A 54896-nucleotide genomic window follows, 5' to 3' on the forward strand; every position below is an offset into this window, starting at 1 on the left:
CGAGGAAATTGTAGAGATCCGCGCGCAGGCGATCCTCTTCGGTGATGCGGGTGGTCTCGGCGGCGTCGCTCATGCGGTGCCTCCCTGGTCGAACTGGAATGTCATCCGGCGCAGCCGGGGGTGGATATAGGCGTCTTCCACGGGCTCTTCGATCGCCGGGGAAGGGGCCGAGACGGCCATTTGCGTCGGCGGCTTGGGCAGCGGTGCAATGTCTTCGGACGCGATGGAGGCGGGAGCGTCCGGGGCTTCGGCCAGTGGTTGGTCCAGCGGCTCGGCCAGTGGTTCGTGATCCGATGCCGCATCCGCCTCGGGCAGCTTGTCTGCCACCTCCTTCACCTGCTGGGCAAAGCCGCGGCCAACCTCGTAAAGCGTGTTGACCGCGCCCTTGCAGACGGCGGCGTCAGTGAAGTCGTCCTCGTAATCGTTCAGCCCATCAAGGCAGGCCAGCACCGGGTTGCTGCGCCACAGGGTCCGCAGCGCGCGGCGTTTGAGCCGCTGCGGCAGCTGCGCCGCAAGGAAGCGCTGAAGCTCTTCGCCGCCCACCAGCGTTTCCGGCTCGGGCAGGCCCAGTTCCGCCAGCAGCTCCGCATCGCTGCGCTCTTCGAGCGCGGCTTCCTGCGCCGCGGTCTCGGCGGCGACAACGGCTTCGACCTCGGCACGCTCTTCGGCGGCGACAGCCTCGCGGCGGCGGGTCCAGAAACCGCTCATGACAGTCTCCGTTTCTGCAAGGAGGGGGAGGCATACACATCGCCAAGTCCACCGATGCGCGGATCGCCGATGCCGTCCTCGACCTTGTCGACCCGTTCGCGGTGGCGGCGGCGCTTCACGAATTCCTCGTCCTCGTGGAATCGCTCGACGAAATCGCGCACCCATGCCTCGAGGCCGGGGGTCATGGCGACCTTCTCGACGATCTCCTCGCCGGTGTCGCAGTAATCCTGAGCCTCGTAGGGTGAGGCGGTGACCAGCAGCAGCTCGAAGGGGCGAGACTTGTCGGGCACTTCGCGCATGATGACGTAGACGCAAGGCACCTGCGCGCCAAGACCGTGGACATAGGCTTCGGTCTCGGCTCCGAAGAGTTCCAGCGTTACAGTGCCGGCGTGGAATTCCACCACGTCGCCCTCACGGCGCAGCTCGCGCCAGTCGGCGTCGGCAGCGCCGGGCAGGATCGATGTCGCCTTCCAGCTGTGCTTGGCCCAGCGGGTGACGCCCGGCTGTCGCTTGACGACGACGCCGATGGGCATGTTGCGATAAGGGCGGTCCTGGTCTGACACGGGTCTGCTGGCCTTGGTTGGGATGCCCAAAATGCAGGCTTTCCGTGAATCGCGAAAGGGCAAACCTTGGGGAAGGTTTTAAAACCGTTGCGGGATGGACGTTTTGGGCAGCGGATTTGGCCGTCGCGCATGCATATGGTCATTTTGTCCATCCCGACCGTTTTTCTCTGGATACGGCGGCATACCGCCTATCGCCAAAGGGCTTGCGAATCACCCTCATCACGCGCTTTCCGGAGAAGCCCCACAGGCCCGGAAAGACCCTTGCGCGAGCGTCCCCTTCCTGCCTATCCGTTGGGCGAACCTGCGCCGAAACGGGGCCCGTGCGCCCCTCAGCCAATGGGAAAAGACATGGCCAAGACGTTGATAACATGTGATTGTCTGGGCAGCCAGAGCATCGACGCCGACGGCCTCGCCAAGGCGACCGGGCTTGATGTCGCACCCCCCTGTTCGGCGCTTTGCACCAAGCAGATCGACATTGCCGCTACGGCACTCACCGCCGAGGGGGCCGAGGACACGGTCCTGTGCTGCACGCAGGAAGCCCGCCGGTTCGAGGATCTGGCCGAGGATCTCGGGGTGCCCGCCCCCGCCCTTCTCGACCTGCGCGATCGGGCTGGCTGGTCTGCCGATCCCGCCCCGAAACTGGCCAAAATGTCCGCCCTTGCCGCCGAGGCGCTTCTGCCTGCGCCCCTTGGGCGGATGATGGACGTGACCTCGCATGGCATGTGCCTTGTGCTCGGGGCCGAAAAGGACGCGCTGGCCGCAGCTGAACTGCTAAAGGAACACCTTGCCGTCACCGTCCTGCTGGAGACCGCCCCTGAGCTGGCCGAGATCCCCGGTTATGACGTCATTGTCGGCCATCTACGGCAGGCAACAGGGGCGCTTGGCAACTTCGACATGAAGATCGACGGCCTGCGCCAGCTGGAACCCGGCGGTCGTGGCAGCCCGTCGTTCGGAGCGCCGCAGGATGGTGCGCGCAGCCAGTGCGACGTGATCCTCGACCTGCGCCGCACTCAGCCGCTGTTCCCCGCCCACGAGAAACGCGAAGGCTACCTGCGCGCCGATCCCGCCCGCCCCGCGGCGGTAAACGCTGCCGTGCTGGCCGCCTCGCACCTTGTCGGGACCTTCGAAAAGCCGCTCTACATCCGGGCCGAGCCGCTGCTCTGCGCCCATTCCCGCGCGGGTCAGACCGGCTGCACCCGCTGCCTCGATCTATGCCCAACCGGTGCGATCACCCCCAGCGGAGACCATGTCACCATCGATCCGCTGATCTGCGCGGGATGCGGCGCGTGCTCGTCCGCCTGCCCGTCTGGCGCGGTCAGCTACGATGCGCCTCCCGTGGACCTCATCCTGCGGCGGGTGCAGACGCTCGCCAAGGCCTATCTTGATGCCGGGGGGGAGGCTCCGCGCCTGCTGGTCCATGACGCCCACGGCGCCGAGATGATCCGCCTTGCCGCCCGCCACGGGCGCGGCCTGCCTGCAGACGTGATCCCCATGGAACTGCCGGTGATCGGCGCCTTTGGCCATGCCGAGGCGTTGGCCGCCCGCGCCGCCGGCTTCACCACCGTCACCCTGCTGCCCGGACCTGGCGCCGACCGGGACGCGCTGGCCGCACAGACCGCGCTTGCCTCGGCCATCGCGCAGGGCATCTCGGTGCTCGACACCTCCGATCCCGACGCGCTGAGCGATGCGCTTTACGGCGCCGATGCCCCTGCCCCGGTCGCAACCCCGGTGCGTCCCATGGGCACCCGCCGGCAGGTGGCCCGGCAGGCGGCCCGTGCGCTGCACCCCGAGGGCGGCGTGCTCGCCCTGCCCGAAGGCGCGCCCTACGGTGCGGTCGAGATCGACACCGACGCCTGCACGCTGTGCCTGTCCTGCGTGTCGCTCTGCCCCTCGGGCGCGCTTGGAGACAACCCCGACCTGCCGCAGCTGCGGTTCCAGGAAGACGCCTGCCTGCAGTGCAATCTTTGCGTCACCGTCTGCCCCGAGGACGCCCTGACCCTCGATCCGCGCCTCAACCTCGAGGCCGAGGCGTTGAACCAGCAGGTGATCAACGAGGAAGAGCCCTTCCCCTGCATTGAATGCGGCACGCTCTTCGGGGTGAAATCCACCATCGACCGCATCACCGACAAGCTGCGCGGCCACGCGATGTTCGACGGGGACCGCCTGCGAATGATCCAGATGTGCGATGACTGCCGGATCAATGCGCAGTATCACGGCACCAACAACCCCATGACCGGACCGGAGCGCCCCCGCCCGCGCACCACCGACGATTACCTGTCCAAGCGGCGCGACCACTGAACGGAGAGACCAATGAGCGACGATTTCAACATGTCCATGCGCAAGTTCCTCAAACAGGTCGGCGTGACCTCGCAGACCGCCATCGAGGAGGCCCTGCGCGAGGCTCCGGCGGGCAGCTACGAGGTGAAGGCCGTGATCACCATTCCCGAACTTGGCATGACCCACGACGTGACCGGCAAGATCAACAAGGACTCCGAATGACCCTTTCGCGCGACGCGGTTCTTGCCGCGCTGAAGACCGTCGACGACCCCGTCGCCGGCGGTGACATCGTGTCCAGCGGCGTGATGCGGGCGCTCAATGTCTCCGACGATGGCGCGGTGCGCTTCGTTCTCGAGATCGCGCCGCAGCATGCGCAGACCTATGACACGGTGAAGACCCGCGCCGAAGAGGTGCTGGGCGCCCTGCCCGGCGTGGCTTCGGTGTCCATCGTGCTTACCGGCCACACCGAAAAGGCGCCGCCGCCGGACCTCAAGCCACAGCGCGCGGCCGAGCCCAAGGGCCCGCAGGCGGTGCCGGGCATCGACCGCATCCTCGCCATCGCCAGCGGCAAGGGCGGGGTCGGCAAGTCTACCGTGTCTGCCAACCTCGCCGTGGCGTTGGCGCAGCAGGGCCGCCGCGTGGGGCTTCTGGATGCGGACGTCTACGGGCCAAGCCAGCCGCGCATGCTGGGCGTGTCGGGCCGCCCGGCAAGCCCCGACGGCAAGACCATCCTGCCCATGCGCAACCACGGCGTCACCATGATGTCCATCGGCCTCATGACCAACGACGATCAGGCGGTGGTCTGGCGTGGGCCGATGCTCATGGGTGCGCTGCAGCAGATGATGAACCAGGTGCAATGGGGCGCACTCGACGTGCTGATCGTCGATTTGCCGCCCGGCACCGGCGACGTGCAGATGACCCTCAGCCAGAAGTTCAAGGTGGATGGCGCGGTGGTGGTGTCCACGCCGCAGGACGTGGCGCTGCTCGATGCCCGCAAGGGGATCGACATGTTCAAGCAGCTCAACGTGCCCATCGTCGGCATGATCGAGAACATGAGCACGCATATCTGTTCTGCCTGCGGCCACGAAGAGCATGTCTTCGGCCATGGCGGCGTTGCTGCCGAAGCGGCCAAGCTGGGGGTTCCGCTGCTGGCCGAGGTGCCGCTTGACCTGCAGATCCGGCTTGCGGCGGACGGCGGTGCCCCCATCGCGGTCAGCCAGCCCGACAGCTCGCAGGCCGCGGCCTTCCACGCCATCGCCGAAGCACTGGTGGCAAAGGGCGCTGCATGACGGACCTCAGCTTTCCGCCGCTGATGTATGGTGAAGAGGTGGGGGCCGATGCTTTCGCCCACGCCTGCATGAAGGCGACCATGGGCTGCGACGCCGGCATGGTCGCCTTTGCGCTGGGGACGAACCGCGTGGAAGCCGCCATGGTCTTTGCCCCCGAAGTGCCGCTGCGCGCCGCCATGACCATGCTGCCGGTCTGCGGGGTCGGTTTCCAGAACGCCCTCGGCGCGCTCGCCCCGCCCGAGGTCGCAGTGCATCTTGGCTGGGACGGTACGCTTTATCTCAACGGCGCGCGCTGCGGCGTGATGCGCTGCATGGCGTCGGGGACCGACCCCGAAGCGGTGCCCGACTGGCTGGTGATCGGCTTCAGCCTTCCGCTCTGGCCGGAAACCGACAACCCCGGCGAAACCCCCGATCAGACCACGCTATACGGCGAAGGCTGCCCGGACGTCGCGCCGCCGCAGCTGGTCGAGGCGTGGGCTCGCCACACGCTCCACCATCTGAGCGCCTGGGAACAGGACGGCCCGCGCGCCTTGCACGCAGAATGGCGCGGCCTCGCGCGATCGGTTGGCGAGGACGTGACCCAAGGCGACCGGTCCGGTACCTTCGTGGGCGTCGACGAAGACTTCGGCATGCTGCTGCGGGGCGAGGATGGTGAAACCCGTCTGATCCCGCTGACCACCCTTCTGGAGGCCGCCCCATGACCCTGCATCTTGCCCGCGCCATCCATTTCGACGAAAGCGACCAGCGCGTCTTTGCCAGCCCCGCGCGGACCGGCGAATGGTGCCTTTCCGGGGGCTTCGAGTTCTCGGACTGGACCGAAAGCGATCTTGCCGGAAAGGCGCGGCAGGCCTTTGCAAACGGATGGCTGGGTCTGGAAACCTTCGGACGCGTGACCTTCGTTGCCGTCACGCAGGTGGAGCCGGCCGAGATGGAGATGCTGGAAACCCGGCTGGCTGAACACTTCGTCACCTACTACGGCGCACCCTCGGTCGAACTGGCCCGCCCCGTCGCCGCCGAGGAGCTGTCCCAGATGGCCGAGCTATGCGCGGATCATGCCCCCAACACCTTGCTGACCGTTGCCCGCGAGCTGACCGAGGCCGGCGTGCGCGAGGCCTTCCGGGTGATCGAACCGCAGGACGCGGAGCTGGATCTTCTTGCCGTGCACGGCTCGCTTGACGAGCCGCACGAGCATTGAACGGACGCTAAGCGGGCGCCTCCCCCGGAACGGCACGCGACATCCCGTCACAAAAAGGGCGCCCGATCGGGCGCCCTTTGTCACACCGTAAGACCTAGGTGTCTCAGTTTTCGCCCGCGTTGAAGACGAACAGCTGTTCGCCCGCGATCTCGTAGCTGTCGATCAGCTCTTTCGCGCGGTCGGAGACCAGCCATGCCTCGAGCTTGTCCGCCAGTTCGGTTTGCACGTGGGGGTGCTTTTCGGGGTTCACCGGCAGGTAGGCGTATTGGTTGAACAGCACCGGATCACCCGAGAACAGCAGGCCGAGGTCCGCCTTGTTGCCAAAGTTGAGCCAGCTGGCGCGGTCCGACAGGATGTAGGCGTTCATGCCCGCGGCGGTGTTGAGCGCGGCGCCCATGCCCTGGCCGACGGCATTGTACCAGTCCCCAAAGCCCTCGACGTCAAGATCGGCCGACTTCCACAGGTTCAGCTCCATCTTGTGGGTGCCGCTGTCGTCGCCGCGGCTGACGAAGGGCGCCTCGGCGGCGGCGATGTCCTGCAGCGCCTCGGTGGCGGCCTCTGCATCCTCGATGCCGGCAGGGTCGTCGTTCGGTCCGACGAAGACGAAATCATTGTACATGATCTCGGTGCGATGGGTGCCGTAGCCGCCGCTCACGAAGGCGTCCTCTGCGGCACGCGAGTGCACGAGGATGGCGTCCACGTCACCTGCCTCGCCCAGCTTGATGGCCTGGCCGGTGCCAACGACCAGCAACTGAACCTCGAGGTCGAGGTCTTCACGGATCTCGGGCAGCAGGACTTCGGCGAGGCCGGAGTTGTTGAAGGAAGTGGTCACCGCCATTTTCATGACGTCTTCGGCGTGGGCGGTGGTGGCGATGGCAAGGAATGCCGTGCCAAGCAGGATGCGTTTCATTCTACGATGTCTCCTTCAAGAAAGGCCCGTGCCTGAGGCGTTGCGGGCGAGGGGAAAAAAGTATCGGCAGGGCCGCCGTCGTGCAGCTTGCCGTGCAGCAAGAACAGCACGTCGTCGGCAAGGCGGCGGGCCTGTCCCATGTCGTGGGTCGACAGGATCAGCCGGGTGCCCTCCGTGCGGGCGATTTGCAGGATGTCCTCGATCTCGCGCATGGCCCGCCCGTCCAGGGAGGCGCACGGCTCGTCGAGAAACAGCACCTGCGGCTTCGCGATCAGCGCGCGGGCAAGGGCAAGCTTTTGCTGCTCACCGCCCGACAGGCGCGGGGCAAAGCGGCGGGTGAGCGCTCCGAGCCCGACACGCTTGGCGGCCTCGTGGGCGCGGTCCATCGCGTCGCGTTTCGGCACGCCGCGGATGAGCAGCGGATAGGCGATATTGTCGATCACGCTGCGGCGCAGCATCACGGGGCGCTGGAAGACGAAGGCCTGTTCATGGCGGGCGTCCTCGATGGGGCAGGCCCAGCGAATCTTGCCGCTGGCCAGCCGGGCGGTGCCGTGCAGCAGGCTTAGAAGGCTGGTCTTGCCCGCGCCGTTCGGGCCGATGACCACGGTGATGCCGGGGCCGTCAATGCTCAGGTCCACGGGGCCAACAAGCACGCGTGGCCCCCGGCGCGACACCACCGCCTCGGCGACAAGGGGAAGAATTCGCGTCACCAGCGGTCCCCCCGTTCGGTCCGGCCCAGCCAATGGATGGACAGGTTGACCGCCACCGCCAGCCCGATCAGCACGAAGCCGAGCGCCAGCGCGAGGCCGAACTCCCCCTTGCCCGTCTCCAGCGCGATCGCAGTGGTCAGAACGCGGGTGGCGTGGTCGATGTTGCCGCCGACGATCATGATCGCCCCGACCTCGCCGATGGCCCGGCCAAAGCCCGCCAGCGCAGCGGTCATCAGCGCCCGGCGGGCATCCCACAGCAGGGTGCGGATCTTCTGCCAGCGCGTCACGTTCATGGAAATCAGCAAGTCGTGGTATTCCGCCCAGAGATCGCGGATCGACTGGTGCGCCACCGACGCGATGAGTGGAACGATGATGACCGTTTGCGCGATGATCATGGCGGTGGGCGTGAAAAGCAGCCCCAGCACCCCAAGCGGCCCCGAGCGTGACAAGATCACGTAGACCACAAGGCCCACCACCACCGGCGGCAGCCCCATCAGCGCATTGAGCAGGGCGATGATCGCCCGGCGAAAGCGGAACCGCTGCACCGCGAGGAACGCGGCAAGGGGCAGCGCGATGCAGCAGGCCACCACGAGCGCGGTAACAGTCACGCGCAGCGACCGTGCCGCGATCTCGACCAGCTCGGGGTCGAGTGTCAGCATCAGCCAGACCGCCTGGCTTATCCCGTTCCAGATGTCGACCATGGGGCCGCGCGTCCTCCTCATGCCGTGGCGGTGGCATGCTCTCCGTTGCGCCAGCCTTGCCAAACACAACCTGCCGCCGCCAGAGGCACTGCCGCGAAATCGCGCAGGATGGACAGTTTGTCCAGTCTGACAAGGACTTCCGCAGAGCGCTGGACATTCTGTCCCGACCTTGCGCCGGAAGCGGGCTGCGCTATCCTGCCCGCGGGGCAGCGAAGGGCGAAACAGCATGGTCAGCCAGATTGGCAAACGGGCGCAGCTGCGGCGCCTGTGGCACTCGGTGCGGCTTCGGCTGCTTGTGCTTGCGCTGGTGCCTCTTATCATCCTGACGCCGCTGCTTCTGATGATCGGCATGGCACGCTTTTCCGCGGACTACGACGCGCTGCTGATTTCGAACGTGGAAAGCGACCTGCGCATCGCGCGTCAGTATCTTGACCGGATCACCAAGGACATCGGCGACGACGTGGCTGCAGAGGCGCGGTCGGCCGGGCTACTCGCGGCGGCGGGAGACAGCCGGGGTGGCTATCTCGACGCTGCGCGGGCCCGGCTAGGGCTCGATTTTCTGCGCTACGTGCCGATGAACGAGGTGCAGCTGGACTGGCCCGTGGTCGCCGCCGCCCGCGCGGGCAAGGCATCGGCGGGGATTGACGTAATGGGGCCGGACCAGCTTGCGGCGCAGGGCGCCGATCTTGCCGCGCGGGCCAGCATCGCCCCGCGCGGCGCCGGTGAGGGCCCCGAGACCCGCGGCATGGTCCTTCACGCCGCGGCCCCCGTGTTGGCCGAGGAGGGCACCATAGGCGTGTTGGTGGGGGGCATCCTGCTCAACCGCAACCTTGCCTTCATTGATGCCCTGAACGAGCTGGTGTTCCTCAACCCTGTCACCGGAAGCGACCGGGAGGGCACGGTCACGGTCTTTCTCGAGGATCTCAGGATTTCCACCAACGTCCGTCTTTTCGAGGGTGAGCGCGCCATCGGCACACGCGTGTCCGAAGCGGTCCGGGCCGAGGTGCTGGGCCGGGGACGCATCTGGCTCGACCGCGCCTATGTGGTGAACGACTGGTATATTTCGGGCTACATGCCGCTTCTGGACAGTTTCGGGGACCGGGTGGGGATGCTCTATGTCGGCTTCCTTGAAGCGCCGTTCACGGCGGCGAAACGGTCGGCCTACCTGTGGATGCTGGGGGCGTTCATCGCGGTTCTGGTGATCTCGGCCCCGGTGTTCCTGCTGCTGGCGCGGGGGGTATTCTCGCCACTGGAGGCGATGACCCAAGTGATGCAGCGGGTGCGTGGTGGCGACCTCGCCGCACGGATCGCTCCCAGCGCCAAGCGTGACGAGGTGGCGCAGGTGGGCGCGCACCTCAATGAACTGCTCGAACAGGTGCAGGATCGCGACCGCCGCCTAAGGGCCTGGGCTGGCGAGCTCAACGATCGGGTCGACCGCCGCACCACCGAGCTGCGCGAGGCCAACGACAAGCTCGAACAGGCCTTCCACCAACTGGTGATGCGCGAAAAGCTTGCCGCCATCGGCGAGATCACCGCCGGCGTCGCTCACGAAATCGGCAACCCGGTGGCGGTGATTCAGGGCAACGTGGACGTGATGCGCGAGGTGCTGGGCACGGGCGCCGACGAGGTCCGCACTGAGCTTGACCTCATCGACGCGCAGGTGCGGCGCATCGACAGCATCGTGGGGCGGCTGCTGACCTTCGCCCGGCCCGGCGATTACGGCTCGGACGCGCTTAGCCTCGCCCCGGGGCCGGTGCTGCGCGATTGCCTCGTGCTTGTGGGTCATGTGATCACGCGCGCCCGGATCGAGGTGGTGACGGAGCTTCAAGATGTTCCACCAGTGCGCATGGACCCCGGAGAACTGCAGCAGGTTCTGGTCAATCTCATCACCAACGCGGTGCAGGCAATGGGGGACAAAGGCGTGCTGACCCTTGCTCTTGTTCCCGAGGCCGGGGGCGTCGCGATCAGGGTGCGCGACACCGGGCCAGGCGTGCCCGAGGAGGCTCTTTCCGCCGTGTTCGACCCATTTTTCACCACCAAGCAGGTGGAAGGCACGGGGCTCGGCCTGTCGATCTCGCAAAGCATCGTGCAGCGGGCGGGGGGGCTTATCACCGTGCGCAACATTGCGGGCACCGCCGAGGGGGACGCCGATCACGCGCGTGTGGACAGAGGGGGGCATGATCCCCAGAACGGAACCGCGGCTCAGGGCACAGGCGGCGCGGAGTTCACGGTCTGGCTGCCGGCGGCGATGGACAGCGATGCAGAGCCGGGATAATCAGGGCGCATGGATGTGAACGACGATCTCGATGCCATCGGGCTGCTTTGCCCGCTGCCGGTGCTGAAGGCGCGAAAGCGCCTTGCGGGCATGGCCCCGGGCGAGGTGCTGCGGGTGCGCGCCGACGATCCCGCAGCCGTCATCGACATACCGCATTTCTGCAACGAATCCGGGCACGAGCTGGTCAGCGCCGAGGATGACGGCAGCGTCCAGATCTACCTGCTGCGCCGCCGTTAACGCAGCCCGAACCCCTCGTAGGGCAGGAAGCGGACCGGGGTGTCGGGGGTCACATGCACGGCCTCGTCCGGCAGTTCCACCAGCCCCGTCGCCCATGACAGCCCGCTGATCCGCCCCGAGCCTTCCGAGGCAAAGACCTCGGCCCGCCCGTCCACCAGCCGCGCCCGCAGGTATTCGCGCCGCCCCGGTTTCTTGGACTTGGTGAAGGCGGCCGGAACGGTGAACCCCTGCGGCTCGGCCCATCCCGCGCCGGACATCAGCGACAGCGCCGGGCGCGCGAAGATCAGCGCGCAGACCAGCGCCGCCACAGGGTTGCCCGGCAGGCCAAAGACCGGCATGCCCTGCCATGTGGCCAGCGCCAGAGGCCGCCCCGGTTTCAACGCGATGCGCCAGCTCGACAGGTTGCCACGCTCTTTGAGCAGGGCTGACACGTGATCTTCGTCCCCTGCCGAGGCGCCACCCGAGGTCAGCACCACGTCGCAGCGCGTCGCCGCCTCGTCCAGCCGCGCGGCGATGGCGTCCCGGTCGTCGCGCACATGGCCAAGGTCCACGGACGCGTGGTCCCATCCTTCCGCCAGCGACAGCAGCATGGGGCGGTTGGCGTCCCAGATCTGGTGCGGTTTCGCCGGGGCCCCTGCGTCCGCGATGATCTCGTCCCCTGTCGACAGCACGCCGACCCGCAGACGGCGCGTCACGGCGACCTCGCCCAATCCCAGTGCCGACAACAGAGCAAGGTCCGGCGCCCGCAGGCGGTGCCCGGCAGGCAGGGCCAGGGCCCCTTCGGAGACATCCTCGCCCGCCTTGCGGGTGTTGGCGCGGGGCTTCACCGGCCCATCGAAGGCGACAACCCCGTCGCCCACGGCGCAATCTTCCTCCAGCACCACGGTATCGACGCCTTCGGGCAGGATCGCGCCGGTGAGGATGCGCACCGCGTGGGCATTGCATACCGCGCCTTCGAAAGGCTGGCCGGCCGCCGCGCGCCCCGCTTCCAGCGGCAGGCGCATCACGCCGTCCCCGGTGGCGGCGTGAGCAAAGCCGTAGCCGTCCACGGCAGAGTTGGGGCGCGGCGGGTTCGACCGCTTCGCCACCGCATCTGCGCCAAGCACCCGCCCCCCTGCGGCGTGGGTGGGCAGCGTCTCGGTGTCCGTCACCGGGTGCAGCACCTCGCGCAACCTGGCCAGAGCCGCGTCCACGGGCACCCAGTTCACGCCCTGCGGCATGGCAAAGCAGTCGTCACGCAGGCGGGGCGGGGTGAGGGGGGCGTCGGTCATGCGGGCTCCGAGGTGACGGGGGGAAGAAGGGGCCGGTCAGGCTGGGTGAGGCCAGTGCCAATGACAAGGGAGAGAGTGGGTGATCATCCCTGCCTTGGGTGGAGGTTGCGTGCGCGGCCGATACAGATCGAGGTCTTGCAGGGCGTACGGGCGTGGCCGCCAGTGGAGGTCTGCGCGAGGCGGGCAAGGGCCACACACCAAGCGGGCCCCGTGACTGCTCTGATGCGTTTCATGCTGGACCAAGGGCCAGATCTTCAAGGATGAAATCGGCGACAGCCCTCGTGTTGTTCAGGTCAAATCGGGGCAGGGTCGTGTCGACGGCACTGTCGGCGGCGACGGCTTTGATGGTCGGATTGTCGCCCGCCAGAAGCGCCTTGCCGGTTTCCGCCCGGTGCGCCTCGATCTTGGGATGGGGGCCGGTCTTGTAGCCCTCGATCAGCACGAGGTCGACCGGGGCAAGCTGCGCGAGCAGTGCCTCGAGCGGCGGCTCGGCCTCGCCGCGCAATTCTGTCATCAGCGCCCAGCGGTTGGGCGAGGCAAGCATCACCTGCCGCGCCCCCGCCGCGCGGTGGCGGAAGCTGTCGGTGCCGGGCTGGTCCACATCGGTGCTGTGATGGGCGTGCTTCACCGTCGAGACGGTCAGCCCGCGTGCGGCGATCTCGGTCACCAACCGTTCCATCAGGCCGGTCTTGCCGCAGTTCTTCGAGCCGGTGACACCATAAACCCTCATGCCGCCCCTGATGCGATGGCCTCGGCGCGGGCGAGGTCTTCGGGTGTGTTGACGTTGAAGAAGGGATCGAACGGTTCGGCGGAGAACACCGCCTCGCCCGCGCCATGCCCGTCGGTCCAAGCGACCACCTTGCGCAGGCCGCCCTCCAGCGCCGCGCGCAGATCGTCACGCAGCGCCACCGGCCAGAGGCCGAAGGTGGGGTGGCGGTTCAGCTTACCGCCCGATTTCAGCGCTTCGCCCTCGCCCTGATCATCCCGAGGTGTTGCGGCAAGCGCCAGGGGATGCGGCAGTGCTTCGGTGGCAAGCATCAGCTGCGGCACCAGATCGCAGGGAAAGAACGGTGTGTCCCCGGCCACCGTGACGATGCTGTCCGCGCCCTGATCCGCCGCCCAGTCGAGCCCGGCGAGAACCCCTGCAAGAGGCCCGGCAAAGCCGTCGATGCTGTCGGCAAGCACCGGCAACCCGGTGGCGAACCGCGCCGCATCGCCGTTGGCGTTAAGCGCCAGCCCCGCCACCTGCGGCTCGAGCCGGTCGATGATGCGGGACAGCAAACTCTGCCCGCCGACCGTCAGCAGCGTCTTGTCGACGCCGCCCATGCGGGTGGCAAGACCCCCTGCCAGAATGACACCCAGAGGCTGTTTCATGCGCCCGCCTTTCTTCCGGACCGTCGCCCTTCTTCAGGAATGCTCGCCGGGTCCACGTCGCGCACGAGGCGCTCTTCGCCCGACAGGCAGACAAAGCGCTGGCCGCGCATGCGTCCGATCACGGTTAGGCCCACCTGCCGCGCGATCTCGACCCCCCATGCGGTGAAGCCCGAGCGCGAGGCCAGCACGGGAATGCCCATGAGCGCGGTCTTGATCACCATCTCCGAGGTCAGCCGCCCGGTGGTATAGAGGATCTTGTCGTCAGCGCTGACGCCATGACGGAACATCACCCCTGCGATCTTGTCCACGGCATTGTGGCGCCCGACATCTTCCATGTAGGCCAATGGCCTATCCTGCTGGCACAGCACCGTGCCATGGATCGCTCCCGCCTCGAGATAGAGCGAGGGCGTCGTGTTTATCTGCTTCGCCAGCGCGTAGAGCCAGCTGGTGCGCACTTCGGTCTGCGGCAGGGTCAGCCCCTCGAGCCCCTCCATCATGTCGCCGAAGACGGTGCCGACGGCGCAACCCGAGGTCCGGGTCTTCTTGGCCATCTTCTCTTCGTAGGAGGTCTGGCGCTGCGTGCGGACCACCACCGCCTCGATTTCCTCGTCGTAATCCACGCCCGTCAGCACGTCGTCATCGCGCAGCATGCCCTGGTTGCGCAGGAAGCCAAGCGCCAGGTAATCGGGGTAGTCCCCGATGGTCATGGCGGTCACCACCTCCTGCCTGTTGAGGTAGATGGTGAGGGGGCGCTCCTCGACCACGGAAATCTCGGTTTCTGCGCCGGTCTGGTCATGGCCCGTGACGCGGCGGGTGAGGCCGGGGCGGGACAGGTCGGGCATCAGGGGGAAAGGGGCCAAGGCATGTCTCCGGCTGGGCTTTTCGGCGTGGCAACTACCTAGTATGCATGCACCGACCGACGCAATAGGAGCCGCCGATGCTGGGCTATGTCACCGCCACCGGACAAGGGGAAGCCGATCGGCTTCTGGCAGGCGTGGCCGAAAGGTTGCAGGCGCAGGGGCTGCGGCTGGCCGGGGCGGTTCAGGTCAACCTCGACGCCGGAGAGGGGCGCAAGTGCTTCATGGACCTGCACATCCTGTCGGGCGAAGACGTGGTGCGCATCAGCCAGGACCTTGGCGCGCTGGCGCAGGGCTGCCGGCTGGACCCCGAGGGGCTGGAGCGGGCGGTGGGCCTTGCGGAGGCGGCGCTGACCCCGCAGACGGACCTGGTGATCATCAACAAGTTCGGCAAGCAGGAGCTTTTCGGCCGCGGGTTCCGCCCCCTCATCGGCGAGGCGCTGTCGCGTGGCGTGCCAGTGCTTCTGGCGGTAGATGCGGGCAACCTTGAAGGCTTCATCGCGTTCTCGGAAGGGCTCGGCGCGTCGGTCGCCCCCAATGCAGAGGCCGTGCTGGGCTGGGTGGCGCAGACGCTGGGCGAAACCGCCTGAGCGATCAGGGGCCTGCCCGGGCCGCGTATCGGAGGGCGGCACCGGACCACGGGACACTTGAGCGCCCGCGCCGAAGGCAATAGCTGGGGGCGCAGCGGGGACGATCCGCCCAGATCTGCGCATCCGAGGCCGAGCATGACCAACAGCACTGACACCGCGCCGCTTCTGGCGCTGTCCGGCGTGACCTACGAGACGGACGGCCTGCGGCGGCTGGGCCCCGTGGACCTGACGGTGACCGAGCGGCGCGTCGGGGTGATCGGGCGCAACGGGTCAGGAAAATCGACCCTCTCTCGGCTGGTCTGCGGCCTTGTCGCCCCGACGCATGGCACGTTGCGGGTGGCTGGCAAGGATGTCGCCCGCGACCGGCGCGCCGCCCTGCGCCGGGTGGGGATGCTGTTCCAGAACCCCGACCACCAGATCATCTTTCCCACCGTGGGCGAAGAGATCACCTTCGGCCTGCGCAACCTCGGCCGATCCCGCGCCGAGGCGGAGGCCGAGGCAAGGGCGGCGCTGGCGGATTACGGCTGCGCCGAATGGTACGACCGCACCACCGGCGCCCTGAGCCAAGGGCAGCGGCACCTCGTCTGCCTGATCGCTGTGATGGCGATGCGCCCCAGGCTGGTGATCCTCGATGAGCCCTTCGCCGGGCTCGACCTCGTGGCAACGCGGTTCCTCGACCGGCAGCTGGCGCTCGCGGGCCCGAGCCTTCTGCACGTCAGCCACGATCTTCAGGCACTGACGCGCTACGACCGGGTGATCTGGATCGACGAAGGCCGGGTGCGTCTGGACGGACCGGCGGCGGACGTGATCGACGCCTACCGGACGGCCATGGAGGCGGTCGATGCTGACGCTGCTCTATCCCTCTGAGAGCTGGCTGCACCGGGTGCCGGCGGGGCCGAAGCTGACGGCGTTGCCGCTGCTGTCGGTGGCGCTTCTGGCCTTCGACAGCGTGGCGGTCAGCGCGGGAGCGGGCCTGGCGGTCGGCGTGCTGGCGCTGAGCTGCGGCCGGGGCTTTGCCCTGCGGGCTCTCGCCAGCCTCAAGCCCGTGGCGATCTTTGTCGTGTTGGTGCTGGCCTGGGGCTGGATCGACGGCACTCTGGAAAACGGCCTGCGCATCGCGCTGCGGCTGCTGACGCTGGTCGGCGCGGCGCTGCTGGTGACCATGAGCACGCGCTTCGATGCGATGATGGAGGCCGTGGCCCGCCCCCTGCGCCGCCTGAAGATCGTGGACGCGGCGCGGCTGGCCTTCGTGGCGATGCTGGTGCTGCGGTTCGTGCCCGCGATGATCGCCCGGCTTGGCGCGCTGCAGGACAGCTGGCGCGCGCGGTCGTCCCGCCGTGCCGGCTGGCGTCTGGTGATGCCCTTCATGATCGGGGCGCTGGATGATGCGGACCATGTGACCGATGCCATCCGGGCTCGTGGCGGCATGCCGACCGACAGGGCCAGAGAGGACGACACCCAAAGGTAGCACAGCCTCAGAGGCCGGGCCGCCTCCCCGTGACAGGAGGCCCAAGAAAACGAGGCAGGGAATACGCCGGATTTGACGGAATCCCTGCCGCCACGTAAGGCTCGGGCAGCGGTCCGGGCTTTGCACCGGGCTTATCGGCACCACTCGAATGACAGGAAATTAGTCTTGGAACACAGAATCGTCATGGCGGGGCTGTTCGCAGCCCTGATCGCAGCCCTAGGCCTCGTGCCGTCGTTTCAGCTGATCAGCGGCGTGCCGATCTCGGCGCAGTCACTGGGGGTGATGCTGTGCGGCACCGTGCTTGGCGCTCGCCGCGGAGCGCTGGCAGTGATCATCGTGGTGGTGCTTGTCACGCTGGGGCTGCCGCTGCTGGCCGGAGGCCGGGGTGGACCGGCGGTGCTCGCGGGTCCGACTGTCGGGTTCTTCCTTGGCTGGATCCCCGCCGCCTACGTCACCGGGCTGGTGATGGAGCGCTGGCGTCCCAGCTCGGTGGCGCTGCCCGCCGCCATCGCATCGCTGCTGGGTGGCGTCGTGGTGCTCTATGCCTGCGGCATCGTCGGAATGGCTGCGGTTCTGGACCGCAGCCTGCCAGAGGCGGCGATGCTGAGCCTGCCTTTCATTCCGGGGGACCTGGTGAAATGCGTGCTTGCCGGGCTTATCACCCGTGGCATCGCCACCGCGCGTCCGCAGAGCCTGCTGTCGCGGGCCTGACCTGTGGCATCGCCGGGGGTATGACCATCCCCCGGCACCCATGGTTTGCCGCGGTCGGGAGGCTGGCCAGAGTGTCGCGGCAGGGAAACTGCGGTCCATGAGTGTCATGCAGAGACCGATCCCCCCTTCCGGGGCCCAGTGCCCCTTTGCGAAGGCAGCCGGAGGCCATGCCGCTCAGGCGCTTTCGCGGACCTCCAGGGCAAAGGGGGTGGAGAGCGGGGCTTTGGCCCCCTCCCCGCTGACGAGAACCTCGATGGCGCCCTTGCCGATCTCGTCCGAGAATGCCCGCACGGTGGTCAGCGTCGGAGACACTTGTCGGCCGATATCGTAATCACCCCAGCCCGCCACGGCAATGTCGCCCGGCACCGAAAGCCCGCGCCTCTGGCATTCGAACAGAGCCCCTGCCGCCACCACGTCCGTCGGACACAAAATCGCATCAAGGTTGGGGTCCGTGGCCAGGAATTCATCGAGAATGCGCGCCCCTGAGCCAAATCCATCGGCCGCGCGAACCGTCAGCACCAGCGAATCCGAAAGCCCCGCGGCAAACATCTCCTGCCGGAAAGCCGGTAGGCGCATGGCGTAACGCTGGCCACCGCCGCCCGTCACTTCGACAAACCCGATGCGACGCCGCCCCTGCGCAATGAGATGGCGGGTCAGCGCCCGGCTTGCGGCGCCCACGTCATAGGACACCCCCCGCCCGATGGCGCCGTCACCGCCCCAGCTTTCCACCACCGGAACCCCCGCGAGGACGAGGAGCTGGCGGAGTTCCGGCGCGTGCGGTCCGGCGACCAGCGCGATTCCCGCGACGCGCAAACCCAGCAGGGTCTGCACCGCCGACAGCTCTTCCTCGGGGGTTTCGGCGATCATGGTGATCAGCTCGAAGCCGCGTTCCGCGGCAGCGCGGCGCAACCCGGCGGTGTAATTATAAAAGGACGAGTTGCGCATCGACGGCAGCACCGCCCCGATCACCCGGCTGCTGCCCGCTGCCAGTGTTCCGGCGGAGAGATTCGGCACGTACCCCAGCTCCGCCGCGATTTTCATCACGGTGCTTCGCGTCTTTTCGCGCACCCGATCCGGGTAGCGGAAGCAGTTCGATACGGTCATCGGCGACACCCCGGCGGCATCGGCAACGTCCTGCATCGTCAGCTTTTTGTGGAGAATATGCGGGGTCTCGGACATGGGAACTCATTGCTGCTGACGGAATCTGACCCGCTCTTCACGGAATGGCAAGAGACCCCTGATGGTGGATGATTTCTCTTTACAAATTTTTTGTAGCGCTACAATTCTGCCGTCAGACCTGATGGAGCCCGCATGACCGATACCTCCTCCACCTTGACGCTGACTGCGATCCGCAAGACCTTCGGCCCGCTCACGGCAGTCGACAGCCTCGATCTGTCGGTCGAGCCCGGCGCGCTCGTGTCGTTGCTGGGGCCGTCGGGCTGCGGCAAGACCACGACGCTGCGCATGGTCGCGGGCTTTGACAGTCCCGACAGCGGCCAGATCACCATCGGCGGTGACGATATGACCCGCCTGCCCCCGAACAAACGCGGCCTAGGCATGGTGTTCCAAAGCTATTCGCTGTTCCCGCACCGCACCGTGGGCGAGAACATCGCCTTCGGCCTGCGCATGTCCGGTGCCTCGAAACAGGTTCAGGCGGACGAAGTGAAGCGCATGCTCGACATGGTGCACCTGTCGGGCCGCGAAGACATGTATCCCGCGCAGCTATCCGGCGGGCAGCAGCAGCGGGTGGCGCTAGCGCGGGCGCTGGTGGTCAACCCCCGCGTGCTTTTGCTCGACGAGCCGCTCGGCGCGCTCGACAAGGGGCTGCGCGAATCCATGCAGTTCGAGATCCGCGAGATGCAACAAAGGCTCGGCATCACCGCCCTTCTTGTCACCCATGACCAGGAAGAGGCGATGTCCATGTCCGACCAGATCGCCGTCATGCATGGCGGGCGCATCCTGCAGCTGGGTGCGCCGAACGACATCTACGACCGGCCCGAGACCGCCTTCGTCGCCACCTTCCTCGGCAACGCCAACCTTTTCGACGGGCGGGTGCAGGACGGCTTGCTGATGACCGATGCGGGCGCGCTGTCGCTGCCCGCCCGGCCTGCGGGCGATACGGCGACCCTGTCGGTGCGCCCCGAGCGGGTGGTGCTGGGTGAGGACGCCGCCGCCCTGCCGCAGGGCCTGCGCGGACGCATCACCGCCGCGAGTTTCCGGGGCGCCTATGCCGCCTATCACGTCACGCTGGACGGCTCCGGCACCGAGATCATCGCCTACCGGCAGGCCGACACCGCGCTGGGTCAAACCAGCCTTGGGGTCGGGGCTGAGGTGGCCGTGGGCTGGCCGGTGGAACATGGCGTTCTCGTCACCGGCCCCGCGCCGAAGGAGTAAGAGATGAAAGACCTCGCACAAGGGTCCACCGGACGGCTGCGCATCGGCATCGACGTCGGCGGCACCTTCACCGATTTCGTGATGGCCGACGCCGTGACCGGGCGCGTGGCGCTGTACAAGGAACCCTCGACCCCCGACGATCCGTCGCGGGCCTTGATCGAGGGTCTTGCCGCATTCCTTGCCCGCGAGGGCATGTCTGCTTCCGACGTGGGCGGGCTCATGCACGGCACCACCATCGGGCTCAACGCGATCATCCAGCGCCGGGGGGCGGCCATCGGCCTCGTGGTCACCAAGGGCTACCGCGACATCCTCGAGATCGCGCGTTGCCGCATGCCGTCCTCGTTCGACCTGCACGCGACCAAGGAGGTGCCGTTGGTCCCCCGCGCCCGCGTGGTCGAGATCGACGCCCGTTTCGACCGCGACGGCAAGCTCACCCGCGCGCCGTCGGAGGCCGAGCTGGACCGCGTCGCCGCCGAGCTGAGTGCGCTCAACCTCGACGCCACGGCACTGATGCTGATCAACGGCTATGCCGACCCCGAGGCCGAAGCCCGCATCGCGGACGCGCTGGCACAGCGCATGTCACTGCCGATTTCGTCCGCCGCCGCGATCTGGCCGGAAATCCGCGAATACGAGCGCACCCTCGTGGCGTGTCTCAACGCCTATATCCAGCCGCTGATGGATGCCTACTTCGCCCGTCTCACCGAGGGGCTGGAGCGGATCGGCGTCACCGCGCCGCTACTGGTGACCGCCTCGAACGGTGGTTCGCTGTCGGTGGGCTCCGCCGTGGCGCGGCCCGTGGAGACGATCCTGTCCGGTCCTGCCTCGGGGGTGATGGCTGCCGTGCGGCAGGCGGCACAGTCGGGGATGGAGAACATCATCACCTTCGACATGGGCGGCACCTCGTCGGACATGGCGGTTGCCACGGACGGCACCGCGGGGATCGCAACGCGCACCGATATCGGCGGGCTGCCCCTCGTGCTGCCGGTGGTCGACGTCAATGCCATCGGTGCCGGTGGCGGGTCTGTCGTCTGGGCGGATGCGCAGGGTGTGCTGAAGGTCGGCCCGCACAGCGCCGGGGCGCATCCCGGCCCCGTGTCCTACGGGCGTGGCGGCACCGAGCCTGCGGTCACCGACTGTTTCATCGCCATGGGCTACATCGACCCGGCCAATTTCGGCGGCGGTGCCATGCCGCTTGACGGTGCCGCGGCGCTCGAGGCACTTAAAGCGGTGGCAACCCGTGTCGGCCTCGATGGCGACGACACCGCTGCCCGTCTTGCCGAAGGCGCGCTGGCCGTGGCCTCTGCCGGGATGGCCGGCTCGCTCTTCCGCACGATGGCAGAACGCGGCCTCGATCCGCGTGATTTCGTGCTGTTGCCCTTCGGCGGTGCCGGCCCGACCCACGCCAACCTTCTGGCTGAGGAAATCGGCATCGCCCGCATCCTCGTGCCTCAGGCCGCCGGGGCCTATTGCGCCATGGGCGCGGCAGGCGCCGACCTGCGCCGGGACTTCGTCCGCTCGCTCCGGTCGGTGCTGAGCGATGAGACCGCGCAGATGGCCGAAACCACCTTTGCCGCGCTCGAAGCGGAAGGCGTCGCATGGCTCGAGGGCGAGCTGCCGGACCTGGCCGACCGCCGGGTCGAGCGCTCTGCCGACATGCGCTATGCCGGACAGGCCTACGAGCTGCGGGTGTCGCTCGATGGCGTCGTCGACTGGGCCGAGGCCTTCCACCGCGAACACGAACGGATCTACGGCTTCCGCGACACCGTTGCCCCGGTCGAGATCGGCACCATCCGCCTTGCCATGATCGGCGCGGGCCAGCCCCTTGCCGCCTCAGAGGCCACCGGAGACGGCGCGCCCGTCAAGGCCCGCCGCCCGCTCTTCCACAAGGGCGCGTGGGTCGAGGCCACGGTGCATGATCGCGCCACCCTCGGCGCGGGCGCACAGATCCCTGGCCCCGCCGTGGTCGAGCAGCCCGAGACCACCACCGTCATCCTGCCCGGATGGGCTGCATCGGTGGACGCCCAAGGCAACCTCCTCATTGAAAGGGCGTCCGCATGAGCCTCGATCCCGTCCTTCTGGAAATCCTCGGCAACAAGGTCGCCTCGGTGACCGAGGAAATGTGCCTTACGCTGCAACGCACGGGCCGCACGCTCTATGTCAAGGAAACCGCCGATTTCGCCTGTGCCCTCGCCGGGCTCGACGGCCGGTTCTATGCCTACCCGCGCTCCATCGGGGTGTCGGGCTTTGTCGGGCTGGAATGCCTGCCCGCCATTCAATCTGTGATCGACACCCAAGGCGCGCTCGAGCCGGGTGACGTGATCCTCACCAACGATCCCTACCGGTCCACGGGTCTTGCCACCCACCTGCCCGACCTGCACATGATCGAGCCCTATTTCCATGATGGCGAGATCGTCGCCTATGGCTGGTGCTTCGTGCATTGCTCGGACGTGGGCGGGCGCGTGGCGTCGTCGATCTCGCCGCTCAACACCGAGATCTTCCAGGAAGGCCTGCGCATCCCGCCGGTCAAGCTCATCCGCAAGGGTGAGATGGCGCCCGAGGTCAAACTGTTCCTCGATGCCAACTCCCGCACGCCAGAGGCCAACATGGGAGACATCCGCGCCATGCTGGCCGCGCTGGCGACGGGGCGGCGGCGCGTCGAACAGATGGTCGGGCAGCACGGTACGCAGACGCTTAGAGACGCTCCCGAAGCGCTCATGTCCTACGCCGCCGGCAAGGCCGAGGCGGTGCTGCGCACGGTGCCCGAAGGCAAGTACAGCTTCTCCGACTATCTCGACGACGACGCGGCCAGCCGCCTGCCCGTGCGCCTCGCGGTGACGGTGGAGATCGCGGATGGCAAGGTACATCTCGATTTCACCGGCTCCGATCCGCAGGTGGCGACGGCGATGAACATCCCGTCCTGCGGGCGGCCCCATGCGTGGCTGACGCTGCGGATGCTGGCGCTCGTGCAGACGCTGGACCGCTCCGCGCCGCTGAATGCGGGCCTGCTGCGGCCCTTGTCGATCCACACGCCGCTGGGCAGCCTCGTGAATCCTGAGGAACCGGCGGCCACCGGCGTGCGCCATGCCGCCGCGATCCGGGTGAACGACATTCTCAACGGCGCCTTCGGGCTGGCCCTGCCGGACGTGATGCCCGCCGCGGCCTCCGGCACCGTCATCCCCATCGTGATGAGCGAGCCGAAGGCCACGGGTGGCCGCATGGTGCAGGTGATCGAACCGCTGATCGGCGGCACCGGCGCGCGGCGCGGACATGACGGTGTGGACGGCCGCGACAGCGGCATCTCCAACCTTGCCAACAACCCCGTCGAGACCGTCGAGGCCGAGCTGGGCGTCGAGGTGCTCCATTACGGTCTGCGCCCCGACAGCGGCGGCGCGGGAGAATGGCGCGGCGGCTGCGGCATGGAGCTGAGATTCAAGGTACTGACCGACGGCAGCCACGTGCTGGGCCGCGGCATGGAACGCTTGATGTTCCGGCCCTGGGGCCAGTCGGGCGGCCAGCCCGGCCAGCCCGGATCGCTGGTCATCAACGAGGGCGCCCCGCGCGAGCGTCGCCTTGGCAAGATCGACCTTCTCGAGGTTCAGGCGGGCGATATCGTCACCTTCCGCACCCCCGGCGCGGGCGGCTTTGGCGACCCGATGCGCCGCGACGCGCAAGCCGTGATTGCGGATGTGGAGGCCGGGTTCGTCACAGAGCAGACCGCCAAGCGGGATTACGGCGTGGTGCTGATCGATGGCCGCCTCGACACGGAGGCAACCGCCGACCTGCGCCGCACCGCGGGCAGCAACGAAGGCACCGTCTTTGGCCCCGAGCGTGACGCATGGGACGGCGTCTTTGCCCCCGCCGCCATGGACCGGCTCAACGCCGCGCTGCTGACCCTGCCGCTGTCGCAGCGCCAGACCCGGCGGCGAGAGATCTTCGAGACCGTGCTGGCGGAGCTGCCCAGCAGCTTCCCGCGCAGTGCAGTGAGCGAGGCGCAGGCGGAAACCGCCCGCAAGAGGCTGACCGCCGCGCTTCAGAAGCTTTGAACGACCAACGATTCAACGGAGGAAAGACCATGACAATGAACCGCCGCCGCTTCCTTGGCACCACCGGTGCCACCACGGCCCTGCTCGGCCTGTCGGGCCTGCCCCTGCGTGCGCAGGGCGGCACGCTCAACGTGACCGCCTATGGCGGCGTCTGGGAACAGGCGATCCGCGAATGCTTCGTCGCGCCCTTCGAGGAAAAGACCGGGGCCTCGGCCACCGTGTCGCTCGGCGGTCCGGCCCAGTGGCTCGCGCAGGTCGAGGCCTCCCCCGAGCAGCCGCCGCTCGACGTGCTCATCATGTCGCCGGACCTCGCGGTTCTGGCCGCCGAGGGCGACCTTATGGATGATTTCACCACCGAGAAGTTGCCGAACCTGCAGTACATCCCGCAGGAGTTCACCGACGCCTGCCTCGGCAAGGGCACCTATTTCGACTACGGCGTCGGCGGCATCACCTACAACAAGCAGATCGTGTCCGAGCCGCCCCGCAGCTTCGCCGATTTCGTAGAACGTGTGTCGTCCGGCGAGTTCATCGCCTCTGTGCCGTCGATCTCTTACGGGCCGACCACGGTGTTCTTCCTCTGGGCGCTGAACAACGCGCTTGGCGGTGACGTGGACAACGTCGACCCGTTCTTCGAGGCGATGGCCAAGATGAAGGACAACCTCGTCTTCTGGGCCGGCCCGAACGACTTCTTCAACCACCTTGCCTCGGGCGAGGCGGATCTTGGCATCTACTTCGACGGCCGCACCTGGAACCACGTGGACGAGGGCGTCGACTGGATCGACTTCATCAACCCCGAAGAGGGCGGCGCGATGACCGCCGTTGCGATCCAGAAGCCCAAGAACGCCTCGGACCTCGCGTGGGATTACCTCAACGAGGTGCTCGACGCGGGCAATCAGGCCAAGTTCGCCGAGATCCTGAACTACGGCGTGACCAACACCCAAGTCGAATACTCCGAAAAGCTCGCATCGCGCGTGACCCCGCTGGCGGAGGCGAACCTGCCCCCCTACGCGGACATCGCCCGCGTGCGCAACGAGTGGATCGACCGCTGGAACCGCGAGATCGGCATGTGATCTCGCTGCCCTCGCCCGCCCACCGGGCGGGGGCACCCTTCTGACCCGGAGGCCTCATGACGCCCACCGTTAACCTCTCCCCCGGCGCCCGGCGCGCCCTGCTGCTGGCGCCGGCGCTGATCTTCCTCGCGGTGTTCTTCGTGATGCCGCTGGTGGACAATTCCGCGCGCTCGTTCATTGGCGAGGGTGGCTTTACCCTGTCACGCTATACCGATTTCCTGACCGACAGCTTCTACCTTGGCGTGATCGCCGAGACCGTGATCCTGTCGGCGGCGGTGACGCTGATCTCGGTGCTGATCGCCTACCCGGTGGCCTATGTGCTGGTGCGCAAGGCGGGGCGGTTCTCGGGCCTCATGATCTTTTTCCTGATCGCGCCGCTGCTGACGTCGATCATCATGCGGACGTTTGGCTGGCAGGTGCTGTTCGCGCGGCGCGGCCTCGTGAACCAGTGGCTGGTCACGGACCTTGGGCTGCTGGACGCGCCGCTGCGCTGGCTCAACACGCCGGGGCTGGCCATCGCGGCGCTGGTGCATGTGCTGGTGCCCTTCGCGGTGCTGTCCATCGCGTCGGTGCTGCAAGGGGTCGACCGCAGGCTTGAAGAAGGCGCGCTGATGCTGGGTGCGTCGCGCATCCGCACCTTTTTCGAGGTGACGCTGCCGCTGACCGTGGACGGCATCGGCACCGGGGCGATCCTTGTCTTCATGATCGCCAACGGCTCGTTCGTGACGCTGGTGCTGCTGGGCGGCGGGTTCCAGACGCTGCCGCTGCTGATCTACCAGCAGTTCAACACCACCCGGGATTTCGCGCTGGCATCGACCATGAGCACCATCCTTCTGGTGATCGCGCTGGCCTGCCTGTGGCTGCAACTGCGGCTGCTGCGCCGTCAGGGGGTGTGAGATGAGGCTTTCGGACATCGCCCTGTGGGTCTTCACCATCGCCTTCTTCGTCTTCATGATCCTGCCCATCGCGGTGGTCGTGGTGATCTCGTTCACCGAAGCCGGTTATGCCGCCTTCCCGATCCCGGGCTGGTCGCTGAAATGGTTCGCGCGCATCTTCGAGTACGAGCCGTTCATCGACAGCCTCATCACCAGCCTGTGGCTGGGTGTGGTGGCGACGGTGGCCTCCTGCCTGCTGGGCATCCCCGCGGCGCTCTACCTCAGCCGCGCGCGGTCGGGCTGGGCCACGGCGATCACCACCTTCCTGCTGTCGCCGCTGTCCATGCCGATGATCGTGATCGGCTTCGCCTCGCTGTTCTTCCTGTCGGCGCTTGGCTTTGGCGTATCGTTCCTGAGCCTTGCCATCGTCCACACGGTGATCTGCCTTCCCTACGTCATCCGCACCGTGTCGGCGGTCTACCGCGCGGTCCCGCCCGCCTATGAAGAGGCCGCGATGATCCTTGGGGCAAGCCGGCTGACCACCTTCCGCGAGGTGACGCTGCCGCTGATCCGCCCCGGCATCGCGGCGGGCAGCCTGTTCTCGTTCCTCACCTCCTTCGACAACCTGCCGGTCAGCTACTTCTTCGGCTCAGCCCAGACCAACACCCTGCCGGTGGTCATGCTGGCCTACATGGAACACCAGTTCGATCCGTCCATCGCCGCTCTGTCCACGCTGCAGCTTCTGCTGGCCGTCGTGGCGCTGGTGGTGGCCGATCGCCTTTACGGCATCGAGAAGATGACCGTCGCAACCTGAGGACCTCCCCAAGATGACCCCCCTCGCCCGTTTCCGCGCGTCGCTTGATCGCGCTGACATCCTCGACCAGCTGCAGGCCGGTCTCATCGGCCGCGACATGCCGTTCGAGACGCCCTATGGCACCAAGGCGATGCTGTATGCCGATTACGTCGCCTCGGGGCGGGCGCTGCGGCAGGTCGAAGCCTTCGTCGCCGAAGAGGTGCTGCCCTGGTACGCCAACAGCCACACCGAGGCGTCTGCCACCGGCGAGGCGATGACCCGCATGCGCGAAGAGGCCCGGTCCACCATCGCGCGGCTTACCGGCGCGGGTGCCGATGGGCACGTGATCTTTGCCGGGGCGGGCGCGACGGCGGGGCTCAACCGCATCGCGCGGCTTTTGCGGATCGAAGACCGGGTGCGCGCCGGGGAACGGGTGGTGGTGATCCACGGCCCCTACGAGCATCACTCCAACATCCTGCCGTGGCGCGAAAGCGGCGCCGAGGTGCTGGTCGCGCGGCCCGGCAAGGGCGGTGTCGACCTCGCGCATCTGCGCGACCTGCTCAAGGCCAACGACAAGGCCGACCTTCTGGTGGGCAGCTTCTCGGCGGCGTCGAACGTGACCGGCATCGTGACGGACCCTGACCCGGTGACGCGGCTGCTCAAGTCGCACGGCGCGCTGGCCATCTGGGATTACGCGGGCGGCGGGCCCTACCTGCCCATGGACATGTCCCCCGCGCCGGACGCCAAGAAGGACGCCATCGTCTTTTCCACCCACAAGTTCCCCGGCGGGCCGGGTGCCTCCGGCGTGGCGGTGGTGCGTGACAGCATCGTGCAGCGCGCCACCCCCACCGCGCCGGGGGGCGGCACCGTGACCTTCGTATCGCCGTGGAAGCACAACTATTCCGCCCGGGTCGAGGCCCGCGAGGAAGGCGGCACGCCCAACGTCGTCGGCGACATCCGTGCCGCGCTGGTGATGCTGGTCAAGGATGCGGTGGGCGCCGCCCGCATCGGGCGCATCGACCACGCCCTGCGGGCCCGCGCGCTCGAGGCATGGAAGCACGTGCCGCAGATCGAACTTCTCGATCGCTCGGGGGCCGAGGCGCTGCCGATCCTGTCCTTCCGGGTGCGCGGTGCCGAAGGCTACGTCCACCACCAGCTGTTCACCCGCATGCTCAGCGATCTGCACGGCATCCAGGTGCGCGGTGGCTGCGCCTGCGCCGGCCCCTACGCCCACGCCCTGCTGGGCATCGACGAGGACGGCTCGGACGCGCTGTTCTCGCGCCTGTCCGAAGGGCACGAGATGGACAAGCCCGGTTGGGTCCGTCTCAACCTGTCGTGGCTGCATTCCGAGGACGAGGTGACGCGCATCCTGTTCGGCGTCGCCAGCCTTGCGCAGGAGGCCGAAACCCGCGCCGCCGACTACCGCTGCGATCCGGCCACCGCCCGCTTCCGTCATGCCGCGGATGAAAGGATCAGCGCATGAGCCTTGCCGATCTTGAAACCCGCCTCGCCGAGGACCTCGAAGCGCTCTGCCTGCCCGCCGCCCCCTGGGTGCCGGCGCGGGAGGGCGTGACCGACGTTCTGGTCATCGGCGCGGGCATGTGCGGGCTTGCCGCGCTGGCCGAGCTGCGGATGCTCGGGATCGACAACAGCTTCGCCATCGACGCCGCCCCCGAGGGGCTCGAGGGGCCGTGGGACACCTTTGCCCGGATGCGCACCCTGCGCTCGCCCAAGACCCTGACCGGCCCGGCGCTGGGGCTGCCCGCTCTGACCTTCCGCGCGTGGTTCACCGCGCAATGGGGCCGGGACGCATGGGAGGCCCTTGGCAAGATCCCCAAAGGGCAATGGATGGACTACCTGCGCTGGTACCGGCGCGTCCTGACACTGCCCGTGCGCAACGACACCCACCTTTCGGACCTGCGCGGGGACGGCGACATGCTGCGCGTCACGCTGGACGGCCCCTCGGGCACCGAAGTGGTGACCGCGCGGCGCGTGGTGCTGGCCACGGGGCGCTCCGGCCTCGGGGGCGGGGCCGTGCCGGAGGCGCTCAAAGGCGTGCCGGGGCACCTTTGGGCGCATAGCGCCGACGATATCGATTTCAGACAACTCGAGGGCCGCGACATCGTCGTGGTCGGGGCTGGCGCCTCCGCAATGGACAACGCCGCCGCCGCACTCGAGTCCGGGGCTGCCCGTGTCGACCTGCTCATTCGCCGCTCTCGTCTCCCCGCGGTGAACAAGCTCACTGGCATCGGCAGTCCCGGCACGGAACTGGGGCTCGGGTCCCTGCCCGACCACTGGAAGCTGAAGATCCACGGCTACGCGGCGCAACAACAGGTGCCCCCGCCAAGCCATTCCGTGCGCCGGGTTTCCGAACACGAGAACGCCCATTTCCACCTTGGTTGCGCCCTCACCGGGGCATCGGAAGACGGGGGAAGACTGCGCATCGACACGTCGCGCGGCAGTTTCACCACCGATTTCCTCATTGCCGGGACGGGCTTTCGCAACGACTTCGCGGACCGTGCCGAACTGTCTCAGATCGCGCCGCACGTGTTATCGTGGTCAGATCGGCCCGATTTCCCGAAGGATGTCTCCCCCGATGGCCCCTTGGGCAGCGCGCCCTATCTCGCACCGGACTTCACTTTCCTCGAGAAGACTCCGGGCACCTGCCCGGAGCTTGGGCGCATCCACTGCTTCAATGATGCGGCGATGCTGAGCCACGGCAAGGTGTCGGGGGACATTCCGGCTGTCAGCGTTGGCGCCAAGCGGCTGGGCCGCGCCATCGCCGCCGCCTTCTTCGCCGAGGATGTGCAGCAGCAGTTCAAGAAGCTGCAAGCCTATGAGACCGCTGAACTTTCAGGGGATGAATACGAGGCAGCCACGGCACTGCCGGGTCAGTAGAGCGCTAGTCGTAACCGCGCCGGGACTTCTGCATCTGCAGCTTGAAGCGGGCATCCTTGGCCTCGGCTTCGGTATCGAACCAGTCTTCCTTGCTCTGGCCCGATGTGCCGATGCGGCCCCATTCGCGGATCAGCGACCAGTCCCCGAACAGGCCGGGCTGGATGCGGATGCGGTAGAAGCGGCGCATGTTGTGTTCGGGGTCGATGCGACTGAGCTGGATGGTCATCCTTCATGCCTCTCTCGCGACAGGGGCGGCGTGACCCGTGCACTCTGTGCCACCGGGGGACATTTGGCAACCTTCCGTTGTCCGCGCCCGGTCCTGGGCTGCGCCGTACCGACGAGAGACCCGCTCCAGAGCGTTCGCGATGTCTTCGGCCACCTCCTGAGCGGTCGTTGATCCGCATTCTACCCGAAGGCTGGCCCACGGCATCGTGCTTGCCATCTGCTTGCAGGCGCTACCCTAAGCAATGAGATATACAGCCCCGCCGCCGGTCAGGGCGGCGGGGCGGGAATACGGAAAGGCAGAAACATGAAACAAGTGACGATCAAGGCGCCCGGCGGGCTGGACAACCTCGTGACGGCCGACGTGGCGGACGCTGCGGCCCCCGGCGCGGGCGAGATCACCGTGCGGCTGCACGCAAGTTCGCTCAACTACCACGACTACCGCGTCTGCGCGGTCGAGGGCGCGCTGCCCGACGGGCGCATTCCCATGGCCGACGGTGCCGGCGTGATCGAGGCGGTTGGCGACGGCGTCGAAGGCTTCACCGTGGGCGACAACGTGGTGTCCTGCTTCTTCCCCGAATGGCAGACCGGCGATGACAAGCCCAGCAGCTTTGCCACCACCCCGGGCGACGGCCGCGACGGCTATGCCCGCGAGCGGGTGACCCTCCCCGCGTCGTGGTTCACCTTCTCGCCCGAGGGCTGGTCCCACGAAGAGGCGGCGACCATCACCACCGCGGGCCTTACCGCGTGGCGGGCGCTCGTCGTCGATGGTGGGCTCAAGGCCGGTGACACCGTGGCCGTGCTTGGCACCGGGGGCGTGTCGATCTACGCGCTGCAGCTGGCCAAGGCCATGGGCGCGACGGTGATCGCCACCTCGTCCTCGGACGACAAGCTGGAGCGCCTGCGCGAACTGGGCGCCGATCACGTCATCAATTACCGAACCACGCCTGAGTGGGGCGAGGAGATGCAGCGCCTCACCGGCGGGCGCGGTGTCGACATCGTGGTCGAGGTCGGCGGCCCCGCCACCCTGTCGCAATCCATCGTTGCGGGCCGGCCGGGTGCGCATCTTGCGCTGATCGGCGTGCTCACCGGCTTCTCGGGCGAGATCCCGACCGCGCTCATGATGAGCCGTCAGCAGCGGCTGCAGGGGCTCATCGTCGGCTCGCGCCAGCACCAGCTGGATTTCGTGCGCGCGCTGAACGTGTTGGGCGTGCGCCCGGTGATCGACAGGCGCTTCCCGCTCGATCAGCTGGCCGACGCCTTCCGCCATCAGGAAAGCGGCAAGCATTTCGGCAAGATCTGCGTGACCATGTAAGGCTCTGAGTCCTTGCAGAACGCAAAAGGCCGGGCAGTGCCCGGCCTTTTGCTGTGCGGTATGGGTAGAACTGGCCCGATCAGGTCGCGCTGTGTCAGGCATGTTCTGACCAGTTCAGTCCGGGAAGGTGCGTGTCACGGGGCGGCCGGTCAGCTCTTCCCAGAACCGGTCGGCGCGCTGCTCGAAGGTGGCGCCGCCGCGCGCATCGCTCTGGTAGAGGCTCCCCGGAGCCAGCCCCGGCACATATTCCTGTTCCACCCATCCGCGCGGATCCTTGTGCGGGAGCCGGTAGCCCTCGTGCCCCAGTTTCTTGGCACCGCTGTAATGGGCGTCGCGCAAATGCAGCGGCACCATGGCGGGCGCGCCTTGGGTGACCATGGACAGCGCCGCGCCGATGCCCCGGCAGGCCGAGGCGGATTTCGGTGCGCGCGCAATGTGCAGCGCCGCATGGGCCAGCACGATCTGCGCTTCGGGGTAGCCGATCTTTTCCACCGCCGTGGCCGCCGCCACCGCCGTCTGAAGCGCGGTATTGTCCGCCAGCCCCACATCCTCGGACGCATGGATCATGATGCGCCGCGCGATGAAACGGGGGTCTTCGCCCGCGTGCACCAGCCGCGCCAGCCAGTAGAGCGTCGCATCCGGGTCGGATCCGCGCATGGACTTGATGAAGGCGGAAATCACGTCGTAATGCTGGTCGCCCGACCGATCGTGGTTGATGGCGGCGGAGGCATAGGCCTCTTCCAGCATCTCCTCGGTGATGGTGATTGCGCCGCCCTCGTGACCCACGCACAGGCTTTCCAGGGTGGTGAGAGCCCGGCGCGCATCGCCGCCGGAGCGGCCCGCGATCAGGGTGATCTGGTCCGGCGTCAGGTCGGCCTCGATGCCCCGCCGGGCAAGGAAGGCAATGCCGCGTCGCACCACCTCTTCCATGTCCTCGATGGACATGGGTTCGAGTTTGAGGATGGTCGAACGGGACACCAGCGCGGGCGGCAGCGCATGGTAGGGGTTGCCGGTGGTGGCACCGACGAAATCCGCCGTGCCCTCTTCGCAGATCGACAGCAGGTCGTCGGCCTGCGTGGCGCTGAAGCGATGCACCTCGTCCACGAAGATCAGCAGCGGGCGGATGCGGGCCTCGTCGGCGATCTCGCGCAGCTTCTTCACGCCGTCGCGGGTGGCGTGTAACGGGCGGAACTCCTTGCCCAGCATCTGGCCCACGGCACGGGCGATGGTGGTCTTGCCGATGCCCGGCGGGCCATAGAGGATGAGGCTCCCCAGCGCGCCGGCCTTGATGCGCCGCCGCAGGATCGAGTTCGGCGCGGTGATCCCCGGCTGGCCGATCACGTCGTCGAGGGTTTGCGGCCGCAGGGCGGCGGCAAGCGGGACGTGCCCCTGCGAGGGCGCGGAATCGAAAAGGTCCATGGCGGTCAATCGGCGTTTGGGAACATCGGGTGGCCTACAGCTGTAGCAGCCGGGTGCCGCCACGCAAGGCGCGGCGGCGGGAAATCAGTAGATCCCGTCAAGCTGGCAATTGACCGTGATCTCGGCCTGGCTGAGCGTGCCCGGCAACTCGAGCGTGTTCACCGCAAGCGCGGCGAGGTCGGCCACCTGCGTCATGTCGGCAGCATCGCGGCTGCCATTTGCGGCGGACAGTCCCATATCGGTGGCAACGATGCCGGGGCAGATCGCCGTGGCGCGGATGCCGTGATCCCAGCCCTCATGGCGCAGCGCGTGGGCCAGCCCCACCGCGGCGAACTTGGAAAAACCGTAAAGCCCGGACCGCGCCGATTTCACCCGCTTGCCCGACAGCGAGGCCAGCACGATGATCCGCCCTTCCCCGCTGTCGATGAGCGGCTGCCACGCGGCGGCGGCAAGGCGGCGGGGGGCGTGGGCGTTGATCTCGAAGAGGCGCAGCACCGCATCGTCGTCCTGCGTGACGATGCTATCGTGATCGAGCACGCCCGCACAGGCCACCACCGCGTCGATGCGGCCATGGCGTTTCATCACGCCCTCGACCCAAGGAGCCTCCTCGCCGGTGCTGGCGTCATAGGGCACCGCTTCGGCGTCATCGGCGCTCAGCCCATCCGGCAGGGCGCTGGCGTCGCGCAGGCCCAGCGACACGAACCAGCCGCGCCGCGCAGCCTCCTGCGCGATGCCAAGCCCGATCCCGCGGGAGCCTCCGGTCAGAAGCAGAACCTTCCTGTCCATGATCTTGTCCTTTCGTCCTGACGTGAGTGTCACGCCGGCTATGCCCGAAGGATCAGGCGCGAACCAGTGACGGCTGCCGTTCCCGGAAGACCGCGAGGGCAAGGACCATGCCCACCAGCCCCGCAGCGGCAAAGACGAGAAACGCCAGGTGGAAGCCCCCGGTGCGGATCAGCGGCTGGGTCAGCAGCGGAGAGATGAACTGCCCCATGAACAGGCTGAAGGTCAGCGCCCCCGAAGCCATGCCGTGCCGCCGCATGGGCACCGCGTCCAGCGTGGCGGTCATCAGCGTCGGCACGATGAGGCCCGGCCCCATGCCCACCAGCAGGGAGGCAAACGCGATCACCGGCACCAGCTCGGCATAGCTGATCACCACGAGGCCCGCGGTCAGCATGGCAAAGCCCGCCGCCAGCACGCCTCCCCGGCCCAGCAGTGCGCGCAGCTTGGGGTAGGCCATGGCGATGGCCCCGGCGGCGAAGGTCACGCAGACCATCATCATCGCGGCGGTACTCGGGTCGGTGTAGCCAAGCTCGGCCAGATAGTAGGCGATCTGGGTCGGCAGGATATAGAAGGTGGCGAAAGCCAGCATCATCAGCACAAGGGCCAGCGCAAGCAGCATCCGCCAGCCCTCTGGTTCCGGCTCGAGGCAGTGGGCCGCCTGCCCGGCCTCGGTGCCCTTTGGCTCGTCGAGGAAGATGTAGAGGATTGGCAGGTAGATCAGGCCCATCAGGTAAATGGCAAAGGGATAGAAGGCCGACAGGCCGGCAAGCTGCCCTGCCGCGGCGATGAAGATCAGGCCGCCGAAATTGACGAAGGTCATCTGCATCCCCATGAACCGCCCCCGGTCAGGTCCATGGAAATACTGCCCCACGAGGGCGGTCATTGCCGTCATCAGCATGGCCACGGCAACCCCGAGCAGCAACCGCGTGGCAAGCAGGATGGGCAGCGTCGGTGTCCAAAGACCCGCGCTGCCGGCGACGGCGAACAGCCCCACGCCGGTCAGCAGCATGGCCTTGCGCCCCATGCGATCGACGAAGATCCCGGCGAAGGGCGCGATCAGCGCCACCGTAAGCGACGGTGCGGTGATCAGCAGGCGGGTCATCAGATCGGAGTTCGGCGTATCCGAGAAATAGGCACCAATGCCCGGCAGGCCGGGACTGATGATGGCGTTGGACATGACGGTCAGCGTGGCGGCAAGAAGCAACGCGATAGCGCGCCGGTCCTTCAGAAGAGAACCCATGGAGGGACACCTGTGTATTGGGAGGTCTTTACAACTTACGAAAATTGTAACTTGTAATGGCAGGACAGGCAAGCGCCCGGCAGATCGCTGTCGCATCGTTGAACAGCAGGGTGGCGACAGGCTCTTTGCGGGCCTAGCACAGGCCAACTGCCGGCAGGAGGAGTAGAGCGATGCCGCGTACCGGGCTTGCGCCGGAAGAACTGAAGCAGCGGGCCGTGGAAGTGGCCAGCGCCCGCATCAAGGCGGCGGGCTATGCCAAGCTGCGCGTCACCGACGTGGCGGCCGAGCTTGGGGTCAGCCATGCGGCGCTCTATGGGCATTTCTCAGGCAAGGCGGATCTGCTGGACGCAGTGGTGGGGCACTGGCTCGACATCGCCCGCGACACGCTTCTTGTCACGGTATCCGGCCCCGGTAGGCCCGAGGAACGGCTCGAGACACTGATGATCGAGCGGGTGCGGCTGAAGCGCGCAGCAGCGGTGCGCGATCCCGAGCTCTACGAGGCCTATTGCCAGGCCACGGACCGGCTGCGCGACGTGGTGCAGTGCCACAAGCTTGTGTGGCGCGACCAGATTGCCCGGCTTCTGGCCGAGGCAGTCCCCGACCTGAATGATCCGGCAAAGGCCGCGCTGCTCGTCCAGTCGTCCATGTACGGCTTCACTCATCCCCGACTGGTGCTGGAAAACCTCGACACCCCCGGTGATGAAATCGAAAGCCGTCTGCGCGCGGTGCTTCACACTATGATCGTGGGGCTTCGCGGCACGCGCTGACGGCGTGTGCTGCGCCATGCCATGCGACCATCCCGGACCATGTGCATCGGTTCGCGGTGCCTCTTCCGGTTCGGATTTGACCTTGGGTCCCAACCGTCCCTTTCGGTTCCGGTATCCGCCCCGGTGCCTGTGGTCAGGCAAGCGGGCAGCCCGGCACCTGGGCCATGTACTGGGCCTGAACCCGCTTGTAAGGCGCTCACGGGATGTTACCTCTGGTCTGACTCTACACAAGATGCGGACCCCCCATGACCGATACCCCCATTGATCCGACCCTTCTTGCGAAACTTGCCGAAGTGTCCGTGCGCACCGGGCTTGGCCTGAAGCAGGGGCAGGAGCTGGTCCTCACCGCCCCCGTCGAGGCACTGCCGCTGGTGCGCGAGATCGCCAAGGCCGCCTACAAGGCCGGCGCCTCGCTGGTGACGCCGATCCTCAGCGATGGAGAGATCACCCTCGCCCGCCACGCCCACGCCGACGACGCCAGCTTCGACGTTGCCCCGGCCTGGATGTTCGAGGGCATGGCCGCTGCCTTCGAGCGCGGCGCCGCGCGCATGGCCATTGTCGGTGAAGATCCCATGCTGCTGGCCGAAGCCGACCCCGCCAAGGTCGCCCGCGTCGGCAAGGCGACCTCCACCGCCTACAAGCCTGCACTGGAGAAGATCTCGAACTTCGAGATCAACTGGACGATCTGCGCCTGGCCGGGGTCGAAATGGGCGCAGCGCATGTTCCCCGATCTTCCCGCCGCCGAGGCACAGGGCAAGCTCGCCGAGGCGATCTTTGCCGCATCGCGCGTCAATCAGGACGACCCGGTGCAGGCTTGGGCCGACCACAACGCCGCCCTGCGGACGCGGACGCAGTGGCTCAACGAACAGCGCTTCTCGGCGCTGCATTTCACCAGCCCGGGCACCGACCTGACCGTGGGTCTCGCAGACGATCACGAATGGCATGGCGGTGCGTCAGAGGCGCAGAACGGCGTGGTTTGCAACCCGAACATTCCCACCGAAGAGGTGTTCACCACCCCCCACGCCCATCGCGTTGACGGCACCGTGCGGTCCACCAAGCCGCTGTCGCACCAGGGCAGCCTGATCGACGGCATCGAGATCACGTTCAAGGATGGCCGCATTACCGAGGCCAAGGCGGACAAGGGCGGCGACATCCTGCGCGAGCTGGTCGCCACCGACGAGGGCGCCTCGCGCCTTGGCGAAGTGGCGCTGGTGCCGCATGGCTCGCCGATCTCGCAATCGGGGCTGCTCTTCTACAACACGCTTTTCGACGAAAACGCCGCCTGTCACATCGCGCTTGGGCAGTGCTATTCCAAGTGCTTCCTCGACGGGGCGTCGCTGTCCGGTGACGAGATCGCCGAGAAGGGTGGCAATTCGAGCCTGATCCACGTCGACTGGATGATCGGCGGACCGGATACCGACATCGACGGCATCACCGCGAACGGCACCCGCGTGCCGGTGTTCCGCAAGGGCGAATGGGCCTGAGCCAGTTCTGCCCCGGCTGACAATGGCCCAGGCTTTGCAAAATCGATCAGCGCGCCGCCCGGCGCGCTGACGACAGGCGAGGCCGGCGCGCCCGACACCTGCCGTTGTCTGTCCGACCATCAAGGGCGGACGTGGTCGGCCTCTCAGGCGTTGCCCGAGGGGGCGTCCAGAGGTTCTGTCCCCTGTTCCAGCGCATGATGCGGCGTGTCTCCGCTGCCATCCTCGCGCACCCTGAACACCGCGAGGTACAGCGCCGGGGCGAACACCAGCGTGATCACCGTGCCCGCGATGATGCCCCCCATCATGGCAAAGGCCATCGGCCCCCAGAAGATCTGCCGCGAGATCGGGATCAGTGCAAAGCTCGCCGCCGCCGCCGTCAGCAGGATCGGCCGCGCACGGCTGTCCGACGCCTGGAACACTGCGTCCCATGCGCTCAGCCCCTTGGCACGAAGGGCCTGGATCTCGTCGACGAGGATGATGGAGTTGCGGATCAGGATGCCGATCAGCGCCAGCACCCCGAGGATCGCCACGAACCCCAGCGGCGCCCCCGACGGCAGCAGCGCCGCCACCACCCCGATGAGCCCCAGCGGCGCCACGCAGAGCACGACAAAGGCCAGCCGGAAGCTCTGGGTCTGGATCATGATGAGCGTCAGCATGATGAGCAGCATCAGCGGCACAACGGCGGCAATCGGCGCCTGGCTGTCGCCCGAGGTCTCCACCGTGCCGCCCACGGTGACGCTGAGGCCCGCGGGCAGGGCGTTGGTGAACTCCTCGATGGCGGGGGCAAGGTCCGCCACCACCGTGGCGGGTTGCGCGTCGCCGGTGATCGCGGCGGAAACGGTGATCGTGGGGCGGCGGTCGCGCTGGTGGATGACCGGCTGTTCCGTATCCCAGCCGAACCGTGCCACCGCGCGCAGCGGAATCGCACGGCCATCGCCCGCCGACAGTTGCAGACCCGGCAGCCCCTCGACGGTGCTGCGCGAGGCTTCGTCGCCGCGGGCGAGGATGTCGACAAGGTACTCGCCATCGCGCAGCCCGGTGACGGTCGCCCCGTCGTAGATCGCGCTTAGGGCATTGGCGATATCGCTTTGCGAGATGCCAAGCTGGCGGGCCTGATCCTGCAGGATCTCGACACGGATCACCCGAGCCGGTTCGTTCCAGTTCATCACGATGGCATCGAGCCGTGGATCCGAGGCCATCACACCCGCAAGCCCGCGCGCGGTGTCGCGCACCGTGTCGATGTCCGGCCCGCTGAGACGGTATTGCACCGGGCGGCCCACGGGCGGGCCGATCTCGAGCAGCTTGACGAAGATATCCGCGCCGGGGAATTCCCGCCGCGCGATGTCGTTGAGCCGTGCACGCAGCGCATCGCGCGCCTCGACCGAAGGGGTCTGGATGACGATCTGCCCGGTGTTCGGCCCCGGTGTCGGCACATCATAGCTCAACAGGAACCGCGGCGCGCCGCGTCCCACGTAGCTGGCCCGGAACAGCGCGTTGTCATCGTCGTCAAGGTAGGATGCGAAGCGGTCCATCTGTTCGGAGGTTTCCGCGATGGAGGCGTTTTGCGGCAGGGTGAAATCCACCACCAGCTCGGTCCGGTCGGAGCTGGGGAAGAACTGCTGTTCCACGAACCGCATGCCGAAGATCGACACGCCGAACACCACCACGGTCAGCGCGATGGTGATCCAGCGATGCCGCATGGACGCCAGAAGCACGCGGTGAAAGCCGCGCCGCAGGCGGCCTGCCTTTTGCTCGTGGTGTTTCATGGTCTTGGACAGGAAGGTGACCCCCAGAAGCGGCGCGAACAGCACAGCGACCACCCAGGACACCACCAGCGACACCGCGATCACCACGAAGAGCGAGAAGGTGAATTCCCCCGCCGCCGAGTTGTTGAGCCCGATAGGAATGAACCCTGCCACGGTCACCAGCGTGCCCGACAGCATGGGAAAGGCAATTGAAGTCCAGGCGTAGCTGGCGGCGCGGCTCAGGCTCTCGCCCTTTTCCAGCCGTGAGATCATCGTCTCGATGGCGATCATCGCGTCGTCCACCAGCAGCCCCAGCGCGATGATGAGCGCCCCCAGCGAAATCCGCTGCAACGTGATGCCCGCGTATTCCATAACCACGAAGGTGATGGCGAGCACCAGCGGAATGGTCACCGTCACCACCAGCCCCGCCCGCAGGCCGAGCGACACGAAGCTGACCGCGAGCACGATCAACACCGCCTCGAGCAGCGCCTGAAGGAAATGGCCCACAGCGTCATCGACCACGTGGGGCTGGTCGGCGACCTGATGGATTTCGACCCCGATGGGCAGCAGGGTGCGGGCGCGGTTGATTACTGCCGACAGTTCTTCGCCGAACTGCAGGATGTTGGCGCCCTCGCGCATGCCCACCGACAGGCCGATGGCCTCCTGTCCCTCGTAGCGGAAAAGCTCGGAGGGCGGGTCCTCGTAGCCGCGCCGGATGGTGGCCACGTCCGTCAGCCGGAAGAAACTGTCCCCGACCCGCAGCGATATGTCCGACAGGCTTTCGATGCCCTCGAACGATCCGGTGACGCGCACCACGACCCGCTCGGGTCCGGCCTCGATTACCCCGGAGGGGACGATGGCGTTCTGCGACGCCAGCGTCTGCTGCACGGTCTGCTGGTTGAGGCCAAGCGCCGCCAGCTTCTCGGTCGAAAACTCGAGGAAGATCACCTCGTCGCGGATACCAAAAATCTCGACCTTGCCCGCATCGTCGAGCGCCTGCACCTCGCGCCGCACCTCTTCCACGAGATCGCGCATCTCGCGCGGGGAAAAGCCGTCGGAGGTGAAGGCAAAGACGTTGCCGAACACGTCGCCGAAGCTGTCGTTGAACTGGAACCCCTGGAATTCGTCCGGGAAATCCCCCCGGATGTCAGCCATCATGTTGCGCACCCGCTGCCAGATGCGCGGCAGCTCGTCCGCCTTGGTGGTGGGCAGAAGCTCGAGGTAGACGATCGAGGTGCCGGGCCGAGTGACCGAGCGGGTGAAATCCAGCTCGTCCAGATCTTCGAGCTTTTTCTCGATGCGGTCGGTGACCTGTGTGCGGGTGTCCTCGATGTCGGCACCGGGCAGGATGCCGGTGATCACCATGGTCTTGATGGCGAAGTTGGGGTCTTCCTCGCGGCCGATATTGGCATAGGCCAGCGCGCCCGCCAGCAGCGACACCGCCATCAGGAACCACACGAAGGACCGGTGGCGCAGGGCCCAGTCGGACAGGTTAAAACGGCTCATGGTGCAATCCGCCTTCCGACCGGCTGGCCGTCTGTCAAGGAATGGATACCGCGCGCCACGATCTCGGCGCCCGGGGAAATGCCGTCCGAGATCACTGCATGATCGGCGATGGTCCCCGCCACGGTGACCGGAGTGCGCCGCACGGTGGCGGCCTCGTCGCCTCGGTCGACCACCCAGACGGCGGCGTCGCCCTCGGGATCGAGCAGCAGGGTCAGCGGCAGGGCGATGGCCTCGGCATCGCTGACCACCGGGCGCACCCGCGCCAGCGCGCCGATCCGGAAGGCCTGCGGCGGGTCCGCTAGCTCAAGATGTACGCGCCGGGTGCGGGTGGTCTGCGAGGCAACGGGTTCGATCCGCCCCAGCGTGGCCTCTGCGGTGATGTCTGGTGCGGCGATCAGCTCCGCCCGGAACGGATCACCGCGGGTGAGGCCAACGGCATCCTCTTCGGACAGGTCGATGACGATCTCGCGGCCCGTCAGCGCCGAGAGTTGCAGCACCGGATCGCCGGCGGCAAGTGTCACACCCTGATCCTCGTAAACCTCGGTGACAATCCCGTCGCGCGGCGCGGTGAGTGTGGCCAGCGACAGCTGGTCCTCGGCCTGCACCAGCGTGGCGCGGGCCTGTTCCAGCGCCGCGTTTGCCGCAGACGCCCCGCGTTCGGCACTGTCGAGCGCCACTTGCGTACCCGCCCCCTGCCCGGCCAGCTGCCGCGCCCGGTCTCGGGCGTCGACGGCGGAGGATGCGTTGGCCTCAGCCACGCTCACCCCTGCCTCGGCAGAGCGCACCTGCGCCATCAGGTCCTCAGGGTCGAGCCTTGCGAGCACGTCGCCCCGCGCCACCTGCTCGCCCAGCGAGACCATGCGTTCGGCCATCGTGCCCACCATGGGAAAGCCAAGGTCTACGGAAATGCCCGCCTCGATCTGTCCGACAAACCCCGGCGCGGGAATGGAACGGGGTTCGGCGATAACGGACACCACGGGCCGCGCGTCTTGCGCCATGGCGGGGGCGGCGAGCGTGAGCAGCATCAGCAGGGCTCGGATCATTGCAGGCTCTCCACATCTACGACCCGGCGTCCGGGAAACAGCAGCTGCGCGCCATGGCCCACGACGCGGGTGCCCGGCGCGATCCCGTCCGACAAAAGCAGCACCTCGGTTTCGTAGCGTGCGACGGTCACGGGAGTCAGCGTCACGGTGTCATCGCTGCCCACGGTCCAGACGGCGCTGCCGCCCGCTGTGGTGGTGAGCGCGGTCCATGGCAGTTCGATCAGAGCGTCGGTTTCCGGATGTTCAACCCGGCCGCGCACCGCCTCGCCGTAGCCGAGCCCCTCGGGCGGATCGGGCAGGCGCAGGGTCACCGCGACGGTGCCGGTATCGGGGTCGACCAGGGGCGACACCTCGTCCACCACGCCCTCGAACAGGACATCAGGCTCGGACAATTGCCAGAGTGTCACGTCCGGGGGCGGCTTGCCGGTGGTCAGCAGCACCTCGGGCACGTCGAACACCGCCTCCATCCCGGTATCGAGCGCCAGTTCGAACACTGGCTGCGCGGCGCTGACCACCTGCCCGTCCTCGGCCAGCCGGTCGGTCACCGTGGCGTCCTGCGGCGCGCGCAGGGTGGTGTCGCGCAGGGCCTTGTCCGCGCGCTCAAGCTCCGCCCTGGCCTGCGCCAGCGACGCTTCGGCGGCGCGCAGGGCATCCTCTGCCTCGTCGCGGCGGGCGCGGGTGACGGCACTGCGGGAAAACAGCTGCTCGTACCGAGTGAAATCCGCCTGCGCCTGCGCGACGTCCGCCTCTGCGGTGGCAACGCCGGCCTGCGCGGCGCGCTGCGCCTGCACCTGCTGCACGTCGTCGAGCCGGGCCAGCACCATGCCGGCCCCGACCTCGTCGCCTTCCTGCGCCAACACGTCGGTCACGCGGCCCGCCACGGGGAAGGCAGCGGAGATGCTGTCGCGGGCGCGAAGCTCGCCGGTGAGGGAATAGCTCTGGCTGCGGGTGGCGGGGGCGGCGGTGACGATCTGCACCGCAAGAGCCTCGGCCGCATGGGCCGCGGGCGCCGCGGTGCAAAGCACGAGGGCCAGGGCGAAGCGCATGACGGGTCTCCAAAGCGGTTGAGGCTGCCCCCATGGGTAGACCGTCCCGGCCGAAGGTCAAAGACCGGACGCTACTTTATCACGGCGGTATGGCGCTTTGGCTGCAGTGCGCTAGGTAGGGTCCATCGGCAACCTTGCGGGCGGGGCGTCCCTTGCGGCTCTTGTGGATCTTCTTCGGCTCGCTGAGCCTTGGCCTCGGCGTTCTTGGTGCGGTGTTGCCGGTGCTGCCGACCACGCCTTTCGTGCTGCTGGCCGCCTTCTGCTATGCGCGCGGATCGGAACGCCTGCACCGGATGCTTCTGGACAGCCGCATGTTTGGCCCGATGATCGCAGACTGGCAGGCCGAGGGCGCCATTTCGCGCCGCGCCCGATACACGGCGGCGGTCACCATGCTGGCGGTGCTGGTGTTCAGTGTTTTCATGGGCGTGCCCGGCTGGGTTCTGGCAATCCAGGCGGTCTGCATGGGCGGTGCCGCCACCTACGTTCTGACGCGCCCCCTGCCCGCCCGAGACTGTCAGCGCAGCAGCCGGTCCTGAAGCACGTCGAACGACAGCGGGGTGTCAAACAAGAACCCCTGCCCGCAGTTCAGCCCCATCTCGGTCAGGGTCTCAAGCTGATTGCAGGTTTCGATCCCTTCGGCGATCACCGTGGCGTCAAGCGACTGGGACAGCGCAAGGATGTGCTCCACGATGCTGCGGTCCTTGGGGTTGGTGCAAAGGTCACGCACGAAGCTGCGGTCGATCTTGATCCAGGACACCGGAAGGCTTTTCAGCAGGGCGAGAGAGGAATAGCCGGTGCCGAAATCATCAAGGACCACGTGCAGGCCCAACTCGTTCAGGCGAAACACGCTTTCGCGGCCGGGATCGAGTTCGTTGAATGTCATGCTCTCCGATATCTCGGCGCAGAACCTGCCACGGTCGAGCCCGAGACCGCGAATGTTGTCGGTCAGAAAATCCTCGATGCCGTTACTTCGCAGGGTCAGGACCGACAGGTTGAAGAAGATCAGCAGCGGCGGGGCACCCGCGGCGGCGAGTTCGGCCATGTCGGCACAGACCTGCGAGAACATGCATTTGTCTATCGCGGTGACAAGATCGTGGCGCATGGCGATGGGGATGAAGTCATCGGGCATGACGATGCCGCGATCCGGATGATGCCACCGGCACAGCGCCTCGATGCCGATGATCTCGCCGGTCGCGATGTCCACGATGGGCTGGTAGCTGGGGCGGAACAGCCCCTTGCGCAGATCGCGCGCCATATCCTGCAAAAGCTGCGGCCGTGATACCGGCCCCGGGGCGGGTTCGTCACCCTCGGTGCGCTTGTTGCGGTACATGTCCGCGTCGGCAATGGCCAAAAGCTCTTCAAGATTCTGACCCTGCTCAGGCATGAGCCCGATGCCTGAACTGGCCGAGATCGCGACCTCGCGTCCACCTGCCAGCATGGGCCTGGCAATGGCATCGGTGATCCGGCGGGCCAGTGCCTCGACCTCGGCGCGATCGCCCGGACCTTCGATCACCACGAGAAACTCATCCCCGCCAAGCCGGACGATGGGATCACCAAGAGAAACGGTGTCCATCAGGATGCGCGAGACATGGCGCAGAACCTCGTCACCGGTGGCATGGCCGTAGGTGTCGTTGATCGTCTTGAACCCGTCGAGGTCGAGCAGAAGCAGGGCGAGGCTGGCACTGGCCTGCACGAGATCCTCGACCATCAGGTCGAGGAAGCGCCGGTTCTGCAGCTGGGTGAGCGGATCGCGCAACGCCTCGAGCTCGAGCGGACTGCGCGACGTGCTAAGGTGGCCCGCCTCAAAGAGGTAGAGGACGTAAGTCTGCGGTTCGTCCCTGCCCTGGTGAATTGCGAGAAAGCCCCTCCCCGTGGAACCGTCCGCCCGGAACATCTGAACGACGCGATACAGCTCTCCGGCCTCATCTAGGATAACGACAGCCTCCTGCCATGGCGGCAGATCGATGCCCTGTCGCAGATCGGCATAGGCCACTGGATCGCCCCGCAGACCGAAGGTGGCCTTCATCCCGTCGGAAACCGAGATAAGAGCGCCGTTCCGGTCCAACACGACCACGAGGGCATTGCTGCCCTCCAGCGCCGGTCCGATCCTGTCAGGCCCCTCGGGAATTTCTTGGCTCAAAGCGGAACTCCCGTCATGATGACTGGTCTGTCCCTGACAGTTTCAGAAAAACGAACTGCTTGCACGTGCAACCTTGGGGCGTTTCAAAGTTGTTGCGTCAGGGGTCTCCGGCCTCGCCATCCGTCGCGTTGGGCGGCAGGCTGTCCGTGCCGGAGGTATCAGGGCGCGCGCTGTCGGGGTCGGTAGATCGGTCCTGCAACTCCGCCGGGGCGCCGGACGCCAAAGCAAGCATGTCCATTCGCTGCGTCACGAGGAAAAGGTCGAGCAGGTCACCCCTGGCTTCCGCGATGCGGATCACCACAGACTGGATGCCGGCAAAGGCCCGCTGCGCGATTATTCGGATCCGCATGAGTACCAGCGCGCTGTCCGCCAACGCATGTCGTTCGAATCCGGTTACGGAAAGACCGATGTCCTTGGGCAGCCGCATCAGGAGGAACGAGGCAAAGTCCGCCACAAACGCATTGCGCAGCGGAACCGGCACGAAGAACGAATTGAGCGAACGCATGTTGCCACGCACAGCTTCCAGCTTGTCCACGAACCATTCATTCGTGTCCACGTCGCGGTGAAGCGAAATCGTGACCTTTGTCGTCATATCAGCCATTTGCCTACCGGCTGTTGTCATCCCGGTGCGATCCTTCTGCTTCCGGAAACATCGCGGCATAAGATTAACAACCCGTTAATGGGTGTGATCGTCAATTCGCTTTTTCTGGGTAGTCTACCGCTTCGATGAATCCGTAGCATTCGGTGACACGCCCGTTTTGCTCCCGCGTCGCCCTCAGGTTGCAGTGCAGGCGTTTCGGATGCTTCAGCGCATCGAACGTCACGGTGATCTCGGCAGCGAGCTGCCCTGGCGGGATCTTGTCCTGCAGGGCACTCAGCCAAGCGACGGCGGCGTTGTCCCTATCGTCAACGGTCGGCAACGGCACCGAGTTCCGGGCGCCGCTGGTCTCCAGCAGCGCTGCCAAGGTGCCGTTCCAGTGCAGGCTACCGTTGTGCAGGTCATGGATGAAATAGCCGATGCCGCGCCGTTCGGCGATCTCTTCGAAAAGGGCCACCATCAACTCCTTTTTGCGAAACGCTGATACATCGCGCAGCACCCCAGCCAGCCCCCTGGAGCTATCTTCCAGAGTGACTTGGAAGATTCCGCATTCACCGGGGAATATCGACCCATCGGCGCGCCGGATCCGGGCATGAAAGTGCCCGTTGCCTCCCCGTTCAAACACGTCCTCGTGCAGCTTTCGAACCCGCTGGTAATCCTCGGGGTGGATCCTTGCACGCATTTCGATGTCGTAATCGCATGGCCCCGTCGGCGCTCCGATCAGGGCGCTCATCGAAGGCTCGTAGCTGGCTTCACCGGTGTCGAAGTTGCAGTGCCACGTGGCCAGCCCGCCGAAATCCCGCAACGTGTCCAGCAGCAGGACCCGGCCACTGTCTTCGCGCACCCAGCGCACCTGGATCACGAGACCCACGAGACGATCATCGTAATCCGATATCGGCTCGACCTGCAGTTCGTAGCGGCTCGTGCCCTTCTGGAATGTTTCGCGCACGCCTTTGTGGTCATTCATCACGCGCATGCAGATCCCCACCAGCTCAGGGTACCCTTCGGGCTGCTGGCATTGCGACAGGTGGCCGAAGCCGGTGCCGTGTTCACGCAGGGCGAAATTCGCCATCGCCTCCTTTGAAGCGTAGCGGATCACCAACCCCTGATCCACCATCATGGTGATCGAGGGCAGGTTGTCGATCAGCCCGTTCATCTCGATCGACAGCCGCTCGAGCTGCGAGGAATTGACCAGCAGTTCCTCATTCAAGGTGATGAGCTCCGCGTTGGTGGTCTGCAGTTCCTCGTTCGCCGATTGCAGCTCTTCGTTGACCGACTGCAGCTCTTCGTTCGAGGTTTGTACCTGCTCAATCGTCACCTGCAGGGCGTCACGGGTGCGCGCCAGCTCCTCCTCGAGATAAGTGACGTATTCGCTGGGCTCATTGCTCGACTGCACCGCGGTGGTGGTTTGCTCGGTGCGAATTCCAATGAGGACAAGATCCTCGGATTCCTCCTCGTGGCTGCCCACCGGATAGGCCGATACCTGGGTCACGAGGCCGTTGCGGCCTTCGAGCGCGTGCCACTGCCCCGAGCGCATCTGCTTATGCTCGAGGGCTAGCAGGGAGAGGCTGGCTGCATCCCGGGCCAGGGGTTTCTTCAGGATGGACAGCCCCACGGAACTGAATGTCAGGTCGGTCAGGCCGGCATACGGGGCAAGATCGCCGTAGACCCGCATGATCGTGTTCTCGCGGTTGACCAGTACCCCGTCAGACACCACCGACCGCGCCAGCCGGTCGAACAGAGCCCATTCGTCCTGCCCCCGGTCATCGTTCGGCAGCGTCCTGTGCCCCCCCGATGACCGATGCCCGTCGACCGGTGGCATCTGCTGCGGTCCGGGCGTCGCCGGCTTGCCGGCGGTTCCGTGCTCGCGCCGCCGGAACAGCCGAATCGTGGGTGCCACGGGGATGAAACCGCCATCCATGGCGCCCAGTGTTTCCGATGTCCCAAGGAACAGCAGACCGTTGGTGCGCAGCGCAAACAAAACCCGCGTCAGGACACGCTCCTGGAGGACGTTGTTGAAGTAGATCAGGACGTTGCGCATGCTCACAAGGTCAATGTTGATGAACGGCGCGTCCTGGAAGATGTTGTGCCGCGAGAATTTGATGAAGCTGCGAAGCCTCTGCCGGACGACGATGTGGTCCGATTGCATCTCGAAATAGGACTTCAACAGACCGGGCGGGATGTCCGCGCCCGCCGCCACCGGATAGTGTCCCTTGCGCGCGACGTTGAGCGCATTCTCATCGATGTCGGTGGCAAAGATCTGCAGATCGTCTGGCTCTACTTTGGTCAGCCCGCCCATGGCCTCGCAGGCCAGCATGGCGATGGAATAAGCCTCTTCGCCGGTGGCGCAGCCCGAAATCCAGATGCGCAGTGGCCCGGGTGTGGTCCGGTTCGCGACCAAGTCGGAAAGCGTATCCGCCAGGACCTGGAACTGGTCGAAATCGCGAAAGAACCGGGTCACCGATATGAGCAGGTCCCGGTAGAGCGCCTCCACCTCGTCCTCGGAGCTGCGGCAGAGCTGGATGTACTCTTCGAAATCCTCGATTCCCTTTGCTGACATGCGCCGCAGGATACGTCGGTTGAGGGTGCTTGCCTTGTATTGCCGGAAATCCACCATCGTCTGACCGAGCAGAATGTCGAACAGATCCCGGTTGCGGCTGTTGTCGCCGCTGATCTTGTGCAGCTTATTCAGGTCCCGGGTGTTTTCGAGGATATGCTGGATGTGCTCGCCGATCTGCTGCGGCGCAAGCATCAGATCGACGCAGCCGGTGCGGATCGCCGCCTCGGGCATGGCGGAATAAGTGCAGGTTTCCGGTTTCTGCGCGATGGTGATGCCACCCTTTTCGCGGATGGCGCGGATTCCATAGCTGCCGTCGCCCCCGGTGCCGGACAGCACGACGCCTACGGCCCCCTCGCCCAGTTCGTCCGCGAGCGAAATGAACAGCCGGTCCGCAGAAGGTCTCTGTGACGCGGGATGGCCTGTGGGTTTGACCAGCCGGAACGAGCCATCACGGTAGACCACGTCGAATCCCGGCGGCGCGACGTAAATGACACCCGGGCTGACCTTGCTGCGGCGCTCCAGCTCCTGGACCGGCAGCCGGGTTTCTCGTGCCAGCAGCTCCGCCAGCATGCTCTTGTGGGTGGGTGAGGCATTCTGGGCAATCACGAAAGCACAATCGAAATTGCCCTTCAGCCCCTGTAGCAACCGCGAAATCGCATTGAGCCCCCCGGCCGAGGCAGCGATGCCGATGACCGGGACCGGGACCGGGACCGGGACCGGGACCGGGACCGGGACCGAAGGCTCGCCAGGCGGCTCCACGGAAGCTGCACCGGTGATGTCCTCCGCAGGGGAGTTGTCGTCGGTCTCTTCGGCCATGCACCCCCCAATGGCAAAAACCTCATCAAGTTTACCCGCCAGGGTCGATATTTCAACGATTTACATGATCTTTATCAATAATAATGCCGCTTTGGTTGAATTGTGTACGAAACGGAAGACCAGTATCACCGGGAGAGGCTCGCAAGTGCATGAGATCGAAAGGTTTTTACGAGGGGTTACCGTCAGGATCTTATTATCCGACAATATCTATCAACTATTTGAAAACATTGGATTATCTGTTGACGCGGCTTCGCGTTACACGTATTCGTATCTCAACAGCAACGCATCTATCCACCCAGCCAGGCAGCAAGACGCCACCCAGCAAGGCAGACAGACAGCGCAGCTACGGACGGGCGGATCCTTGGATCCGCCTTTTTCCGTTCCGGCCCTCTCAACAAACTTGACAATCTTTGCCAAGATGGCGATCTTTTACCGATGGCAACGATGAATGTCTCTCTTCCGGACCCGATGAAATCATGGGTCGAGGACCGCACCCGCGGCGGGCGCTACAGCAATGTCAGCGATTACGTGCGGGATCTGATCCGGCAGGATCAGCAGCGCCAGCAGACCCTTGCCGAGATTCAGGGTTTGATCGACGAAGGGCTGGTCAGCGGACAACCGCAGGCTTTCGACATAGGCGATTTCATCGCCTCGAAGCGTACTGACTGATCTGAAGCCATGCCCCGCACCATCCTGATGCGCCCCCGCGCCCGCGCGGATCTCAATGCCATATGGGATCACACGGTGGCGACATGGTCACAGGCACAGGCTGAACGGTACGTCTCCGGGCTTGGTGCGACGCTCGATTTGCTGGCGGAGTTTCCCGAAACCGCGCGCCTGCGCGAGGAGTTTTCACCCCCGGTTCGACTGCATCTCTACCGCGCGCATTTCGTGGTCTTCACCGATGATGACACGCGGATCGAGGTGATCCGCGTGCTGCATGCCCGGTCCGACTGGCGGCGCGCACTGGGGGACTGAGCATGTGGACAAAGGGGAGCGGACCAAAGGCCCCTCCCCCGCTAGGTCAGTTTTTCACCAGCATCTTGCGCGGCAGGTCGCAGAAGACCTCGGGAGCACCGTCGGTGATGGCGATGGATTCCGTGGTCTCATACCCCCAGCTTTCCATCCAGAGGCCGGTCATGAAATGGAAGGTCATGCCGGGGCGCAGCTCTGTCCGGTCGCCGCGGCGCAGCGACATCGTGCGCTCGCCCCAGTCGGGCGGGTAGCTCAGGCCGATGGAATAGCCGCAGCGGTTGTCCTTGACGATCCCGCGCTTCTCGAGGGAGTTGAAGAAGGCATCGGCGATATCATGGCAGGTGTTCCCCGCTCGCGCGGCATCAAGTCCCGCTTCCATCCCCTCGATCACCGCCTTTTCCGCATCGAGAATGTCCTGCGGCGGCTTGCCGAGGAAAATCGTTCGCGACAGCGGCACGTGGTAGCGCTGGTAGCAGCCGGCGATCTCGAAGAAGGTGCCCTCGTTCGCCTTCATGGGCAGATCGTCCCATGTCAGGTGTGGCGCGGCAGCATCGGGACCTGACGGCAGCAGCGGCACGATGGCGGGGTAGTCGCCGCCATGGCCGTACCATTCGTCATAGCGCAGGCCCGCATCGTAGATCTCGGCCACGAGATCGCATTTGCGCACCCCTACGTCGACCTTGTCGGCGATGCGGTGATGCATCCGCTCGACGATGCGCGCCGCCTGGCGCATGTATTCGAGCTCCTTCTCGGACTTCACCGACCGTTCCCAGTTGATGAAGCCGGTGGCATCCTTGAACTTCGCATCGGGCAGGCCGTTCTGCAGCCGTTCGTAGGCGCGAGCCGAGAACCAGTAATTGTCCATCTCGACCCCGATGGTGCCCTTGGCCCAGCCCATGTCGGTGAGCTTCTGGCACAGGTATTCCATCGGGTGGCATTCGGTGGACTGCACATAGTGGTCGGGATAGCCGATGACGTTGTCGCGGCTGATCCAGACGGTCCGGTAGGCACCGTTGGCATCCTGCAAGCGGCCGAACCACACCGGGTCGCCCGTAGGGCCGATGACCACGCATTGGTGCACGTAGAAGGACCAGCCGCCGTAGCCGGACACCCAGGACATGTTCGACGGATCGCTGAGGATCAGCATGTCGAACCCCTGTTTTTCCATCTTGGCACGTATGCGGACGAGGCGTTCGCGGTATTCTTCGGTCGTGTAGCGCTCAGGCGTTCTCTGCAGCTTGTTCATGGTGGCCTTTCGGTGATTCCGGGCCGCGGCGCAAATGGTGCGGAGGCCCACATCCAAAGATCTGGCTGGTCTTGCGCCCCGGGTAAAGCCTTGTGACGTGCCAGCCTTGCACAAGGCACCTTAAAATCCGTCAAACGCCATCCCCGAGGCACAGCAGAGCAGATTGACAAACCTGCACGGTGCCACAACAAGCAAGGGATGCAGACCCGCCTCGACGATCGCGATATCGCCATTCTTGCCACCCTCAGCCGTGAGGGCCGCATCGCCAAAACCGAGTTGGCGGCGCGGGTGAACCTGTCGCCGACCCCCTGCTGGGACCGGATGAAGCGGTTGGAAAAGGCAGGGCTGATCGTCGGATACCGGGCCGAGATCGACCTTGCCGCCCTTGGACCGCATGTTCAGGTCTTCGTCACGGTCGAGCTGGAAAGCCACAAAGCGGAAAGCTTCCAGACCTTCGAGCGCACCATCGCCCGCATGGATCAGGTGACATCGTGCTGGGCCATCGGCGGTGGCTACGATTACCTCATGCAGGTGGTCTGCAAGGATGTCGTCGCCTTTCAGGATCTAATGGACGGCCTGTTGGAAAGCCGCGCCGGGGTGCGGCGGTATTACAGCTACATCGTGACCAAGCCAGTCAAGGCCGACGCCCCCGCGCTGGGTTTGCTGCGCTAGCAAAACCCTCTGCCGAATGCCCTGTGAACAGAGAAATCCTCTGCGGGTGGCGGTAAGGTCAGGCAAAGCCTCTGGCCGGGGCATGGGACTTTCATGGTGAAAGGAGTCCCTGCCATGACTCATATGCCAAACGGACTGACTGCCTGGCTCACCGACGCAAGCCTGCTGCGTGACGCGGGCGACTTTGCAGGTGCGGGCCGCCTTGCGGTGCGCGACCCCGCCACGGGCGAGCTGGTGGCACAGGTGTCGCTCAGTGATGCCAAGGGCGCGCGAGATGCCGTCGATGCCGCACATACGGCTTTTGCCACATGGTCCACCATGCTGCCGCAAAAGCGAGCCGAGATCCTGCACCGCTGGCACGATCTCATCATGGACGCGAAGGAAGATCTCGCCCGCATCATGGTGGCTGAACAGGGCAAGCCGATCTCGGAAGCGCGGGGCGAAATCGATTACGCCGCGAGCTTCGTGCAGTTCTACGCTGAAGAGGCGCTGCGCCCGAACATTGAGGGCGTCACATCGCATCTCGACGACGCCGAGATGGAGCTGTGGCGCGAACCCGTGGGGGTCGCCGCACTGATCACACCGTGGAACTTCCCCTGCGCCATGATCACCCGCAAGGCCGCCGCCGCGCTCGCCGCCGGCTGCACCTGTGTCATCCATCCTTCGGCGGAAACGCCCCTGTCGGCGCTGGCGCTGGCCGAGCTTGCCGCCCGCGCAGGTTTTCCCGAGGGCGTCATGAGCACCATCGTCGGGGACGCTGCCACCATCGTCGGGGAATGGACCGGCGATGCCCGCGTCCGCGCGCTGTCCTTCACCGGCTCGACCGAGGTGGGGCGGCTGCTTTACCGCCAGTCGGCGGACACCATCAAGCGGCTGGTGCTGGAACTTGGTGGTCACGCACCGTTCATCGTCTTCCCGTCGGCGGACCTTGACCGCGCGGTGTCCGAGGCGGTGAAGGCCAAGTTCGCCACCTCCGGGCAGGACTGCCTTGGCGCCAACCGGTTCTACGTGCACCGCGATGTCTACGACCAGTTCTGCGAAAAGTTCGCTGACGCTGTAAAAGCCCTGACCATGGGCAAGGGCGCGGACGATCCCGATATCGGACCGCTGATCCACGAACGCGCCATCGCCAAGCAGAAGCAGCAGGTGGCCGACGCCGTCGCCAAGGGCGCGAAGATCCTTGTCGGCGGCAACGTCGACCCGCTCGGCCCCCTGTTCTTCCAGCCGACCGTGCTGGCAGATGTTACCGACGAGGCGGCGATCATGTCCGAGGAGAACTTCGGCCCGGTCGCCCCCATCACCCCCTTCGATACCGAAGACGAGGTGATCGCCCGCGCCAACGCCACGGAATACGGCCTTGTGGCCTATGTCCACAGCCTTGACCCACGCCGGATCTACCGCATGACCCGCGCGCTTCAGTTCGGCATGGTCGCGGTCAACCGCACCAAGGTCACCGGCGCGCCGATCCCCTTCGGCGGCACCAAGCAATCCGGCCTTGGCCGGGAAGGCGCCCGCCAGGGGCTCGAGGCCTTCACCGATATCAAATACGTCTGCCGCGACTGGGGCTGAGCCCCCTGCCGCGAGAAAGGAACAAGACATATGCTTCGCAATGACATGCTCGAGAAGTGGGACCGCGACAGCTTCTTCCACCCCTCAACCCATTTGGCCGAATTCGCCCGTGGCAACGCGCCCCAACGGGTGATCCGCACCGGTCAGGGCTGCCACATCGAGGACCGTGACGGCACCCGCCTGCTCGATGCCTTCGCCGGTCTCTACTGCGTCAACGTCGGCTACGGGCGCACCGACATCGCCGATGCGATCGCCGAACAGGCGCGCGAGCTGGCCTATTACCACGCCTATGTCGGCCACGGCACCGAGGCTTCCATCACCCTGGCGCAGATGGTGCTCGACCGCGCGCCGGAGGGCATGAGCAAGGTCTACTTCGGCCAAAGCGGCTCGGACGCGAACGAGACCAACATCAAGCTGGTCTGGTACTACAACAACATCCTCGGCCGCCCCGAGAAGAAGAAGATCATCTCGCGCTGGCGCGGCTATCACGGGTCGGGCCTGATGACCGGCTCGCTGACCGGGCTCGAGCTCTTCCACAAGAAGTTCGACCTGCCGCTGGCGCAGGTGATCCACACCGAGGCGCCTTACTACTACCGCCGCGATGATCTCGACCTCAGCGAAGAGCAGTTCACCGACCACTGCGTCGCCGAGCTTGAGGCGCTGATCGAACGTGAGGGCGCCGACACCATCGCCGCCTTCATCGGCGAGCCGGTGCTGGGCACTGGCGGCATCGTGCCCCCGCCCGCAGGCTACTGGGACAAGATGCAGGCGGTGCTGAAAGAGCATGACATCCTGCTGATCGTCGACGAGGTCGTCACCGGCTTTGGCCGTCTTGGTACCATGATGGGTTCGGATCACTACGGGCTGAAGCCGGACCTTATCACCATCGCCAAGGGCCTCACCTCCGCCTATGCGCCCCTGTCCGGTTCCATCGTCGGCGAGAAGATGTGGAAGGTGCTCGAAAAGGGCACCGATGAGAATGGCCCAATCGGCCACGGCTGGACCTATTCGGCGCACCCCATCGGGGCCGCGGCGGGCGTGGCCAACCTCAAGCTGATTGACGAGCTGAACCTCGTGCAGGCGGCGGGTGACACCGGGGCCTATTTCCAGAACGCTCTGAAGGACGCGCTCGGGAATCACGCCAAGGTCGGCGAGATCCGGGGCGAAGGCCTCATGGCCGCCGTGGAATTCGTGGCCGATCGCGACAACCGCACCTTCTTCGACGCCTCGGAAAAGGTCGGCCCCCGGGTGGCTGCCGCGCTGCTGGAACACGGCGTCATCGGGCGCGCCATGCCGCAGGGCGACATCCTTGGCTTCGCCCCGCCCTTCTGCATGACCCGCGAGGAAGCGGATGAAGTTGCCGGCAAGACCGCAAAGGCCGTCGCCTCGGTCCTGGGCTAAGCTTCGCTCGCCAGCAACTCAAAGCCCCTGGCCCGCTAACGGGCCGGGGGCATTTCTGTTTCTTTTCAGGAGTGACTGTCCGCGAAGATGGCGTCCTCCGCGCCTGTGAGATCTGGCCGGTGAAGGGGCTCTTCGGCGTTTACATTCCAAAAACCGTGGCATTCGGCGATCTCTATTACGTCAGCGTAGCAAGCTGAGCATGATGTACCGTCCGGTGGCCCGGTTTCCTGGACCTGCCTTCTCACATCAGACAGAGACCGCGATACTTGTGGGTGGCAGGTCGGGCCTCGGCCCATGGACATCTGTTGAATCTCGGCCCACGGACCCACCACCTGGGGCGTCTCGGTGGGTGTGGTCAAGCCAGGGCGGTGACAGGCCTTCGGAACGGCCATTCGTGTCAGCAGCTACGCGGCAAGGCCGCTGGTGACCCTCATGAGAGGGCTTTCTCGAACGCATGGAAATGGTGCACCGGGCCATGGCCCGCGCCCACCGACAGCCTGTCGGCGGCGGCAATGGCCCCGGCGATATAGGTCTTGGCGGCGGTGCAGGCCTCGGGCAGCGACAGCCCATGGCCCAGCTGCGTGGCCAGCGCCGAGGACAGGGTGCAGCCGGTGCCGTGCGTGTTGCGCGTGGCGTGGCGCGGACCGGGCAGCCAGAGCTCGTCTTCGGTGGTCACCAGAAGATCCTCGCTGGTCTCGCCGCCAAGGTGGCCGCCCTTGAGCAGCACCGCCCCCGGCCCGAGCGCCAGCAGTGCCTGCGCCTGCGCGCGCATGGTCTCGCGGTCCGTGGCCTCGGGCTGGCCCAGCAGGTCCGCCGCCTCGGGCAGGTTCGGGGTGATGATGCTGGCGCGCGGCAGGGCATGGTCGCGCAGCGCCGCGACGGCGGCGGCGGCCAGCAGCCGGTCTCCGCCCTTGGCGACCATCACGGGATCAAGCACCACGGGACACTCCAGCCCCTTGAGCGCGTCCGTCACGCAGGCAATGACCTCGGCATCACCCAGCATGCCGATCTTGACCGCGTGGATCTCGATGTCCTCGCGGATGGCGGCGGCCTGTGCCGCGATCATATCGACATCCACGAGGCGCACGGCGCTGACGCCACGGGTGTTCTGCGCGGTCAGCGCGGTGAGCACGCTCATGG

Annotated in this window: 51 protein-coding genes (2 of these 51 running past the window's edge); 28 read left to right on the top strand and 23 right to left on the bottom strand. The window is 66.5% G+C overall.

Annotated elements, in window-relative coordinates:
* The 3 genes in view from IEX41_RS18945 to IEX41_RS18955 are tightly spaced (each overlapping or abutting the next) and all read right to left on the bottom strand, a layout consistent with a single transcriptional unit that may run on beyond the window.
* Window positions 1-73: the 5' portion of a TorD/DmsD family molecular chaperone gene (locus IEX41_RS18945; protein WP_188791891.1), read on the bottom strand. The gene continues 533 nt to the left of window position 1, outside the view; 73 of the gene's 606 nt are visible here — the first part of the coding sequence; it begins with the start codon at window positions 71-73; its stop codon lies beyond the left edge, outside the window.
* Window positions 70-708, bottom strand: coding sequence for a DUF3306 domain-containing protein (locus IEX41_RS18950; protein WP_188791892.1), 639 nt, complete (start codon window positions 706-708; stop codon window positions 70-72). The genes IEX41_RS18945 and IEX41_RS18950 overlap by 4 nt, the downstream gene beginning before the upstream one ends.
* Window positions 705-1241 (bottom strand): DUF3305 domain-containing protein, encoded by a 537-nt coding sequence (locus IEX41_RS18955; RefSeq protein ID WP_188791956.1) that lies wholly within the window; start codon window positions 1239-1241, stop codon window positions 705-707. The genes IEX41_RS18950 and IEX41_RS18955 overlap by 4 nt, the downstream gene beginning before the upstream one ends.
* Before the next feature lie 378 nt (window positions 1242-1619).
* Between IEX41_RS18955 and IEX41_RS18960 the strand changes: the two genes are divergently transcribed.
* Genes IEX41_RS18960 through IEX41_RS18980 form a run of 5 tightly spaced genes read left to right on the top strand, consistent with a single transcriptional unit; the run spans window position 1620 to window position 6032 of the window.
* On the top strand, window positions 1620-3569 hold the full coding sequence (locus IEX41_RS18960) for a 4Fe-4S binding protein (RefSeq protein ID WP_188791893.1): 1950 nt from the start codon (window positions 1620-1622) through the stop codon (window positions 3567-3569).
* A gap of 12 nt (window positions 3570-3581) precedes the next feature.
* Window positions 3582-3770 carry a DUF6494 family protein gene (locus IEX41_RS18965; protein WP_188791894.1) on the top strand — a complete coding sequence of 63 codons (189 nt, stop codon included), beginning with the start codon at window positions 3582-3584 and terminating at the stop codon, window positions 3768-3770.
* Window positions 3767-4837 (top strand): Mrp/NBP35 family ATP-binding protein, encoded by a 1071-nt coding sequence (locus IEX41_RS18970; RefSeq protein ID WP_188791895.1) that lies wholly within the window; start codon window positions 3767-3769, stop codon window positions 4835-4837. The genes IEX41_RS18965 and IEX41_RS18970 overlap by 4 nt, the downstream gene beginning before the upstream one ends.
* Window positions 4834-5538, top strand: a complete 705-nt coding sequence (locus IEX41_RS18975) for a biotin/lipoate--protein ligase family protein (RefSeq protein ID WP_188791896.1) — start codon at window positions 4834-4836, stop codon at window positions 5536-5538. The genes IEX41_RS18970 and IEX41_RS18975 overlap by 4 nt, the downstream gene beginning before the upstream one ends.
* Window positions 5535-6032 carry a DUF6505 family protein gene (locus IEX41_RS18980; RefSeq protein WP_188791897.1) on the top strand — a complete coding sequence of 166 codons (498 nt, stop codon included), beginning with the start codon at window positions 5535-5537 and terminating at the stop codon, window positions 6030-6032. The genes IEX41_RS18975 and IEX41_RS18980 overlap by 4 nt, the downstream gene beginning before the upstream one ends.
* A gap of 103 nt (window positions 6033-6135) precedes the next feature.
* Here the strand turns inward: IEX41_RS18980 and IEX41_RS18985 are convergent, their stop codons facing one another.
* Genes IEX41_RS18985 through IEX41_RS18995 form a run of 3 tightly spaced genes read right to left on the bottom strand, consistent with a single transcriptional unit; the run spans window position 6136 to window position 8353 of the window.
* Entirely contained in the window at window positions 6136-6942 is an 807-nt protein-coding gene (locus IEX41_RS18985; protein ID WP_188791898.1) for an ABC transporter substrate-binding protein, read from the bottom strand.
* Window positions 6939-7652 carry an ATP-binding cassette domain-containing protein gene (locus tag IEX41_RS18990; RefSeq protein ID WP_188791899.1) on the bottom strand — a complete coding sequence of 238 codons (714 nt, stop codon included), beginning with the start codon at window positions 7650-7652 and terminating at the stop codon, window positions 6939-6941. The genes IEX41_RS18985 and IEX41_RS18990 overlap by 4 nt, the downstream gene beginning before the upstream one ends.
* Window positions 7649-8353, bottom strand: coding sequence for an ABC transporter permease (locus IEX41_RS18995; protein WP_188791900.1), 705 nt, complete (start codon window positions 8351-8353; stop codon window positions 7649-7651). The genes IEX41_RS18990 and IEX41_RS18995 overlap by 4 nt, the downstream gene beginning before the upstream one ends.
* Window positions 8354-8579: 226 nt before the next feature.
* Here IEX41_RS18995 and IEX41_RS19000 point away from each other — a divergent pair, with 226 nt between their 5' ends.
* Both IEX41_RS19000 and IEX41_RS19005 read left to right on the top strand, forming a co-directional pair.
* Window positions 8580-10628, top strand: coding sequence for a sensor histidine kinase (locus tag IEX41_RS19000; protein WP_188791901.1), 2049 nt, complete (start codon window positions 8580-8582; stop codon window positions 10626-10628).
* 9 nt (window positions 10629-10637) lie between these two features.
* A complete protein-coding gene (locus IEX41_RS19005; RefSeq protein WP_188791902.1) occupies window positions 10638-10865 on the top strand; it encodes a sulfurtransferase TusA family protein in 228 nt (75 codons plus the stop codon).
* Here IEX41_RS19005 and IEX41_RS19010 read toward each other — a convergent pair.
* From IEX41_RS19010 to IEX41_RS19025, 4 genes are all read right to left on the bottom strand, one after another.
* Window positions 10862-12136 carry a molybdopterin-binding protein gene (locus tag IEX41_RS19010; protein WP_188791903.1) on the bottom strand — a complete coding sequence of 425 codons (1275 nt, stop codon included), beginning with the start codon at window positions 12134-12136 and terminating at the stop codon, window positions 10862-10864. The genes IEX41_RS19005 and IEX41_RS19010 overlap by 4 nt on opposite strands.
* A gap of 229 nt (window positions 12137-12365) precedes the next feature.
* Complete coding sequence (gene mobB, locus IEX41_RS19015; protein ID WP_188791904.1) at window positions 12366-12866, bottom strand: molybdopterin-guanine dinucleotide biosynthesis protein B; 501 nt, start codon at window positions 12864-12866, stop codon at window positions 12366-12368.
* On the bottom strand, window positions 12863-13510 hold the full coding sequence (mobA, locus tag IEX41_RS19020; RefSeq protein WP_188791905.1) for a molybdenum cofactor guanylyltransferase MobA: 648 nt from the start codon (window positions 13508-13510) through the stop codon (window positions 12863-12865). The genes mobB and mobA overlap by 4 nt, the downstream gene beginning before the upstream one ends.
* Window positions 13507-14352 (bottom strand): formate dehydrogenase accessory sulfurtransferase FdhD, encoded by an 846-nt coding sequence (locus tag IEX41_RS19025; RefSeq protein WP_188791957.1) that lies wholly within the window; start codon window positions 14350-14352, stop codon window positions 13507-13509. The genes mobA and IEX41_RS19025 overlap by 4 nt, the downstream gene beginning before the upstream one ends.
* 95 nt (window positions 14353-14447) lie before the next feature.
* Between IEX41_RS19025 and IEX41_RS19030 the strand changes: the two genes are divergently transcribed.
* From IEX41_RS19030 to IEX41_RS19045, 4 genes are all read left to right on the top strand, one after another.
* On the top strand, window positions 14448-14957 hold the full coding sequence (locus IEX41_RS19030) for a DUF2478 domain-containing protein (RefSeq protein ID WP_188791906.1): 510 nt from the start codon (window positions 14448-14450) through the stop codon (window positions 14955-14957).
* Window positions 14958-15092: 135 nt separating this feature from the next.
* Complete coding sequence (locus tag IEX41_RS19035) at window positions 15093-15824, top strand: energy-coupling factor ABC transporter ATP-binding protein (protein WP_188791907.1); 732 nt, start codon at window positions 15093-15095, stop codon at window positions 15822-15824.
* Window positions 15799-16425 (top strand): energy-coupling factor transporter transmembrane component T family protein, encoded by a 627-nt coding sequence (locus IEX41_RS19040; RefSeq protein ID WP_188791908.1) that lies wholly within the window; start codon window positions 15799-15801, stop codon window positions 16423-16425. The genes IEX41_RS19035 and IEX41_RS19040 overlap by 26 nt, the downstream gene beginning before the upstream one ends.
* A gap of 165 nt (window positions 16426-16590) precedes the next feature.
* Window positions 16591-17136 carry a biotin transporter BioY gene (locus IEX41_RS19045; RefSeq protein WP_373285668.1) on the top strand — a complete coding sequence of 182 codons (546 nt, stop codon included), beginning with the start codon at window positions 16591-16593 and terminating at the stop codon, window positions 17134-17136.
* Window positions 17137-17310: 174 nt separating this feature from the next.
* On the opposite strand, the gene IEX41_RS19050 is transcribed toward IEX41_RS19045, so the two are convergent.
* Entirely contained in the window at window positions 17311-18315 is a 1005-nt protein-coding gene (locus tag IEX41_RS19050) for a LacI family DNA-binding transcriptional regulator (protein WP_188791909.1), read from the bottom strand.
* A 132-nt stretch (window positions 18316-18447) separates the two neighbouring features.
* Here IEX41_RS19050 and IEX41_RS19055 point away from each other — a divergent pair, with 132 nt between their 5' ends.
* The 8 genes from IEX41_RS19055 to IEX41_RS19090 are packed head-to-tail and all read left to right on the top strand — an operon-like array spanning window position 18448 to window position 29209.
* A complete protein-coding gene (locus IEX41_RS19055; RefSeq protein ID WP_188791910.1) occupies window positions 18448-19530 on the top strand; it encodes an ABC transporter ATP-binding protein in 1083 nt (360 codons plus the stop codon).
* A 3-nt stretch (window positions 19531-19533) separates the two neighbouring features.
* Entirely contained in the window at window positions 19534-21588 is a 2055-nt protein-coding gene (locus IEX41_RS19060; protein WP_188791911.1) for a hydantoinase/oxoprolinase family protein, read from the top strand.
* Window positions 21585-23573, top strand: a complete 1989-nt coding sequence (locus IEX41_RS19065) for a hydantoinase B/oxoprolinase family protein (RefSeq protein ID WP_188791912.1) — start codon at window positions 21585-21587, stop codon at window positions 23571-23573. Before IEX41_RS19060 ends, IEX41_RS19065 begins: the two co-directional genes overlap by 4 nt.
* Before the next feature lie 29 nt (window positions 23574-23602).
* Complete coding sequence (locus IEX41_RS19070; protein WP_229673374.1) at window positions 23603-24643, top strand: ABC transporter substrate-binding protein; 1041 nt, start codon at window positions 23603-23605, stop codon at window positions 24641-24643.
* 56 nt (window positions 24644-24699) lie between these two features.
* Complete coding sequence (locus tag IEX41_RS19075) at window positions 24700-25539, top strand: ABC transporter permease (RefSeq protein ID WP_188791913.1); 840 nt, start codon at window positions 24700-24702, stop codon at window positions 25537-25539.
* A 1-nt stretch (window position 25540) separates the two neighbouring features.
* Window positions 25541-26332, top strand: a complete 792-nt coding sequence (locus IEX41_RS19080; RefSeq protein ID WP_188791914.1) for an ABC transporter permease — start codon at window positions 25541-25543, stop codon at window positions 26330-26332.
* A gap of 13 nt (window positions 26333-26345) precedes the next feature.
* Entirely contained in the window at window positions 26346-27794 is a 1449-nt protein-coding gene (locus IEX41_RS19085; protein WP_188791915.1) for an aminotransferase class V-fold PLP-dependent enzyme, read from the top strand.
* On the top strand, window positions 27791-29209 hold the full coding sequence (locus tag IEX41_RS19090) for an NAD(P)-binding domain-containing protein (RefSeq protein WP_188791916.1): 1419 nt from the start codon (window positions 27791-27793) through the stop codon (window positions 29207-29209). Before IEX41_RS19085 ends, IEX41_RS19090 begins: the two co-directional genes overlap by 4 nt.
* A 4-nt stretch (window positions 29210-29213) precedes the next feature.
* On the opposite strand, the gene IEX41_RS19095 is transcribed toward IEX41_RS19090, so the two are convergent.
* Complete coding sequence (locus tag IEX41_RS19095) at window positions 29214-29435, bottom strand: WGR domain-containing protein (RefSeq protein WP_188791917.1); 222 nt, start codon at window positions 29433-29435, stop codon at window positions 29214-29216.
* 303 nt (window positions 29436-29738) lie between these two features.
* Here IEX41_RS19095 and IEX41_RS19100 point away from each other — a divergent pair, with 303 nt between their 5' ends.
* The gene (locus IEX41_RS19100) at window positions 29739-30746 is read left to right on the top strand and encodes a zinc-dependent alcohol dehydrogenase family protein (RefSeq protein WP_188791918.1); all 1008 of its coding nucleotides are present in this window, start codon (window positions 29739-29741) and stop codon (window positions 30744-30746) included.
* Window positions 30747-30860: 114 nt separating this feature from the next.
* Here the strand turns inward: IEX41_RS19100 and IEX41_RS19105 are convergent, their stop codons facing one another.
* From IEX41_RS19105 to IEX41_RS19115, 3 genes are all read right to left on the bottom strand, one after another.
* Window positions 30861-32165: a replication-associated recombination protein A gene (locus IEX41_RS19105; protein WP_188791919.1), complete on the bottom strand. Its 1305-nt coding sequence runs from the start codon at window positions 32163-32165 to the stop codon at window positions 30861-30863.
* Window positions 32166-32249: 84 nt separating this feature from the next.
* Window positions 32250-32951, bottom strand: a complete 702-nt coding sequence (locus IEX41_RS19110) for an SDR family NAD(P)-dependent oxidoreductase (protein ID WP_188791920.1) — start codon at window positions 32949-32951, stop codon at window positions 32250-32252.
* A gap of 52 nt (window positions 32952-33003) precedes the next feature.
* A complete protein-coding gene (locus tag IEX41_RS19115) occupies window positions 33004-34188 on the bottom strand; it encodes an MFS transporter (RefSeq protein WP_188791921.1) in 1185 nt (394 codons plus the stop codon).
* 170 nt (window positions 34189-34358) lie between these two features.
* On the opposite strand from IEX41_RS19115, the gene IEX41_RS19120 reads away from it, so the two are divergent.
* Complete coding sequence (locus IEX41_RS19120) at window positions 34359-34955, top strand: TetR/AcrR family transcriptional regulator (protein ID WP_188791922.1); 597 nt, start codon at window positions 34359-34361, stop codon at window positions 34953-34955.
* A 245-nt stretch (window positions 34956-35200) separates the two neighbouring features.
* Window positions 35201-36439 (top strand): aminopeptidase, encoded by a 1239-nt coding sequence (locus tag IEX41_RS19125; RefSeq protein ID WP_188791923.1) that lies wholly within the window; start codon window positions 35201-35203, stop codon window positions 36437-36439.
* 143 nt (window positions 36440-36582) lie between these two features.
* Here IEX41_RS19125 and IEX41_RS19130 read toward each other — a convergent pair whose 3' ends face one another.
* Genes IEX41_RS19130 through IEX41_RS19140 form a run of 3 tightly spaced genes read right to left on the bottom strand, consistent with a single transcriptional unit; the run spans window position 36583 to window position 41779 of the window.
* Window positions 36583-39690, bottom strand: coding sequence for an efflux RND transporter permease subunit (locus tag IEX41_RS19130; protein ID WP_188791924.1), 3108 nt, complete (start codon window positions 39688-39690; stop codon window positions 36583-36585).
* Complete coding sequence (locus IEX41_RS19135; protein ID WP_188791925.1) at window positions 39687-40733, bottom strand: efflux RND transporter periplasmic adaptor subunit; 1047 nt, start codon at window positions 40731-40733, stop codon at window positions 39687-39689. Before IEX41_RS19135 ends, IEX41_RS19130 begins: the two co-directional genes overlap by 4 nt.
* Window positions 40730-41779, bottom strand: a complete 1050-nt coding sequence (locus IEX41_RS19140; RefSeq protein WP_188791926.1) for an efflux RND transporter periplasmic adaptor subunit — start codon at window positions 41777-41779, stop codon at window positions 40730-40732. Before IEX41_RS19140 ends, IEX41_RS19135 begins: the two co-directional genes overlap by 4 nt.
* A 152-nt stretch (window positions 41780-41931) precedes the next feature.
* Between IEX41_RS19140 and IEX41_RS19145 the strand changes: the two genes are divergently transcribed.
* Complete coding sequence (locus tag IEX41_RS19145; protein WP_188791927.1) at window positions 41932-42315, top strand: YbaN family protein; 384 nt, start codon at window positions 41932-41934, stop codon at window positions 42313-42315.
* Here IEX41_RS19145 and IEX41_RS19150 read toward each other — a convergent pair.
* The 3 genes from IEX41_RS19150 to IEX41_RS19160 all read right to left on the bottom strand — a co-directional run bounded on the left by IEX41_RS19150 (window position 42294) and on the right by IEX41_RS19160 (window position 47893).
* Window positions 42294-43919 carry a putative bifunctional diguanylate cyclase/phosphodiesterase gene (locus IEX41_RS19150; RefSeq protein ID WP_188791928.1) on the bottom strand — a complete coding sequence of 542 codons (1626 nt, stop codon included), beginning with the start codon at window positions 43917-43919 and terminating at the stop codon, window positions 42294-42296. The two genes, IEX41_RS19145 and IEX41_RS19150, sit on opposite strands and share 22 nt — an antisense overlap.
* A gap of 97 nt (window positions 43920-44016) precedes the next feature.
* Window positions 44017-44541, bottom strand: coding sequence for a hypothetical protein (locus IEX41_RS19155; RefSeq protein ID WP_188791929.1), 525 nt, complete (start codon window positions 44539-44541; stop codon window positions 44017-44019).
* Between the two features lie 70 nt (window positions 44542-44611).
* On the bottom strand, window positions 44612-47893 hold the full coding sequence (locus IEX41_RS19160; protein ID WP_188791930.1) for a chemotaxis protein CheB: 3282 nt from the start codon (window positions 47891-47893) through the stop codon (window positions 44612-44614).
* A gap of 444 nt (window positions 47894-48337) precedes the next feature.
* On the opposite strand from IEX41_RS19160, the gene IEX41_RS19165 reads away from it, so the two are divergent.
* Window positions 48338-48562 (top strand): type II toxin-antitoxin system ParD family antitoxin, encoded by a 225-nt coding sequence (locus IEX41_RS19165; protein ID WP_308421519.1) that lies wholly within the window; start codon window positions 48338-48340, stop codon window positions 48560-48562.
* A 9-nt stretch (window positions 48563-48571) separates the two neighbouring features.
* Complete coding sequence (locus tag IEX41_RS19170; RefSeq protein ID WP_188791932.1) at window positions 48572-48871, top strand: type II toxin-antitoxin system RelE/ParE family toxin; 300 nt, start codon at window positions 48572-48574, stop codon at window positions 48869-48871.
* Between the two features lie 46 nt (window positions 48872-48917).
* Here the strand turns inward: IEX41_RS19170 and doeA are convergent, their stop codons facing one another.
* Entirely contained in the window at window positions 48918-50114 is a 1197-nt protein-coding gene (gene doeA / locus IEX41_RS19175) for an ectoine hydrolase DoeA (protein ID WP_188791933.1), read from the bottom strand.
* A 198-nt stretch (window positions 50115-50312) separates the two neighbouring features.
* Between doeA and IEX41_RS19180 the strand changes: the two genes are divergently transcribed.
* From IEX41_RS19180 to IEX41_RS19190, 3 genes are all read left to right on the top strand, one after another.
* Complete coding sequence (locus tag IEX41_RS19180; protein ID WP_188791934.1) at window positions 50313-50786, top strand: Lrp/AsnC family transcriptional regulator; 474 nt, start codon at window positions 50313-50315, stop codon at window positions 50784-50786.
* Window positions 50787-50900: 114 nt separating this feature from the next.
* Entirely contained in the window at window positions 50901-52355 is a 1455-nt protein-coding gene (locus IEX41_RS19185) for an NAD-dependent succinate-semialdehyde dehydrogenase (protein ID WP_188791935.1), read from the top strand.
* A gap of 30 nt (window positions 52356-52385) precedes the next feature.
* The gene (locus IEX41_RS19190) at window positions 52386-53756 is read left to right on the top strand and encodes an aspartate aminotransferase family protein (RefSeq protein WP_188791936.1); all 1371 of its coding nucleotides are present in this window, start codon (window positions 52386-52388) and stop codon (window positions 53754-53756) included.
* Between the two features lie 430 nt (window positions 53757-54186).
* Here the strand turns inward: IEX41_RS19190 and thiD are convergent, their stop codons facing one another.
* Window positions 54187-54896, bottom strand: partial view of a bifunctional hydroxymethylpyrimidine kinase/phosphomethylpyrimidine kinase gene (gene thiD / locus IEX41_RS19195; RefSeq protein ID WP_188791937.1) — the 3' portion only. It continues 97 nt past the right edge of the window; only the last 710 of its 807 coding nucleotides appear in the window; the start codon falls outside the window, past its right edge; the stop codon is at window positions 54187-54189.

The sequence above is a fragment of the Salipiger pallidus genome (assembly GCF_014643635.1).
GTDB lineage: Bacteria > Pseudomonadota > Alphaproteobacteria > Rhodobacterales > Rhodobacteraceae > Salipiger > Salipiger pallidus.

What these genes read in the sequence shown, in the direction of transcription:
- IEX41_RS19055 (WP_188791910.1), top strand. Translation starts at nt 18,448, where the DNA reads ATGACCGATACCTCCTCCACCTTGACGCTGACTGCGATCCGCAAGACC.
- IEX41_RS18960 (WP_188791893.1), top strand. Translation starts at nt 1,620, where the DNA reads ATGGCCAAGACGTTGATAACATGTGATTGTCTGGGCAGCCAGAGCATC.
- IEX41_RS19160 (WP_188791930.1), bottom strand. Translation starts at nt 47,893, where the DNA reads ATGGCCGAAGAGACCGACGACAACTCCCCTGCGGAGGACATCACCGGT.
- IEX41_RS18970 (WP_188791895.1), top strand. Translation starts at nt 3,767, where the DNA reads ATGACCCTTTCGCGCGACGCGGTTCTTGCCGCGCTGAAGACCGTCGAC.
- IEX41_RS19135 (WP_188791925.1), bottom strand. Translation starts at nt 40,733, where the DNA reads ATGATCCGAGCCCTGCTGATGCTGCTCACGCTCGCCGCCCCCGCCATG.
- IEX41_RS19115 (WP_188791921.1), bottom strand. Translation starts at nt 34,188, where the DNA reads ATGGGTTCTCTTCTGAAGGACCGGCGCGCTATCGCGTTGCTTCTTGCC.
- IEX41_RS19155 (WP_188791929.1), bottom strand. Translation starts at nt 44,541, where the DNA reads ATGACAACAGCCGGTAGGCAAATGGCTGATATGACGACAAAGGTCACG.
- doeA (WP_188791933.1), bottom strand. Translation starts at nt 50,114, where the DNA reads ATGAACAAGCTGCAGAGAACGCCTGAGCGCTACACGACCGAAGAATAC.
- IEX41_RS19130 (WP_188791924.1), bottom strand. Translation starts at nt 39,690, where the DNA reads ATGAGCCGTTTTAACCTGTCCGACTGGGCCCTGCGCCACCGGTCCTTC.
- IEX41_RS19040 (WP_188791908.1), top strand. Translation starts at nt 15,799, where the DNA reads ATGCTGACGCTGCTCTATCCCTCTGAGAGCTGGCTGCACCGGGTGCCG.
- IEX41_RS19105 (WP_188791919.1), bottom strand. Translation starts at nt 32,165, where the DNA reads ATGGACCTTTTCGATTCCGCGCCCTCGCAGGGGCACGTCCCGCTTGCC.
- IEX41_RS19035 (WP_188791907.1), top strand. Translation starts at nt 15,093, where the DNA reads ATGACCAACAGCACTGACACCGCGCCGCTTCTGGCGCTGTCCGGCGTG.
- IEX41_RS19120 (WP_188791922.1), top strand. Translation starts at nt 34,359, where the DNA reads ATGCCGCGTACCGGGCTTGCGCCGGAAGAACTGAAGCAGCGGGCCGTG.
- IEX41_RS19025 (WP_188791957.1), bottom strand. Translation starts at nt 14,352, where the DNA reads ATGCCCGACCTGTCCCGCCCCGGCCTCACCCGCCGCGTCACGGGCCAT.
- IEX41_RS19170 (WP_188791932.1), top strand. Translation starts at nt 48,572, where the DNA reads ATGCCCCGCACCATCCTGATGCGCCCCCGCGCCCGCGCGGATCTCAAT.
- IEX41_RS19030 (WP_188791906.1), top strand. Translation starts at nt 14,448, where the DNA reads ATGCTGGGCTATGTCACCGCCACCGGACAAGGGGAAGCCGATCGGCTT.
- mobB (WP_188791904.1), bottom strand. Translation starts at nt 12,866, where the DNA reads ATGAGGGTTTATGGTGTCACCGGCTCGAAGAACTGCGGCAAGACCGGC.
- IEX41_RS18950 (WP_188791892.1), bottom strand. Translation starts at nt 708, where the DNA reads ATGAGCGGTTTCTGGACCCGCCGCCGCGAGGCTGTCGCCGCCGAAGAG.
- IEX41_RS19100 (WP_188791918.1), top strand. Translation starts at nt 29,739, where the DNA reads ATGAAACAAGTGACGATCAAGGCGCCCGGCGGGCTGGACAACCTCGTG.
- IEX41_RS19165 (WP_308421519.1), top strand. Translation starts at nt 48,338, where the DNA reads ATGAATGTCTCTCTTCCGGACCCGATGAAATCATGGGTCGAGGACCGC.
- IEX41_RS19005 (WP_188791902.1), top strand. Translation starts at nt 10,638, where the DNA reads ATGGATGTGAACGACGATCTCGATGCCATCGGGCTGCTTTGCCCGCTG.
- IEX41_RS19075 (WP_188791913.1), top strand. Translation starts at nt 24,700, where the DNA reads ATGACGCCCACCGTTAACCTCTCCCCCGGCGCCCGGCGCGCCCTGCTG.
- IEX41_RS19010 (WP_188791903.1), bottom strand. Translation starts at nt 12,136, where the DNA reads ATGACCGACGCCCCCCTCACCCCGCCCCGCCTGCGTGACGACTGCTTT.
- IEX41_RS18965 (WP_188791894.1), top strand. Translation starts at nt 3,582, where the DNA reads ATGAGCGACGATTTCAACATGTCCATGCGCAAGTTCCTCAAACAGGTC.
- IEX41_RS18955 (WP_188791956.1), bottom strand. Translation starts at nt 1,241, where the DNA reads ATGCCCATCGGCGTCGTCGTCAAGCGACAGCCGGGCGTCACCCGCTGG.
- IEX41_RS19110 (WP_188791920.1), bottom strand. Translation starts at nt 32,951, where the DNA reads ATGGACAGGAAGGTTCTGCTTCTGACCGGAGGCTCCCGCGGGATCGGG.
- IEX41_RS19080 (WP_188791914.1), top strand. Translation starts at nt 25,541, where the DNA reads ATGAGGCTTTCGGACATCGCCCTGTGGGTCTTCACCATCGCCTTCTTC.
- IEX41_RS19050 (WP_188791909.1), bottom strand. Translation starts at nt 18,315, where the DNA reads ATGTCCGAGACCCCGCATATTCTCCACAAAAAGCTGACGATGCAGGAC.
- IEX41_RS19180 (WP_188791934.1), top strand. Translation starts at nt 50,313, where the DNA reads ATGCAGACCCGCCTCGACGATCGCGATATCGCCATTCTTGCCACCCTC.
- IEX41_RS18980 (WP_188791897.1), top strand. Translation starts at nt 5,535, where the DNA reads ATGACCCTGCATCTTGCCCGCGCCATCCATTTCGACGAAAGCGACCAG.
- IEX41_RS19095 (WP_188791917.1), bottom strand. Translation starts at nt 29,435, where the DNA reads ATGACCATCCAGCTCAGTCGCATCGACCCCGAACACAACATGCGCCGC.
- IEX41_RS18985 (WP_188791898.1), bottom strand. Translation starts at nt 6,942, where the DNA reads ATGAAACGCATCCTGCTTGGCACGGCATTCCTTGCCATCGCCACCACC.
- mobA (WP_188791905.1), bottom strand. Translation starts at nt 13,510, where the DNA reads ATGAAACAGCCTCTGGGTGTCATTCTGGCAGGGGGTCTTGCCACCCGC.
- IEX41_RS19065 (WP_188791912.1), top strand. Translation starts at nt 21,585, where the DNA reads ATGAGCCTCGATCCCGTCCTTCTGGAAATCCTCGGCAACAAGGTCGCC.
- IEX41_RS19140 (WP_188791926.1), bottom strand. Translation starts at nt 41,779, where the DNA reads ATGCGCTTCGCCCTGGCCCTCGTGCTTTGCACCGCGGCGCCCGCGGCC.
- IEX41_RS19125 (WP_188791923.1), top strand. Translation starts at nt 35,201, where the DNA reads ATGACCGATACCCCCATTGATCCGACCCTTCTTGCGAAACTTGCCGAA.
- IEX41_RS19190 (WP_188791936.1), top strand. Translation starts at nt 52,386, where the DNA reads ATGCTTCGCAATGACATGCTCGAGAAGTGGGACCGCGACAGCTTCTTC.
- IEX41_RS19060 (WP_188791911.1), top strand. Translation starts at nt 19,534, where the DNA reads ATGAAAGACCTCGCACAAGGGTCCACCGGACGGCTGCGCATCGGCATC.
- IEX41_RS19000 (WP_188791901.1), top strand. Translation starts at nt 8,580, where the DNA reads ATGGTCAGCCAGATTGGCAAACGGGCGCAGCTGCGGCGCCTGTGGCAC.
- IEX41_RS18975 (WP_188791896.1), top strand. Translation starts at nt 4,834, where the DNA reads ATGACGGACCTCAGCTTTCCGCCGCTGATGTATGGTGAAGAGGTGGGG.
- IEX41_RS19185 (WP_188791935.1), top strand. Translation starts at nt 50,901, where the DNA reads ATGACTCATATGCCAAACGGACTGACTGCCTGGCTCACCGACGCAAGC.
- IEX41_RS19070 (WP_229673374.1), top strand. Translation starts at nt 23,603, where the DNA reads ATGACAATGAACCGCCGCCGCTTCCTTGGCACCACCGGTGCCACCACG.
- IEX41_RS19085 (WP_188791915.1), top strand. Translation starts at nt 26,346, where the DNA reads ATGACCCCCCTCGCCCGTTTCCGCGCGTCGCTTGATCGCGCTGACATC.
- IEX41_RS19090 (WP_188791916.1), top strand. Translation starts at nt 27,791, where the DNA reads ATGAGCCTTGCCGATCTTGAAACCCGCCTCGCCGAGGACCTCGAAGCG.
- IEX41_RS18995 (WP_188791900.1), bottom strand. Translation starts at nt 8,353, where the DNA reads ATGGTCGACATCTGGAACGGGATAAGCCAGGCGGTCTGGCTGATGCTG.